This is a genomic window from Streptomyces sp. NBC_00663 (assembly GCF_036226885.1).
Lineage (GTDB): Bacteria > Actinomycetota > Actinomycetes > Streptomycetales > Streptomycetaceae > Streptomyces.
In genome coordinates, this window is sequence record NZ_CP109027.1 from 1,133,453 (window position 1) to 1,191,123 (window position 57,671).

Sequence of the window (57,671 nt, forward strand, 5' to 3'; positions counted from 1 at the left end):
CGACCTCCGTGACCAGGCCGTCCGTGATCAGGGCACCCGTTCCGTCCTCCAGAGCCCAGCCGTCGGGGAGCGCGCCGGTGGCCACGGCCCGCTGGTACGAGGGGCGCCGGCCCGGTTCGGAATCGTAGTGCGGGCAGACCGATCCGGGCAGCAGGCCCAGGCCGTCGGGCAGGAAGGTGAGGGGGCCGAAGGAGTCCGTGTGCGAGCCCTGCGCCCAGCAGTTGGCGCCCGCGCTGATACCGCACAGCACAGTGCCGCGGTCGTACGCCTCGCGCAGCACGCGGTCCACCCCGTGGGTGCGCCAGACGGCAAGGAGGTTCGCCGTGTTGCCGCCGCCCACGTAGACGACGTCCTGGGCCAGCAGGTGGCTGCGCAGCGCCTCGTCGTCGAGTTCCCTGCGGAAGAGGGACAGGACGGAGGGGGCGCAGTTCCGGCGGGGTTCGAAGGCGGCGAGGAACCGCTCCGCGTACCCCGCCGCGTCACCGCTCGCCGTCGGCAGGAAGCACACCCGGGGCCGGGACGTACGGGCGTGGCTCAGCACCCAGTCGTCGAGGAGGCCGTCGTCGTCCGTGGAGAAGCCGCCGCCCAGGAGGGCGACGCGGGACTCGCTCATTCCGCCGCCTCCTTCCCCAGCACCTCCGCGACCGTGGTCACGCGGATCAACGGCCGGTACAGGTCCAGCAGTCGCAGCGCCTTCGCGTGCGACTCGTCGTCCGCGCCCGCGCAGGCGTCGGCCACGACGACCACCTCGGTCCCGGCGTCCGCCGCGGGCAGCGCCGTGGACAGGACGCAGCAGTCGGTGCTGACGCCGGCGAGGAACAGGCGCCCCGCCGGGGCCACCCGGTCGGCGAGTTCGGGTGTCCACTTGCCGAACGTCGTGGCGTCCAGGACGTGTTGGGGAGCGGCGGCGAAGTCGTCCGTCAACTGCCAGAGCGGGGCCCCCGGCGGTCGCAGGGCGAACGGCCAGCGCTCGTAATACGCGCGCCAGGCGCCGGTCGGCCGCTCCGGCGCCACGAAGCGGGTGAACGTCACCCGGTCGCCGAAGGCCGGCAGCAGACGTCGTACGCCCTCCGCGGCCGCCGCGAAACGCGGGGTGGCCCAGGGGCTGCCGGGGTCGGCGAAGACCCGTTGCATGTCGATGACCGCGAGATGGCCGGTGGTCATACGGCCGCCCTCGCGTCCGCCGGCTGCTCCTCCTGCGCGCGGATCCGGCCGCGGCCGAGCGCCAAGGTGCCGAGGAAGCCGACCGCCAGCGCGGCGAGCACGCCGAGGTTGGCGTACGCCCACGCGCCCGACGTGCCGCCGAGGCCCAGCGGGTCGAGGAGATAGCCCTGCCACTCCAGCCAGCTCGCGGCCGCGTTGGTGACCAGACCCCAGCCGAGGGCGGTGGCGGCGAGGGTGAGGAGCAGCGGGGTCAGGGGGACGTCGCCGTAGCGGCCCTCGGAGCGGTAGAGGTCGTCCTCGGCGTAGTCGCGGCGGCGCAGGAGCAGGTCGGCGAGCATGATGCCGCACCAGGCGGCGATGGGGACGCCGAGCGTGGTGAGGAAGCCCATGAACTGGCCGAGGAAGTCGTCGGCGAAGAAGACGATGTAGACGGCGCCCGCGATCATCAGCACGCCGTCGACCAGCGCGGCCAGATAGCGGGGGATTCTGATGCCGGCCGAGAGGAGGGCCAGGCCGGAGGAGTAGATGTCCAGGACCGCGCCGCCCACCAGGCCGAGCACGGCGACCACCGCGAACGGGACCAGGAACCAGGTCGGCAGGATGGTCGTGAGGGCACCGATGGGGTCGGCGGCGACGGCCGCGTTGAGCGTGGTCGAGGAACCGGCCAGCAGCAGGCCGAAGACCAGGAGGAGGAGCGGTGCGACCGAGGCGCCGAAGGTCGTCCAGCCGATCACGCCCCGGCTGGAGGACGTGCGCGGCAGATAGCGCGAGTAGTCCGCGGCGGCGTTGACCCAGCCGAGGCCGAACCCGGTCATCATGAAGACCAGCGCGCCGATGAACTCCTGTGCGGAGCCCGCCGGGATGTCGCTGACGGTGCTCCAGTGGATGTGGTCGGCGACAAGGCCGACGTAGACGAGGGTGAGCACGCCCGTGACCACGGTGATCACGGTCTGGAGCCGCATGATCAGGTCGAAGCCCATGACACCGCCGACGACGGTGAGCCCGGCGACGACGATGAGCGCGACCACCTGGGTCCCGGTGCCGCCGCCCCAGCCGAGGCGGCCGAAGACGGTCGCGGTGGCCATGGTGGCGAGGGCGCAGAGCACGGTCTCCCAGCCGACGGTGAGCACCCAGGAGATCACCGAGGGCAGCCGGTTGCCGCGCACGCCGTACGCGGCGCGGCTGAGCACCATCGTCGGGGCCGAGCCGCGCTTGCCCGCGACGGCGACGAAGCCGCACAGCAGGAAGGAGAAGACGATGCCGACGACCCCGGCGGCCAGGGCCTGCCAGAAGGAGATGCCGAAGCCGAGGGCGAAGGCTCCGTAACTCAGGCCCAGGATCGAGACGTTGGCGCCGAACCACGGCCAGAAGAGTGTCCTCGGTGTGCCCTTGCGTTCGGCGTCGCCGATCACGTCGAGGCCGTGCGTCTCCACCTGGAGCTGTCTGGCTCTGTTGTCGAGGGATTCCCGGGCGTCCGTCATCAGCGACCTACCTGTCCACGTGAGGCTGAGTGGACCTTACCCACAGGCGTCAGTCTCCGGTGGTCGCCGCCTTCTTGATCGCCTCACGGATACGGGCGTACGTCCCGCAGCGGCAGACGTTCTCGATCCGGTCGATGTCGGCGTCCGTCGGCTCGGACGTCTTCTTCAGCAGGGCCGCGGCGGCCATGATCTGGCCCGGCTGGCAGAAGCCGCACTGCGACACGTCACAGTCGATCCAGGCCCGCTGGACCGGGTGCAGGGTGTCGCCGTCGGCCAGGCCCTCGATGGTGGTGACCTCGCGGTCCGCGCAGTCGGCGACGGGGACGACGCAGGGCTGTATCTCGGCGCCGTCGAGATGGCTCGTACAGGCGCGGCAGACGCCCACACCGCAGCCGTACTTGGGGCCGGTGACGTCCAGCAGATCGCGCAGCACCCACAGCAGCGGCATGTCGTCGGGCGCCTCGACGGTGACCGGTTTCCCGTTGAGGACGAAGGTGTGACGGGGCATCAGGAGCCTCTCGGGCACTAGAAGTTGATCGGGAAGCGGCGAGGCCTGGTGCCGGTGGCGCGGGCGTAGGCGTTGGCGACGGCACCGGCCGCCGCCGGGACGCCGAGTTCTCCGGCGCCGCCCGGCTCCCCTCCCGTGGGCAGGATGTGGGCCTCGAAGTGGAGGGGGGCGTGGCGTTGGCGGGCGTAGTGGAAGTCGGCGTAGCTGCCCTCGCGGACGGCGCCCCGGTCGATGTGCAGGCCGGCCAGGAGGATCGTGGAGATGCCGTCCATCGCCGCGCCCATGAGCTGGGCCTCCAATCCGCGCGGGTTGACGGCCGTACCGACGTCGGCCGCCATCACCACCTTGGTCACCCGCGCCTTCTCGGGGTCGGCGGCGTCGATCTCGACCAGACAGGCAACGCTGGAGCCGTACTCCTCGTGCACGGCGACTCCCTGGGCCTGCCCCGCGGGCAGCGTCCGGCCCCAGTGTCCGGCGGTGGCGACCTTGTCGAGCACGGCCCTGACGGACTTGCCACGCAGTGTCGTACGACGGAACGCCACCGGATCCCGGCCCAGCGCCCGGGCGATGTCGTCGACCACGATCTCCTCGGCCGCCCGCACGGTCCCGGAGTCCACCGACCGCCACGCGCCGAGCGGCATCGCCAGCTCGACGGAGCCCGAATCACCGGACAGCTTCCCGAAGTTGTAGAGGCCGCTGTCGCTGGGCAGCGGGGAAGCCGTGGCCGACGTGGCGATCCCGCCCTGAGCGGCGACTCCGTCCCATGCCTCGCTCACCGACGCCGTCGCGTGGGCGAAGGCGACGACCCGGCCGTCGGCGTGGCTGGCCCGTATGTGGTGCTGGAAGGCCGGGCGCATCCGGCCGTGCTTGATGTCGTCGGCGCGGCTCCACATCAGCTTCACCGGCCGGTGCGCCTTCTTCGAGATGAGCGCCGCCTCGATCGCCGCGTCGTGGTTCAGCCGGCGCCCGAACGAGCCGCCGCCGCGCACCACATGGACGCGTACGGCGGACGCGGGCAGTCCGACCGCCGAGGCGATGGCCTCCCGCGCGTCCATGGGCGACTGGGAGGAGAACCAGATCTCGGCACGGCGGGCCCGTACGTCCGCGACGGCGGTGAGCACCTCCATCGGGGCGTGGCTGACGAACGCGAACTCGAACCGGGCCTCCACCTGCGCCGATCCGCGCGGCGGTCGGCCGAGCGCCGGGACGGCGGCCCGCAGCCGCGAGCGGATGGCCGCGTCGGAGAGCTCGGCCAGCGGTCCGGGAGACCAGGTGACCTTCAGGGCGTCCCGCGCCTTGAAGGCGTGATGGAAGGACTCGGCGACGACGGCGACTCCCCCGGGAACCCTGACCACTTCGAGAACACCGGGCAGGGCGCGGGCCGCACGGTCGTCGACCGACACGACCTTGCCGCCGAGCGTGGGCGGTCGGGCCACCACGGTCGGTTTCGCGTCTGCCGCCGACAGGTCCCCGGTGTAGCGCACGCGGCCGGTGACGATGTCCCGTGCGTCGATGCGGGTCGTCGGCCGCCCGATCACCCGGTGCCGGGACGCCGGCTTGGGCTTGCTCGACACACGGGGCCTGCGGACCCGGGCGGCGCTCTCGGTGAGGGAGCCGAAGGTGGCGGTACGTCCGTCGGGGGCGACGACCATGGTGTCCCGGGTGCGCAGGAGTCGCGCGGGCAGGTGCCAGCGCTGCGCTGCCGCCGTGACCAGGCGGGCGCGGGCCGTGGCGGCGAGGTCGCGGGCGGGGCCGTACAGCGAACTGACCGAATTGGAGCCGCCGGTGAACTGGTTGCCCCTGGTCCGGGCCTCGGCCAGCGGGATGCTCACGTCGGTGAGCCGGGCGTCGAGTTCCTCGGCGATCATCATGGCGACGGCGGTGGTGACGCCCTGGCCGACCTCGACGCGCGGCAGTCGGACGACGACCTTGTTGTCCCGGGTGACCTCCAGGACCAGCATCTCGTCGTCCGTGCCGGTGACCACGACGTCGGACCGGCGGGCGGTCGCGCCCTCGGCCGCCGGGGCGTCGCAGCCGAGCGGCGCCGCCACGGTCAGTGTGGACGCCGCCAGCGTGTAGACCATGAACCGGCGGCGGGACAGCTCTGCCACGGCGCACTCCCCCTGTGAACGTCCTGTGTCTGCGGTTGGTTCAGCAGATAGGAGGGTTCTGCGGGGGCTGCGGTTGCGTCGCCGTGCGATCTCGCTCCACCGGCGCTCCGCGCCCCCTCCCCAGCCTCGGTGAAAGCGCTTACCGTTCTGCTCATGGCTCACCGGAACCAGCCGTCCGACCGGCACTTCGACCACTGTCCCTGGCTCTTCGCCCAGGAGGCGTCCGCGGAACAGCGGGCGGCGCAGCGTGAGCGGCAGGCGGAGATCGGCGGGGACAGCGAGATCGGCGAGCGGTGTTTCGTCGCCGGCTCCGCCGCGGTGTTCCCGGACCGGCTGCGGCTGGGCGACGACTCGTACATCGCCGCGCACGCCTATGTGACCGGGGAGTTGACGACCGGTGCCGACTGCACGCTGAACCCGTTCACCACCGTGCGGGGTACGGTCGCCCTCGGTTCCGGGGTACGCGTCGGCGCGCATACGTCGCTGCTCGGCTTCAACCACTCGATGGCTCCCGACCGGCCGGTCTTCCGCCAGCCGCTCACCAGCCGGGGGATCACGGTCGGGGACGACGTGTGGATCGGCTCGCACGTGGTCGTGGTGGACGGCGTCACCATCGGGGACCACTGTGTGATCGGCGCGGGGGCGGTGGTCACCCGGGATCTGCCGCCGTGGACGGTGGCTGCCGGAAATCCGGCGCGGGCCCTGCGGGATCGGCGGGACGCCGGGCGGTCGGAGACGGGGCGAGGGCACGTCGACAGGGCCCCGCTCCCTCTCGTGGGGTTCGCCGACACGGCGCGGGCCCAGGCCGCCGAGATCCTCGCCCGATGCTGGGACGGTGAACGGTATGTGGACCGGCCCGGTGCGCCGGCGACCGTGCGGGCGCACTGCGACGCCGTGGAGATCGCCGACCTGCTGCTGGGGGCCGTGCCGGGGCAGTTGACCGCGGACGCGCACATCGAGCGGCTCGCCTCGGCGCAGGACGCGGTGAGCGGTCTGGTGCCGGAGTGGGGCGATCCGGCGCCGGTGGCGGAGACGGACGGGTTCGTCGGAGAGTGCCCGGCGCTCTATCACGTCCTGTCCGTCGGCTACGCGCTCGATCTGCTGGGCTCCTCCTTCCCTCATCCGGTGCGTGGCGTACGGGACATGACGGAACGTCAACTGATGGCGAGTCTGGAGGAGTTGCCCTGGGAGTCGGGGGCGTGGGAGGCCGGTGCCTGGATCGACGCGTGGGCTACGGCCGCCCACTGGAACGACTCTCCGGAGCCGGGCTCCGTCGAGGCGCTGTTCGGCTGGTTGCTGACGCGGGCGGACCCGTGGACCGGCATGTGGGGCGAACCGTCAGCGCGGGAAGGGCGGTTGCAGGTCGTCAACGGCTACTACCGGCTGACGCGCGGCTCGTTCGCCCAGTACGGGGTGCCGGTGCCGCATCCGGAACGGGTGGTGGACGCCGTACTGGACCACGCCCGGGACGTCCGGTACTTCGGCGCCGGGCGGGAGAACGCCTGCAACGTGTTGGACGTCGCCCATCCGCTGTGGTTGTGCGGTCGCCAGTCGGGGTCGGGTCCCGGCGGTGACGGGTACCGTGCGGACGAGATCCACGCCTGGGCGGAGCGACAGCTGTCGGCCGCCCTCCCCCGCTGGCGGGACGGCGAGGGCTTCGCCTTCGGCCCCGGCACGTCCCCGGGCCTCCAGGGCACCGAGATGTGGCTGGCGATCATCTGGTACCTCGCCGACCTGACCGGCCGATCGGCGGAACTGGGCTACCACCCACGCGGAGTCCACCGACCGGAGGCGGCGCGGGCGAGGTGAGGACTGTCGGGTGGGGGTGGGGGCGCGGTGAGGACCGTCGGATGGGGGGCGGGGGCGCGGCGAGGACCGTCGGATCGGGGGCGGGGGCGCGGCGAGGACCGTCGGATCGGGGGCGAGGGCACGGCGAGGACCATCGGACCGGGGGCGAGGGCACGGCGAGGACCATCGGACCGGGGGCGAGGGCACGGCGAGGACCACCGGACCGGGGACGGGGGCGTCGGCGAGGACCACCGGACCGGGGACGAGGGCACGGCGAGGACCACCGGACCGGGGACGAGGGCACGGCGAGGACCACCGGACCGGGGACGAGGGCACGGCGAGGACCACCGGATGAGGGGGCGGGGGGTGAAGACCGCCGGACGGGGGGCGAGGGAAGGTGAAGACCGCCGGATGCAGGCGGGGCGCGGCCGGAGGCCGGGGGCAGGACAGGGGCCGCGTGAAACCGACCCAGTGGTGGCGCGAGCGGCAGAGCACCGGCCCGGCGGCGCGGGCTGGGCGGGCTCAGCCGCTCAGCCCGCGCTCACAAGGTGAGCGATGCTCGGCACTGCGGCAGTGGGCGAAGCGTGGCCCCGCGGCGGTCCGCAGTGACACGGACGCGGCCGGCACAGCCCGATGCCGGCCTGTGGTGACGTGAAGGCGGCGACCAGCCTGGGGCATGGGCAGGACCAGCCACGCCCCCCTGTGCCGGTGCGGGACGGCAGGCCCAGCCACACCACCCCACCGGCGTGAACCGCCGGGTCCAGCCGTCCTGCCCCGACGTGGACCACCACGGCCGGCCGTCCCGTCCCCGCGTGCACCACCACGACCAGCCGTCCCGTCCCCCGCGTGGACCACCACGACCACCCGCCCCGCCCCCGCGTGCACCACCACGACCAGCCGTCCCGTCCCCCGCGTTCACCACCAGGCCTCGCCGCGTGCGTCTCCCGCGTTCACCACCAGACCCCGCCACACGCGTCCCCCGCGCACACCACCAGACCCCGCCACACGCGTCCCCCGCGCACACCACCAGACCCCGCCACACGCGTCCCCCGCGCACACCACCACGCCCCGCCACGCACGTCCCCCGCGCACACCACCACGCCCCGCCACGCACGTCTCCGGCCCGGTGCGGATACGAGGCGTCGCCTCAGGATGTCGTTTCCGGGCGGCCCGGGGTGGACCAGTGGGTGTGGAATGTGCCGGGGCGGTCCACGCGGGCGTAGGTGTGGGCGCCGAAGTAGTCGCGCTGGCCCTGGAGGAGGGCGGCGGGGAGGCGTTCGGCGCGGAGGGTGTCGTAGTGGGCGAGGGCGGCGGAGATGGCGGGCACGGGGATGCCTCGGCGGGCGGCGGAGGCGACCGTCTCACGCCAGGGGACCTGCGCGTCGGTGATCTCCATGGCGAACTCCATCTCGCCGAGCAGGCTGACCAGGTCCCGGTCGGCTGCGTACGCGGCGCGGATGCGGTCGAGGAAGGCGGCCCGGATGATGCAGCCGCCGCGCCAGATCCTGGCGACGGTGCCGAGGTCGATCTTCCAGCCGTACTCGGCGGCCGCGTCCTGGATCATCGTCCAGCCCTGGTCGTAGGCGATGACCTTGGAGGCGTACAGCGCGTGTTCCACCTGGGAGGTGAAGCGCTCGGCCTCGGTGCGGCTGAGTGGCGGGGTGGTGCCGCCGGGGAGTCCGCGGTACGCGGCGCGCAGGTCGGTCTGTCCTGAGGCGGCGCGGGCGAAGGTGGCCTGGGCCACGGCGGTGACCGGGGAGGCCAGGTCGAGGGCCGTCTGTACGGTCCAGCGGCCGGTGCCCTTCTGCCCAGCGGCGTCCGCCACGACGTCGATGAAGGGCGCGCCGGTGGCCTGGTCGGTGTGGGCGAGGACGTCGGCGGTGATCTCGATCAGGTAGGAGCCGAGCCGCCCCTGGTTCCAGCGGCCGAAGACGTCCGCGATCTCGGCCGGGGTGTACCCGGCGACCTGGCGCAGCAGGTCGTAGGCCTCGGCGATGAGCTGCATGTCGGCGTACTCGATGCCGTTGTGGACCATCTTCACGAAGTGCCCGGCTCCGTCGGTCCCGATGTGGGCGGCGCAGGGCTCGCCGTCGACGTGCGCGCTGATGTTCTCGAAGAGGGGGCCGAGTACGGCGTACGACTCCGTGGACCCTCCGACCATCACGGACGGGCCGTTGAGCGCGCCCTCCTCGCCGCCGGAGATGCCGGTGCCGACGAAGTGCAGGCCACGCTCGCGCAGCGCGGCCTCGCGGCGGCGGGTGTCGGCGAAGTGGGCGTTGCCGCCGTCGACGACGATGTCGCCGGGTTCGAGGAGTGGGACGAACTCCTCGATGACCGCGTCGGTGGCCGGTCCCGCCTGCACCATGATGATCAGCTTCCGGGGGCGTTCGAGGGCGGCGACGAACTCCTCGGCCGACCCGGCCGCCACGAACGTGCCCTCGTGCCCGAACTCCTCGACCAGCGCGCGCGTCCGCCCGGCCGAACGGTTGTGGACGGCGACCGTGGCCCCGTGGCGGGCGAGGTTCCGCGCCAGGTTGCGGCCCATCACGCCCAGTCCGGTGACACCGATGGATGCGCTTGCGTTCATGAGGTCCGTCCCTTGGATCGGTGGCGTGGTCTGGCGGGGCGCGCGGCCCTGTGAGGGCAGGTACGGGCGGGAGGCCGGTTCTTCTCGATGCCGTGCCAGGAAACCGTCAGCCGCTCGCGGCCTCCTCGAACTGTTTCCGGCTGTTTCCGGAAGACCTCCTCATCCACGGCCTCGCCGCCCGTTGTCCACGGCCTCGCCGCCCGTTCCGATCACCGTGAGGGCAGCCTTCGACCACCCCGTTCGAAGGGCCAAACACACATGTGGTTAACATATGAGCGCTGCCTAGCTCGAAAGATGGATCTTGTGACTGTCAACGAGGACTCGTTCACCAACTGGAAGACCCGCGAGGAGATCGCGGAGTCGATGATCCCGATCATCGGAAAGCTGCACCGCGAGCGGGACGTCACCGTCCTGCTGCACAGCCGCTCCCTGGTGAACAAGTCGGTGGTCAGCATCCTCAAGACCCACCGCTTCGCCCGGCAGATCGCCGGCGAGGAACTGTCGGTCACCGAGACGCTGCCGTTCCTCCAGGCGCTCACCACCCTGGACCTCGGCCCGTCCCAGATCGACATCGGCATGCTCGCCGCGACCCACCGCGCCGACGACCGCGGTCTGACGGTCGAGGCCTTCACCGCCGAGGCCGTCGCCGGTGCCACCGGCGCCAACAAGATCGAGCGCGGCGAGGGCCGCGACGTCGTCCTGTACGGCTTCGGCCGCATCGGCCGGCTCGTCGCCCGGCTGCTGATCGAGAAGTCGGGCTCGGGCAACGGCCTGCGGCTGCGCGCCATCGTCGTCCGCGGCGGCGGCGACCAGGACCTCGTCAAGCGCGCCTCCCTGCTGCGCCGCGACTCGATCCACGGCCAGTTCCAGGGCACGATCACCGTCGACGAGGCGACCGACACGATCACCGCCAACGGCAACGCGATCAAGGTGATCTACGCGAACGACCCGTCCGAGGTCGACTACACGGCGTACGGCATCAAGAACGCGATCCTCATCGACAACACCGGCAAGTGGCGCGACCGCGAGGGTCTCTCGCAGCATCTGCGTCCCGGTATCGACAAGGTCGTCCTCACGGCGCCCGGCAAGGGCGACGTCCCGAACATCGTGCACGGCGTCAACCACGACACCGTCAAGCCGGACGAGCAGATCCTGTCCTGCGCGTCCTGCACCACCAACGCGATCGTGCCGCCGCTGAAGGCGATGGACGACGAGTACGGTGTGCTGCGCGGCCACGTCGAGACGGTCCACTCGTTCACCAACGACCAGAACCTGCTGGACAATTACCACAAGGCCGACCGCCGTGGCCGTTCCGCGCCGCTCAACATGGTGATCACGGAGACGGGCGCCGCCTCGGCCGTCGCCAAGGCGCTGCCCGACCTCAAGGCGCCGATCACCGGCAGCTCGATCCGGGTCCCGGTACCGGACGTGTCGATCGCCATCCTCAGCCTGCGTCTGGGCCGTGAGACCACCCGCGAGGAGGTCCTCGGCTACCTGCGCGACGTCTCGCTGAACTCGCCGCTGAAGCGCCAGATCGACTTCACCACCGCCCCCGACGCCGTCTCCATGGACTTCGTCGGCTCGCGCCATGCCTCGATCGTCGACGCCGGCGCGACGAAGGTCGACGGCGACAACGCGATCCTCTACCTCTGGTACGACAACGAGTTCGGCTACTCCTGCCAGGTGATCCGGGTCGTCCAGCACGTCTCCGGGGTGGAGTACCCGACGTTCCCGTCGACGGCGGTCTGATCCACGTTCCTCACCTTTCTTGCGAAGCGGCTCCAGGATTTCCTGGGGCCGCTTTCCTGTGCGTCAACTTCCGTACAGAGCTCATACATTGACCCGGGCGAGAGGTGACAGCAGAATGAGCGCTCATCATCTGAGAGCGCTCTCACCACGCGAGGAGACCCATGACCGGCACGCTCAGCCGTCGCGCACTCATCGGGACGGGGCTCGGTGCGGGCGCCGCGGTGCTCACGGCGGCCGCTGGGGGCACGGCCGCGGCGGCTCCGCAGCGCCCGCCCGCCGCCCGGCACCGTGCGCAGGCCTTCCTCGCCGCGGCCATGGACGCCTATCCGGACCACGGCACGATCCGGCTGGTGCAGAGCTACACCGATCAAGCCGGCCTGTTCAGCACGGCGTTCACCTATGACAACGCGCTGACGGTCCTGGCGCTCCTCGCGGGCCGGACGGGCGAGGGCACGTCGCGGGCCACCGCGCTCGGCGACGCGCTCCTGTACGCGCAGGCCAACGACCCCGACCACGACGACGGCCGGCTCCGGCAGGCGTACAACGTGGGGCCGTACACCTTCTACGACGGCACCCCGCAGCCGGACGGGTTCGTGCGGGCGGACGGCAAGGCCAACATCGGCTGGCAGTTCGGCTTCACCGGTACGGCCGTGGGCGACATGGCCTGGGCCGGGATCGCGCTGGCCGCGCTCGCCCGCCGCACCGGTGAGCGCCGGTTCCTGACGGGCGCGGTCAGGATCGGCGAGTGGATCGACCGGACCGGCCGGACCGACGAACCGCTCGGCGGCTTCAAGTTCGGGGTCGACGGGGCGAACGCGAAGCTGCCGTTCACCTCGACCGAGCACAACACCGATCTGGTCGGCCTGTTCGGGCAGCTGGCGCGGCTCACCGGGGACCGGGTGTGGCGGGAACGGCGTGCGGTGGCCCGGGAGTTCGTGGAGCGGATGTGGGAGCCGGACGGCGGCTTCTTCTACACCGGCACCAATGACGGCGTGACGGTCAACAGGTCCCCGATCCCCGAGGACACCCAGACCTGGACGCACTTGGCCCTCAACACACGGGAGTATTCGGGGTCGTTGGACTGGGCCGCGCGTGAACTCGCCGTCCTGGACTCGGCCGACCGCCCCAACAGCACGGTGCCCGCCGGTCAGTCGTATGCGGGAGTCACGTTCAGCTCCGCCAGTCTGCTGGCGAACGAGGACGCCCCGATCGCCGCGGGCCAGCCCAAGCCGGACCGCAACGGGGTGTGGTTCGAAGGCACGGCCCACCTGGCCCTCGCCCTGCGCGACCGCGGCGCCTCTGGGGACGAGAAGCGTGCCCGGAGTCTCCTCGCCGCCATCGAGCGGGCGCAGCAACTGCTGGGCGACGGGCAGACGTTGGGCTCGCGTCCCGTGGCCGCCGGGTCCGGTGTCGTCTCGGCGAGCAGTCCGCTCGACACCGGTTTCGGGTTCGGCTACTACCCCTACCGTCACACGGGTGCGACGGCCTGGTACCTGCTGGCGTCGACCGGGACGAACCCGCTGCGCGCCTGGTAGTGCTTCGTCAGGTCCGGGCGGAGACCAGCCCGGCGATATGGGCGGTGACGGTGTCGAGGATGTCGGTCCAGGCGTCCTCGTCGCCGAGGACCAGGTAGTTGAGGGTCAGCCCGTCGGTCATGGCGGCGAGATAGCGGGCCAACGCCGGGACCGGGATGCGGAGTCGGAAGCCCATGGTGGCGGACAGCTGCTCGATGATGTCGGTGTAGAGCTCGCCGTAGAGCGCGTACTGGCGTCGTGCCAGATGCTCGAACCCCGGCTGTCGTAGGGCGTACTGGGTGAGTTCGTAGGTGAGCATGTGCTCGTCGGGGTGGGCGCGCACATGGTCCCAGTACGCCTGGAAGCCGGCCCGGACCGTCTCCTCCAGGGAGGCCCTGGGTTTCAGGGCCTCCTTCACTATGCCCACGTAGTGGTCGGTGATGGTCGTGATGACCGACTCGACCAGCTCCTGCTTGGAGTCGAAGCAGTAGTGGAAGACGCTCAGGGAGACGCCCGCCTCGGCGGCGATGGACCGGGTCGTGGTCCGGGCCACGCCGTCCCGGGCCATCGCCCGGATCGCCGCCTCGGTGAGCTGCCGACGCCGTTGTGCCGACGGCAAGCGTGCCATGTGCGCGTCCCCTGTCCCCCGTGGTCGTGTCAGGCGCTGTGGACGCCGACCTCGTAGAGCGAGTATCCCCAGTCGGTGCCGCGATCGAGTCCGTGGACGCGGACGTAACGGGCCGGGGTTCCGGTGAACTTGGCCGTGTCCAGGCCGCCGTCGCCCGAGGTGGTGGACCAGACGGTCTGCCAGTTCGTGCTGTCGGTGGACAGTTCGATCCGGTACGACTTGCCGTACGCCCGCTCCCAGTCGAGGGTGACGCGGGAGACCAGGTGGGTGGCGCCCAGGTCCACCTGCCACGACTGGTCGTCGCTCCAGTCGCTGGCCCAGCGGGTGCCGTCGTCCTCGTCGACGGCCCGCCCCGGCTGGTAGCTGGTGAACGGGTTCGACTCCGAGGAACTGGCCGTGGCGGTCCGCCCCCTGGCGAGGTCGACGCCCGCCTGATGCTGCTCGGTGGCACCCCAGGTGTCGAGGTAGGACTCGGCGCCCCGGAACAGGTCGTTGACGACGTCCTGGCCGCCTACCTGCCGGATGTCCTCGATCCAGTCCGGGATCATGCCGACATGGGCGCCGCCGTCGGTGTTGTAGTCGAAGGTGCGTTGGCCGGTCGTCTGCTTGTCGATGACGGAGCCGCCGTCGACGCTCTTGAACGGGTACTTCACCGGGTTGGAGGTGTTCGCGCCGCGCGGTCCGGGGTGGTCGCCGACACCGTTGAAGTCGGTGCCGAAGCCATAGCCGACGCCGTACTTCTCGCGGAGCGCGTCGGTGCGGGCGGCCTCGGCGACGAAGCCCTCGGAGCCGTGCATGTACTGGGCGACGAACCCGCCGAGGGAGTAGACGCGCTCGGTCCAGTTGAGGTCCATCCAGCTGTGCGAGGAGAGCACGCCGGGATAGTCGGCGGCCTCGAACAGGTCGAGGGCCTGGCCCGCGGCCTTGACGCTCATATGGTCGATCTCGAGCATCATCTTGCGCTGCATCATGCCCTTCACGGCGTACTCACCGAGGTCGGTGAGGCCGCGGACGTTGCACTGCGCGTCGTCGTCGTAGGTCGGCACCTCGGTGCCCGCGGGCAGATCGGCCTCCGCGGCGGAGGCGGCGGTGCCGATGGGGTTGTCGTGCTGGGGGCCGGTGCACTTCTCGGTCTTCCAGAAGGTGCCGGTGGACAGGAACTGCCCGACGTTGATGGCGGTTCCGAGCCCGCCCTCGTCGAAGCGGACGCCGCACAGCGCGTTGTCGAACTTGTGGCACAGGAACATGCTGCGCACACCGAGGTCGTGGAGCTCGTCGAGGCCCTTGTCGATGTCCGCCTTGCTGCACTGCGCGATGTCGAGGATCTGCTTGCAGCCGAAGGGCTCGGAGGTCTCGACGCCGAGGATGACGGCGAGTTTGCCCTCCTTGATCACCTGACGGGCCTGCACGGTGTCGGTGACGATGCGGAACCAGCCCTTGCCCGCGCCACCGTACATCGCGTCGATGTAGTCCTGGAGCTGGTACGTCAGCTTCGCCTGGAGCCGGATCGAGGTCATCTCGTCACAACTGCGGTCCTTGAAGGGGTAGACCGAGCAGATCACCCCGTTGGTGACGAGGTCGTTGACGAGCACCCGCTGTCCGCCGCGCCAGGCGCGCTCGATCCAGGCGTAGTAGTTGGCCTGGTGCGTCATCGAGTCGTACGCCGGCCAGTCCTTGAACGTCGGCCAGCCGACCGGGTCGTGCTTGCCGTCCCCGCCGTGGGTGATGTAGTCGAAGATCGCGAGGGTGCCGTCGGGGTAGTGCTCGGGACAGTCCTTGAGCGCGTCGGCGACGCCCTGCGTGGAGAACACCTTGCCGCAGATGAGCCGGCCGCCGAAGGCCTCGTTGGAGAAGAGGTGGTTGTGGGCGTCGACGAACCCCCGCACCTCTCCCGCCGAGTTGGTCCCGGTGAAGGGCGCACCCGTGACGTTGATCTGGGAGTCGGGAGCGGGGCGTGCGGTCGGGTTCCACCAGTCGCTCGCCGCCGCCGAACTCGGGGTGGGGCCGAGGATGACGGCGAGCGCGAGCAGGAGGAGCGACACGACGGTGACGTGTTTGCGTCTGCCGTACGGGCGTCGAGGTTTGGTCATGACCCACGTCCCTCGGTCGGCGGCCATGCATCTTTGTCATGACCGGCGCAATCGGTGGGACGAGGATCGCTACTGGCGAGTTATGAGTCAAGGGTCCGGGACAGTTGACCTGATGTGCGGGCGTCCACATCTCGTACACATGAGGGTCCGTCAGTGACTACCCTGGTGAACGGGGCTGTTCAGGCGGGGCGTTGACTACGGGGTGGGTGCGTGACCAAGCGGCTGGTGTTTCTCAGTCACACCTCGGAGTTGCGGCGGCATCCGGGCGATCTGTCGTATGTCGAGGCGGCGGAGAAGGCCGTCATCCGCGCGAGAGACGCTCTGATCGACATGGCGTACTTCACCGCCGTGGAGGACACGCCCGCCGAACTCTGCCGCGGCAAGGTCCGCGAGTCCGAAGTCTACGTCGGCATCATCGGGTTCCGTTACGGCTCCCCGGTCCGGGGCGAGGAAGAGCTGTCCTACACCCAGCTGGAGTTCAGGGAGGCGACCCGGATCGGGCTGCCGCGCCATGTGTTCCTGCTCGCCAGGGACCAGGACGTGGGGCTGCCGCCCGCCGCGGTGATGTGCGAACACGGCGGCCGGCAGGAGGAGTTCCGGCAGGAGCTGCTCGACAGCGGCATCACTGTCCAAGAGGTCCGCAGCCCGCAGGACCTGGAGAAGCTGCTGCTGCACGCACTGCTGGCCTCCGACACTCCCGTCCCGACGGCCGCCCTGCCCCGCACACCGACATCGCTGGACGCGCCGGCCTGGCAAGGGCTCGCCGACCTGCTCCGGGGTGCGGCGCCGACGGCGTGGGTCGAGAAGGCGTACCAGTGGTCCTTCTGCGCGCAAGGCGGCGCGGGCCAGGCGGCCGCGCCGTTCCAGATGCCCACCGGGGACCTCTACGACTGGGCGCTTGACCTGGACGCGCGCGAACAGGTCGGTGCCGGGCTGCCGAAGGTCGTGGCGTTCGCGCACGCTCTCGCGGCCGGGTTCAGGACCGGTGAGGGCTTTGCCGGAACACGGCGTGCGGGCGCGCTGCGCGCGTGGGTACGTGAGGTCCGGCAGCGGTTCGGCCTCCCCGAACTGCCGCGGGTTCCCGACCTGACCTCCTTCGAGGTCGCGCTGTTCGTGCGGCTCGATCAGGATCTCCAGGACCCGGCACAGGTGTTCGTCGACATCTCGCTGTACTCACCGTCCGACCCTTCGCACTGGAAACGGGTGCAGCCCCGGGAGGACGCGAGCGACCGTCTCAGAGTCCCCCTGGACGGGGTGCGCGAAGTCATGCAGCAGTGCCTGCGCGATTTCCAAGCACACGCCCGGACGCTGCGCGGCGAGGGAGCGGGTTGCCGACGCCCCCCGAAGCTCATGGGCATCGAATTCGCCGTCAGCGAGTCGTTGTTGGAGATCGACTTCGACCAGTGGCTGTGCAAGCTCGGCGTGGACGAGCCGTGGAAGCTCGGGGCGCGGTACGAAGTGGTGGTCAGCTGCCCGAACGCCCGGAACATCGCCGACTTCGACCATCTGTGGTGGGCCCGTTGGGACTGGCTCCACGACCCTGACGCGCAGGACGACAAACCGGCCGCCTTCTGGCTCGGCGCCGAGGAGCTCGCCCGGCTGAGCACGCATCGCGACAACTGGGAGCAGTGGGAACACCATCCCGCCTGCGTCGCCATCGCGGCGGACGAGGCCGAACCGGCCTGGCGCGCCGCGCTCCACCTCGGCATGCCCGTCCTCGTATGGCGGCGGGCGGCCCGCGTCTCGGGGCCGGGGCTGTCGGAGCTGTTGACCATCGAGAGCGCCGAGGACGTCAGACAACTGCCGCAGTCCGTACGGACCTTGCGCCGAGGTGACGACGATCCCGGACTCGTCCTCCTCTGGGACGATCCGAACCACCCCCTGAAGAACATGCCCTACTCCGACGCGAGCTTCGTCTGATGGCCCGCCCCGCACGTGAAACGCCCATGACCGGAGGTGCCGTGAACGACTGGTGGATCTACAAGGGCGAGGGCCCGGCCGCGGAGCGGCTGAACCGGCTCGCCGTACACCGGCCGGAGTGGCGCGTGTTCGACGGTGAGATCGACGAGGACTACGCGGTTCCCGCGCTGACCGAGGCCGACACGGAGCGGGGCGCCGGTTACATCGCCGACGCCCCGGAGATCGACCTCGTCAACACCGCGCTCCTGCTGCGCCGGCCGCTGCTGGTCACCGGGGTGCCGGGCGTCGGCAAGTCCACGCTCGCGCACAGCATCGCCGAGAACCTGGGGCTCGGCCCGGTGTTGCGCTGGACCGTCACCAGCCGGACCACGCTGCGGGACGGGCTGTACCGGTATGACGCGCTGCGACGCCTGGAGGACGCGAACCTTCGGCGGTTGGAGGGCCCTGGACGCCGGCGGCTGGAAGGCTCACGGCTACGGCGACTGGAGGGCGCGCGCCTCCGCAGGATCGAGAGGGAGCCGGGCGAGGAGGGCGCCTCGGGCATCGGCCGGTATCTCCAACTCGGGCCGCTGGGCACCGCGTTCGTACCCACGGCACGCCCGCGTGTCCTGCTCATCGACGAGATCGACAAGGGCGACATCGATCTGCCGGGCGACCTGTTGACCGTACTGGACGAGGGAAGCTTCGACATCCCGGAACTCGTGCGCATGTCGGACGCCTCGCCGCGGGTCTCCGTCGGCACCGACGACCAGTCGGGCCTGGCCCGGATCACGAACGGCAGGGTGCGCTGCCACGCGTTCCCGATCGTGGTCCTCACCAGCAACGGCGAGCGCGAGTTCCCGCCCGCGTTCCTGCGCCGTTGCATCCGGCTCAGCCTGCCCCTGCCCGGCGAGGACAAGCTCCATCGCATCCTCGTACGCCGCATCGGTCAGGAGGCCGCCGACGCGGCCCGGGCCGAGGGCGGTGTCATCGAGACCTTCCTCAAGCGCCGCAACAGCGGCGAGCTGGCGACCGACCAGCTCCTCAACGCGGTCCAGCTCCGGCTCGCCGGGGCCTGGACGGCGCCCGAGGATCTCGGCCGGCTGGCCGAGGCGACCATGCACCGGCTGAGCGGACCCGACGCACAGTGATCTCCGACCTGTTGTCGCTGCTGGCCCAGGGCGGGGTCGACGACCCCACGCCCGAGGAGTTGGCGGACATCCTGTGGCTGGCCCAACAGGTGCTGCCGCAGGGTCGGGCGCCCGGAGACGCGGGCGACGGGGCGGACGGCGGGTCCGCGGCCGGCTCCGCACCCGAGGGATCCGCCGAGCACACCCCGGCGGATGCGGAGTCCGGGCCGGACTATGAAGTAGTGCCCGCGGACGAGGAGTTCGTGGACATCCACGTCCCCGGCGGCGAGCACGACGACGACTCCGCCGGGCCTGGCGGCACGCCCGTGCTGGTCCCGGCCACGGGGTCACTCCCCCACACCCTGGCGCTGACAAGGGCGTTGAAGCCGCTCGCGCGCAAGGTCCCGTCCCGTACGGCCTTCGAGCTCGACGAAGAGGCGACGGTGGCGCGGCTGGTGGACGAGGACATCCTCCTGCCCGTCCTGCGTCCCGAACCGGCGCGGTGGCTCAGCCTCGCCCTCGTGGTCGACTCCGGTCCCTCCATGAGCCTGTGGCAGGACGAGATCCATGAGCTCCAGCACGAGGTGGCACGCCTGGGCGCCTTCCGCAACCTGCGGCGCTGGAACCTGCTGCCCTCCGCCGACGGCGCCACCGTCGAACTGCGGCCGCATCCCGCCGCCAGCCGTCCCGCCCGGCATCCGCGCGAGGTCGTCGATCCGGCGGGCGCCCAGCTGATCGTCGTACTCAGCGACACGGCCGGGGCGATGTGGCGTACGGGCGCGGCGCATCGGTTGCTGGCCGACTGGGGCCGGCATTCCCAGGTGGCCCTCGCTCATCTGCTCCCGGCGGAGTTGTGGAGCCGCGTGGGGTTGACGCCCACGCCGGCCCGCATTCATATTCCGCAACCGGGGTTGCCCAACAGCCGCTGGCGAACCGAACGTCTGGTGCCGACCAGCCTCGGCTCGGCGGGCATCCCCGTGCCGGTGGTCGATCTCGAACCCCGGTCCTTGCGCGCCTGGGCGGAGATGACGGCGGGCAGTGGGCGGTGGACGACGTCGGCCGCGATGTTCGTGCCGGGGGCGCGCCGGGGTACGTCCCGGCGTTCCGCGGTGGCAGCGGTACCGGCCGGGGCGGAGGACACGATCCGGCGGTTCCGCGTCACTGCGTCTCCGCGCGCCTGGAAGCTGGCGGGGCTGCTGTCCGCGCACTCGCCGGTGACCGTTCCGTTGGCCCGGCTGGTGCAGCGGGCGATGCTGGGAGATGCGTCGCGTGGGGACCTGGCCGAGGTGTTCCTCGGGGGACTTCTGCGCCGTACGGCGGAGCCTTCCGTGCTCGGGGAGTTGCGGTTCGAGTTCCAGGCGGGCGTCCGTGAGGCACTGCTCGGCGCGCAGTACCGGGATGACGTCGAGGCGGTTCGGGAGCTCGTACGGACTCAGGTCACCGCTTATCTGCGGCCTCGCTTCGGGAGCCCGCGCAGCGTGCGGGGTGCGGTGGCCGGTCCGGCGGGGCCGGGCGTGACGGTGGGGGCGGAGGGGGAGGCGTATGCGCGGGCCTCTCGGGGCGACCTGTTGCGGATGGGGGCGACGGTCGCGGCCGCCGCTCAGGAACCAGAGGAAGCGTCTGTCGCAGAGGAGGCCAACCGGCAGACCGTGTTCATCAGTTATGCGGGTGCGGACCGCGCCTGGGCCGAGTGGGTGGCGTGGCATCTGAACGCGGCGGGATTCGCGGTCGAACTCGACATCTGGCACTGGCGGACCGGGGACGACTTCGTCAGTCAGCTGGACGCGGCGCTCGAGCGTGCGAGCATGGTGGTGGCGCTGTTCTCGAAGGCCTATTTCGATCCAGGGCGTTGGACCGACGTGGAGATGATGTCGGCGGCCGTCGCCAGGCACCGTCTCATCCCTCTGGCGGTAGAGCCGCTGACAGGCGACGACATCCCGGCACTGCTGGCAGCCCGCGTGCGCAAAGAACTCCACGGTCTTGAGGAGTCCGAGGCAGTCGAGGCCCTGATGGGAGCCGTGGTGGGTGCGACACGGCCGTCGGATCCTCCTCCGTTCCCCGGCGCGCCCGAGCGTAGTCCCCTGGTGACGCCCAGGTTCCCGAGCGACCAGCGGACGCCGCAGGTATGGAACGTCCGGCGCCGCAATCCTGACTTCGTCGGCCGCGAGGACGTGCTCAGGCATGTACGTGAGGCCCTGCTCACCGACAACCGGGCCGCGATTCAAGTGCTGCACGGTCTGGGCGGGGTCGGCAAGAGCCAGATCGCGGTGGAGTACGCCCATCGTTTCGCCGGTCAGTACGACATCGTCTGGTGGATCGACGCCGAACAGGGCGCTCGACTGCCAGCAGGGTACGCGGAGTTGGCCGAGCGCCTGGGCATCAATCGTCCGTACGCGGGGAGCAAGGTGAACGCCAGATACGCGCTGGAGCACCTGCGCACGAACGACCGGTGGCTCATCGTGCTGGACAACGCCGACGACCCCTCAACCTTGCCGCCATGGCTGCCCGAAGGCCCCGGCCACGTCCTCATCACGTCCCGCAACCCCTCCTGGCATCGCATCGCTCGCAGCGTCGCCCTGGACACCTTCTCCCGCGCCGACTCCCTGCGCTATCTGGAGAGCCGGCTGCCCGGCGTCAGCAGCGCGGAGGCGAACGCCCTGGCCGACGAACTCGGTGACCTGCCGCTGGCTCTCACCCAGGCTGTCGGGGTGGTGGCCAGTGGCATGACCGTCGACACTTACCGTGCCCGTCTCCTGCACAACTCGGCGGAGCTGCTACGGCTTGGCGAGGCCCCCGAGTATCCGACGTCCCTCTCGGCTTCGGTGAGTATCGCCGCCGAACGCCTCGCCCTCGACCATCCCGGCTCCATCCAACTCCTCAGCCTCGGCGCCTTCTTCGGCCCCGATCCGATTCCGCTGGCCTGGCTGGAGCACGCGCGCGGACCGTTGCTCGCCGATGCCGACGACTTCGCATGGCCGAGCAGTGCCCTGATGCCTCTCACGCGCTACGGTCTGGCCCGCGTCGACCCAGAGAGCGTCCAGATCCATCGTCTGACGCAGGCCGTCCAACGGGACCGTGTGGAACCGTCACGGGCAGCCGCACTGCGCCGGGAGGTCACCTTCGTCCTGGAGTCGGCCACGCCGGGGGACCCCGACCTGCCCGAGTTCTGGCCGCAGTGGGAAGAACTCACAGCGCACCTCTCCGGTCGGCCGCGCCCCGACAACACCGACCGGTTCACCCTGTGCCGCACGCTCCTCGGCTCGGTCCGCTATCTGATCCGCAGCGGCCGGCTCCAGGAAGCTCACCGCATGTGCGGGGAGATCCATGAACTCTGGTCCGACCACTTCGGAGCGGACTACCCCGAAACCTTGGCATGGGCTGCGTCCCGTGCCGAGGCGGAGGCGGCGCTCGGTAGGTACGCCGATGCTCACCGGCTGGCCCTGGACGTCCTCGAACGACGACGCCGCGTCCTCGGTGACGACCACCCCGACACCGTCACTTCCGTGAACGGCCTGGCCCAGGTCCTCAACGCCCTTGGCGAGTACGAGGAGGCACGCCGACTCTTCGAGGAGGCCCTCCAGCGAAGCCGACGGGTCCTCGGCGACGATCATCCTGACACCCTCGCCTCCTCGAACAGCCTGGCCATCGCTCTCATTGCACTCGGCGAGCACGAGGACGCACGCCTACTGCTCGAAGACGTCCTTGACCGTCGCCGCCGCGTCCTGGGCGAAGACCATCCTGACGCCCTCGCCTCGGCGGGCAACCTTGCCGCCGCCCACAACTCGCTCCGCGAATCCCATCAGGCCCGCATGCTGGCCCAGGACGTACTGGAACGTTGCCGTCGCGTACTGGGCGACGACCACCCCAGCACCCTCGCCGTGACGACCACTCTGGCCATCGCAGTGAGCGAACTCGGCGAGCAGGCAGAGGCACGACCGCTTGCCGAGGACAGCCTGCACAGGCTTCGCCGCGCCATGGGCGAGGACCACCCGACGACGCTTAAAGCAGCTCACATTCTGGCCGTCATCCTCAACCGCCTTGGCGGTCACCACCGCGAAGCCGCCGTCCTGCTCGAGGACACACTCGCTCGCAACCGCCGGGTACTCGGTGCCGACCACCCGAACACGGGAAGCGTCCTCCAGGCCCTTGCCGCGACGTATCAGGCCATGGGCCTGGCCCGCAAAGCACAGAAGCTTCTCTCCTCCCCCGCCAAGCCGCGCAAGCCTCGCCGTTGATCCAAGACCGGCCCGCTGTCTTGACGTGTTCACTTCCGTCGCGAAGCATGCTTGGAGACTGATCGCTTCTGGTCGATTCTGTGTATCCCCATGCCCCGCGCCCCGCGCCCCGCGCCCCGGAAGGGAGTTCCATGCCCCCGCGTCGACGCCGCACCGTCCGAGCGCTGGCCCCAGCAATCCCTCTCGCACTCGCCACAGCCCTCCTCACCACCCCCACCCCCGCCTCAGCCGAGACCGAGCCCCTCCCCTCGGTAACCGTCCACATCGACCCCTCCTACCAACAACAGAAGTTCGAAGGCTGGGGCACCAGCCTCGTCTGGTTCGCCAATGCCACCGGCGGCTACCCGGACCCCATCCGAAGACAGCTCGTCGACATGCTGTTCGGCGAGGACGGGCTGAATCTCAACATCGCGCGCTACAACATCGGCGGCGGCAACGCCCCGGACGTCCGCAAGGACTACATGAAGACCGGCGCCACGATGGAGGGCTTCTGGAAGGCGCCCGAGGGCACCACGCAGAAGGACATGGACTGGTGGAACCCTGACGACCCCGAGCACTGGAACTGGGACGCCGACGCCAACCAGCGCTGGTGGGTCGACCAGATCAAGGACAAGGTCACGACGTGGGAGGCGTTCAGCAACTCCCCGCCGTGGTTCCAGACGGTGAGCGGCTACGTCTCCGGCGGATTCAACGCCGGCACCGACCAGATCCGCACCGACACCGTCGACGACTTCGCCACCTACCTCGTACGCGTTGCCGATCGGATCGAGCAGGAGCACGGGATCTCGTTCGACACCATCGACCCGCTCAACGAGCCCAACACCTCCTACTGGGGAACCCAGTTGGGCACCGACGGTCAGCCCACCGGCGGTCGGCAGGAGGGCGCCCACGCCGGGCCGGCCCTTCAGCAGAAGGTCGTCCTCGCCCTGGACAAGGCCCTCCACGGAGCCAAGTCCACCGCCCGCGTGTCGGCCATGGACGAGACCAACCCCGGCATCTTCACCACCAACTGGAACGCCTACGACGCCGACGCCCGCGCCGCCGTCGACCAGCTCAATGTCCACACCTACGGAACCGGCCAGCGCACCAGCGCCCGTGACATCGCCAAGGGGTCGGGCAAACCGCTCTGGATGAGCGAGGTCGAGGGCACCTGGGGCACCGGCACCGACTTCACCAGCATGGAGCCGGGTCTCGGCATCGCCAGCCACATGGTGGACGACATGCGTGAACTGGAGCCCTCCGCCTGGGTGTTCTGGCAGCCGATCGAGGACGCGATCCCACAGGCCGCCGCCGGGAAGAACTGGGGCAGCATCCATGTCCCGTTCAACTGCACCGCCGACGACACCCTGGAGACCTGCCCGATCCGGGCCAACTCCAAGTTCCACACCATCCGGAACTTCACCCACTACATCCGGCCCGGCGACCACTTCATCAAGGTCGACGACACCTCCAGCGTCGCCGCCGTCGCGCAGTCCGGCCGCTCCGCGACCGTCGTCCACGTCAACAGCGGTACGACCGCCCGCTCCGTGACCCTCGATCTGTCCCGCTTCGGCAAGGTGAAGCCGGGGGCCACCGTCACGCCCGTCGTGACCAGCACCGACGGTGCCCTCGTCGAAGGGGACCCGGTCCGTGTCACCGGCCGCTCCGCGACCCTCACCGTCCCGGCCAAGTCCGTCACCTCCTTCCTGGTCGACGGCGTCAGCGGGGTCGCCAAGGACGCCGCGCTCGTCCAGCCCGACCACGTCTACCGGCTCCAGGGCACCCAGAGCGGCAAGTCGCTCACGCCGTCGGACGACGGCAGCGGTGTCGTCCTCCGTACGACCGACCCGGGCAGCGCCCAACAACTGTGGCGGGCCCAGAAGTTGACGGCCGGTGCCGGCAACCGCACCCGCTACGCCCTCACCAGCGCCACCACCGGCAAGCAGCTCGCCGTACGCGACAACCAGGCCGTTCTCGAAGACCCGGCCGATGGAGGTGACGCCGCCGCGCAGTGGGTCATGTCGACCACCGGCGACGGCACCTGGACCTTCGTCAACGTCGCCACCGGCCGACTGCTGGACGTCACCGGGCAGTCGACGGCCGACGGTGCCAAGGTGGCGACGTACACGCCTACTTCGGCGGCGAACCAACGGTGGACCGTGATCGACGAGACCGTGCTGCGCACCGAGAAGGCGAAGGTGTTCACCGTGCCCGGCCTTGCACCGGTACTCCCGGAGACGGTGACACCCGTGTATCGGAACGGCGGCCGTGGAGCGCTGCCAGTGGTGTGGGATGTGCCGTCCGAACGGGCCTGGCGCGCGCCCGGCACCGTACGGGTCACCGGTACCGCCACCGATCCGCTGGGGCGGCAGATCCCGGCCACGGCGGTCGTCACCGTCGACACCATCGCCTCCACGCTCCCCGGGCGAGCCAAGGCCTACGTGGGCGGCAGCCCGGCACTGCCGAACACCGTCGTCGGCGTCGGAGCGCACGGTGGGCGGACCGATCTCCCGGTGGACTGGGACACGGCGCCCGACGGGGCGTACGACGCGACCGGCGTCGTCACCCTCCACGGCACCGCACGCATCGTGGACGGCAGCACCACCGACGCCACCGTGCGCGTTCAAGTCACCGAGCCGACGCGGGTCAACATCGCACCGGACGCCGACATCTCGGCCACCTACACCGAGAGCGGCTACTCCCCCGAGCGCCTGCGCAACGGCGACACCACCGACAAAGCCTGGTCCAACTGGAGGTCGGGCACCAAGAACCCGTCCGACACGATCACCTTCACCCTGCCCGAGGCCCGCGATCTCGACCGGGTCGTGGCGCGCTTCTACAAGGACGGCGGCAACCTCTCCTTCCCGGCGAGCCTCAAGGCTCAGGTGCGCGGCGCGGCCGACGGCGCGTGGCGTGACGCGAGCGACGAGATCGCCGTGGGGAGTGAGGGCACTCCGGTGGTCGAGGTGCCGCTCCGGACCGACGGACCGGCCACCGGGGTGCGGCTGGTGATGACCGCTCGCTCCGGCGGTTACATCACCATGAGCGAGGTCGAGGTGTACGCCAAGACCCCGGGGGCCTCCTCGGACGCCGCCGCCTCCTCGATCGAGGTCGGCGGGGTGCCGGTCGCCTCCTTCGATCCCGGCACGGCCAACTACCGGGTGGTGACGGACGATCCGGCGCGGACCGCGGTGACCGTGACGGCACGCGATCCGTATGCGCGCGTCACGGTCGAGCGGAGGCGCGAGGACCGCCGGTACGTCGCCGTCGTCACCGTGACCGGTGAGGACGGGACGCGTACGACGACGTACCGGATCGAACTCGTCCGGCGTTAGTCGCGCGCCGGCAGCCACACCCGCATCGTGGACGGGCCTCGGTTCGCCCAGGAGTGGTACGGGACCAGCACGATGCGGGTGGGCTCCCCGTCCGGCCGGGCGCTGTCTCGCGGGCGGTACGGCCAGGGAGCGTCGGGGGGCGTGGTCAGCTCGCCCCCTACCGTCACGGACCCGTCCTCGCCTTCCTCCGGAGCGGCGGACGGGTCCACGCGGATCGCGTCAACGTCCTGGTCGCCGGGGAGGTCCACGGACTCGGCGCAGTACACCACTGGTCCGCGCTGGACGGCGGCCGTGCCGCGGATCGCGTCGATGCGCGGGTCGGGTGTCAACCAGTGGGCCTGGACAGGGAGTTCGAGGCGGATCTCGTCGCCCGGGTGGAAGACGCGGGTGACCTCCGTCGTGCCCGTTGCGACACCCCTGCGGTTCCCGTCCGGGTCGGTCAGCCAGGTCTGCGCGCCCTCCGCCCACGCGGGGACGCGCAAAGACAGGGTCCATGGGTGGTCCGGGGCACGGTCGACGCGGATCGTCACCTGTCCGTCGTACGGGTAATCGGTGCCGATCCTCAGCGCGATGCCACCCGTGGTGATCTCCGCGTCGGCGTACTGGTGCAGTTGGATGCCCGAGTCGTCCGTCGTCGCCAGATACGCGGGCAGCACCGCCAGGGTCCGCGCCACGTTGGTCGGGCAGCAGGAGACCGCGAACCAGGGGGCGCGCAGGCTCGATTCGGCGCGCGGGCTGTCCGTGTCCGCGGCGGGGGCGGTGCCGCGGCGGCGTCGGTGGAGGGTGTTGGCGTAGAAGAAGGACCGGCCGTCCTCGGCCGGGGAGGCGGCGATGACGTTGAACAGGGTGCGTTCGGCGAAGTCGGCGAAGCGGGGCTCGCCGGTGGCGAGGAGCAGGCGCCAGCTGAGCATCACGGAGGCCACGCCGGCGCAGGTCTCGGAGTAGGCGCGGTCGGGCGGCAGGACGAAGTCGTCGCCGAAGGACTCGTCGCGGTGGTGTGAGCCCATGCCGCCGGTGAGGTAGGTGCGGCGGGCGACGGTGGTCTCCCATTGGTGTACGACCGCCGCGAGCAGTTCCTCGTCGCCGGTCTCCACCGCCACGTCCACGGCTCCGGAGGCGAGGTAGAGGGCGCGTACGGCATGGCCGCGCAGGACCGTGGCGTCCCGTACGGGGACGTCGTCCTGGTAGTAGGCGCGGCCGAACTCGCTGTCGGCTAGGGTGCCTTGGCCGCGGCGGGTGATGAACAGGGCTGCTTGGTCCAGGTAGCGCTGCTCCCCCGTGAGGCGGGCGAGTTCGACCAGGGCCGTCTCGATCACCGGGTGTCCGCAGACGCTCTCGATGCCGCCCTCGCCGAACATCGCGCACACGTGGTCGGCGGCCCGGCGGGCGGTCTTCGCCAGTTCGGTCTCACCACGGGCCCGCGCCTGGGCCACCCCGGCCTGGATCAAGTGGCCGTAGCAGTACAGCTCGTGGCCCCATTCGAGGTCGCTGTAGCGGGGCTGCTGGCCGGGGCGGCCGTAGGCGGTGTTGAGGTAGCCGTCGGGTTCCTGGGCGGCGGCGATCGCGTCCTCCAGGGCCGGGTCGGCGGGGTGTGCCCGCTCCCAGGCGATGGCTTCGAGGAGCTTGTAGACGTCGGAGTCGGCGAACTCCCGTCCCCGCCGGTCATGTTGGATGCGGCCCTCGACGGCGGCCTTGAAGTTGCCGGTCCAGCCGACGCGTTCCTCCCAGTCGCGGCAGTGGTCGAGGGTGGCGGTGGCGTTCACGTGGCGGCGCCTGGCCCAGAAGCCTCCGGTGATCCTGACCTCGTCGAGGCCGAGGGGCCGCAGCCGTCCCCGGGTCGGTGCCACCGGCAGCGCGGGTGACCCGGTGGCGTTCTCCCTCGGCCCCGTGGTGTTCTCCTTCACCGCATCATCCCTTCAGCGCACCCGACATGAAGCCTCGTACGTAGTGCCGTTGCAGGAGCAGGAACACGAGGAGGCAGGGCACGGCGAGGACCACCACGCCCGCCTCGGTGGCCCCGTAGTCGACCGCGCCCATGCTCTGCTGGCGCAGGTTGGCGACGGCGAGCGGCAGGGGTGCCTTCTCGCTGTCGGAGATGAGGATCAGGGGCGCGATGAAGTCGTTCCAGGCGGCGAGGAACGCGAAGAGCCCGACGGTGATCAGCCCGGGTCGTACCGCCGGGAGCAGTACCCGGCGCAGCGCGCCCGCCGTGCCGCAGCCGTCGACGAGCGCCGACTCCTCCAGTTCGCGCGGGACCGCCTCGAAGGAGATCCTCATCATGAAGGTGGCGAAGGGGAGTTGGAACATCGCGAGGACCAGGCTCAGCCCGATCAGTGAGTTCTGGAGGTGGAGCCGGCCCAGGAGTACGTAGAGCGGGATGAGGAGGGTGGCGTAGGGGACCATGAGGATGGCCAGCGTCAGCAGGAACAGGGCGTTCTTACCCGGGAACCGGAAGCGGGCGAAGGCGTAGCCGCCGAGCAGGGAGACCCCGAGGGTCAGGGCGACGGTGAGGCCCGAGACGACGGTGCTGTTGAGGAGGTACTGCCCGAGGCCGGCGTCGTAGTCCAGCAGGGTGCGGTAGTTGCCGAGACCGTAGCCGGAGTCCTGTGCGGTGCCGGGCTGTTCGCTGACCGAGGCCCAGGTGTTCCACAGCAGGGGGAACAGGAAGATGACGGCCAGGCCCCCGGCGACGACGTAATAAGGGGTGCGGCCGAGCGTGGTGCGCAGGGTGGAGTCCTGCATGGTGGAGTCCCTCCTCATGACTCGTCGGCGCGGTGCAGACCGCGGAACTGGACGACGTTGAGCAGCAGCAGCGCGGCCAGGACGAGGATCGACAGGGCCGCCGCGGTACCGAGGTTGAGCCGCTGGAACGCCTCCCGGTAGATCAACTGCACGATGGTGACGGTGCTGTTGTCCGGTCCGCCCTTGGTGAGGACGAAGAACTGGTCGAAGGCGAGCAGCGATCCGGTCACGCACAGCAGCAACGACAGCGCGAGGGAGGGGCGGAGGAGCGGCAGGGTGATGCCGCGGAAGATCTGGCCCCGGCTCGCTCCGTCCATGCGCGCGGCCTCGTACAGCTCGTGCGGGATGCGTTGCAGGCCGACCAGCAGGATCAGCATGTAGAAGCCGGCGAACTTCCAGACGACCAGGAACACCGTGGACAGCAACGCGGAGGTCGGCGTGCCGAGGAAGGACACCGGCTCGTCGACCAGACCGAGCCTATCCAGGGTGCGGCTGAGGGGGCCGGTGGTGGGACTGTAGAGGCCCCAGAAGAGCAGGGACGCGGAGGCCAGGCCGAGAGCGCCCGGCAGGAAGTAGACGGTGCGGAAGAAGCCGGCACCGGGGCGGGACTCCTGGACCAGCAGGGCGAGCAGGAGGGCGAGTCCGAGGAGCACGACGGTGACGATCGCGGTGTAGAGGAGCGTGAAGCGGACGGCGGGCCAGAACAGCGTGCTGTCGGTGACGTCCGTGAAGTTCTCGGGGGCGTTGCCGCCCTGGTCGCCCGCTATCAACGGCCAGTCGTCGAGGGACATCTGGCCGACCAGCAGCAGCGGCAGGACGAAGAAGACGGCGACGTAGACGGCGGTCGGGGCCGCGTAGCCGATCCCCTGGAACGTGCGGGAGCGCCACAGCGGGCCGGTCGTACGAGGTGGGCGGGCCGGGCGGTGTTCGGGCCCGGCCCGGTGGTCGGCGGCCGTGCGGTCGGGCGCCTTCACCTGCATGGCTCTCCTGTCGGTCGGCAAGCCCATCAGGGGTGCTCGGTCAGTCGGCCAGGGACGCGCTGACCGCCTCGTTGTCCTTCCGCACGTTCGCCCCGTCGCCGAAGACGGCGTCGCGCATCAGCGTCAGCCAGGGTCCGTTGGGGTCGTTGAAGGTCTGGCCGAACTTCAGGGCGTACGGCGTGTGCCCGTCGGCGACGAGCTGGTTGATGGTGACCAGGCGGGGGTCGGCGTCGGAGTACTTGTTGGAGGCGAGGTCGGTGCGCGCCACCACGTCCTTGTGCGCGGCGACCACGTCGACCTGTGCCTTGTCGCCGACGGACCAGGCGAGGAAGTTCCAGGCCTGGTCGCCCTTCTTGCTGGTGGCGGCGATGCCGATGGAGTCCCCGCCGACGAAGGTGGCCCTGCCGCCGTCGGGGCCGGGGATCGGCGCCACCCCGAGGTCGAGGTCCTTGGGCATCAGGCCGAGGGTGGTGGACGGCATGGGCATCACGCCGACCTTGCCGTTGGGGAAGACGCCGGTCCAGGTCGCGCCGGTCTCGTCGCGGGCACCGGGGGCGACGATGTCGTCGTCGACCCAGCCCCGGTAGGTGTCGTAGACCTTCTGCGCGGTGGGCGAGTCGAGGGTCGCCCCGGTGCCGTCCTTGTTGAGGACGTCCTGTCCGGCGGCCCAGATGGACGGCCACCAGGTGAAGACACCGCAGCCGCCGCAGTTGCCGCCGAAGAAGGTGCCGTTGACGCCGCCGCCGAGGGCGTCAACGGCCCGTGCCTGCTGGTCCCATTCGGCGAGGGTGGTGGGCGGCTTCTCGGGGTCGAGCTTCGCCTTGCGGTAGAGATCCTTGTTGTAGAACAGCACCGACAGATCGAGAGTGTGCGGGACGACGTACTTCTTGCCCTCGTACGTCCCGGCCTTGATGTGCGACTGGGCCAGGCTGTCGGCGAAGGGCAGCTGGTCGATGCGGTCCGTGAGGTCGGCGAAGAGGCCGCTGGAGGTGTAGTTCGGCACGAACACGACGTCCGAGGCGAACAGGTCGGGCAGGTCGCGGGAGCCGGCCGCGGCACCCACCTTGGCCTGGTAGTCGTCGGTGGGGATGACGGTGAGTTCGACCTTGTTCCTGTGGCTGTCGTTGTACGCCTTGACCAGCGCCTCGCTCTGCGGGCGGGTGGCCGCGCGGGTCCACATCGTGAGGGTGGCGCCGTCGTCGACGCCGTTGACGTTCGCGGCGGATCCGCCGCCCCCGCCGCCGTCGTCCTTGCCGTCGTCCCCCGATCCGCAGGCGGTGACCAGGCCGGCCACGGTCAGCAAGGCGGCGGCCGTGGTGACGAGGCGGCGGACAGGGCCGCGCGATCCAGTCGGGCTCCCCATGACGATCTCCCTCCGTGACGCGCACCGGGAAGAAACGGGCCGAAAAGGCTTTCGTAAAGCTAGAGCCGAGGTGAATACCCGTCAATCCCCTGTGCAGGACAAGAGTTTCGGGCGTGTACCGAAAGTTCTCGCGTACGGTTTAGGCACGCCATGTGAGACAGGAGACCCTCATGACACCTGCCCCCGGCCCGGCCCGCTCGCACACCGCCACGCTCTCCGACGTAGCCCGGCTGGCAGGGGTGTCCGTCGCCACCGCGTCCAAGGCCCTCAACGGCCGCAGTCAGGTGCGCGCCGAGACCAGGCAGCGGGTGATCGAGGCGGCCGAGCGGTTGTCGTTCCGGCCCAACCAGCTGGCCCGGGGCCTGCTCGCGGGACGGACCGGCACGGTCGGGCTGCTCACCAGCGACCTGGAGGGCCGGTTCAGCATCCCGATACTGATGGGCGCCGAGGACGCCTTCGGGGCGGGCGAGGTGGCCGTGTTCCTGTGCGACGCCCGGGGAGACGCGATCCGTGAACAGCACCATGTGCGGGCCCTGTTGGGGCGCCGGGTCGACGGTCTGATCGTGGTCGGCAGCCGGACCGACCCGCGTCCGTCGCTCGGCCGCGGCCTGCCCGTGCCGGTGGTGTACGCCTACGCGCCCTCGGACGATCCGGAGGATCTGTCGATCGTGCCGGACAACGTGGACGCCGGGCGGATCGCGGTGCAGCATCTGCTGGACTGCGGCCGGACCAGGATCGCGCACATCACCGGCGATCCCGGGTACGCCGCGGCGCACGACCGGGTCGCCGGGGCGCGGGCGGCACTCGACGACGCCGGGCTCTCGCTGGTCGGTGAACCCCGGTTCGGCTCCTGGTCGGAGGGGTGGGGGCGAGCCGCGGTCGCGCTGCTTCTCGACCAGCACCCGGACGTCGACGCCGTACTGTGCGGCAACGACCAGATCGCCCGGGGCGTGGTCGACGTGCTGCGCGAACGGGGGCACCGGGTGCCGGAGGACGTGGCGGTGATGGGCTTCGACAACTGGCAGGTGATGACATCCGGTTGCCGGCCGCTGCTGACCAGCGTGGACATGAATCTGGAGCAGGTGGGGCGGGCGGCGGCGCAGGCTCTGTTCGGCGCGATCGCCGGCTCACCGCGCCCGGGGGTCGAGGCGCTGCCCTGCCGAGTGGCGATCCGCGGGTCCACGGCCCACCTGTCCTGAATCGCCCGGCGCACGAACTCCCCTCTCCCACGCCTCCCTTGACACGCTCTCAGGTCGCTCCTACGTTGCGAAAACCTTTTAGGTTCGTTTCAGCGCGGTCGTTTCAGCGCGGTGTCAGAGCGGTCGTGTCAGAGCCGTCGTGTCAGAGCCGTCGTTTCAGCAAAGGGGAGCCCGATGCGAAGACGAACAGAGTCCGGCTTACAGCGCCTGCCAGTCGTCCTGGCACTCCTGATCGGTTCCGTCCTCACCGCGACGCCCGCGGCCCAGGCCGCGCAGACCATCGGTTTCCCCACCTTCAGCGGCCCCGCGGTCCCCGCGCCGCCGGTCGCCCAGACGCCGGGCGACATGATGCGCGCCATCTACGACGCCGAGAGCTCGGGCACCGACTTCTGGATGGACCGCCTGCTCGCCCGGACCGGCAACGACCCGGCCGGGCCCTGGCTGATGAGCCGTGGGCGGGCGCTGTTCATGAAGACCCACGATCCGGCGGTCCTGGGCTTCGGCGGTCATGTCGCCTACTGGGAGAGCGTCAACGACAACAACGCCTACACGGTGGCGATCACCCCGGGCACCTTCACCGAGCAGGTCGCCCAGCGGCGGCAGACGCCCAGCCACTGGAAGAGCGTCCACACCAGCGGGAACATCTCGGTCGAGCAGACCAAGTTCATCACCGACAACAACGTCGCCGTCACCAACCTAGCGATCAAGAACAACGGCAGCAGCTCAACCACCCTGCAACTGCGGGCCACTTCGCCCTACGCCACGACCGGCAGCGGCAATGAGCTGACCGGCCAGGTCAACGCCTACAACAACCTCACCACCCTCCGCCCCCGCCTCACCGGCGACGGCTTCACGGTGTCGGGCGGTGCCCTCAACCGGTCCGTGACCATCGCGGCCGGAGCGACCGTGACCACCAAGGTCGTGATGGGCTTCGTCACCGACGAGATCCCCGAGTCGCTCACCGAGTACAACGCCTACGCCGGCTACTCCGCCGCGACCGCCTTCGCGACCCACGTCAGGGCGTACAACCTGTGGTGGGCGCAGAACGTGCCCTACATCGACGTGCCCGAGCCGGCGATCAAGAAGAACATTTATTACCGCTGGTGGCTGATGCGCTTCAACAACCTCGACGCGGACATCCCCGGGCAGACCTTCCAGTTCCCGACCTCCGTAGAGGGCGCCCTCGGCTACAACAACGCGATCGCGCTGACCCAGCCGATGCACATCGACGACCTCAAGTACCTGCGCAACCCGGCCTACGCGTACGGCGATTGGCTGAGCGTCGGCCAGACCTCCAAGGGCGCCCGGTTCCTCGACAACCCCGGCGATCCGGAGAACTGGTCCAACAGCTACACCCAGTACATCGCCGAGGCGGCCTGGAAGAGCTATCAGATCCATGGCGGCCAGCCCGGTATCGCCGCCCAGCTGGCGCACTACGCCGAGGGCGATGTGAAGGGCCAACTCGCCTACTACGACCACGACAACAACAAGCTCATCGAGTACGACTGGGGCGCCCTGACCGGCAACGACGCCGACGCGGTCTCCTTCCACTGGAAGCCCGGGAACATGGACCGCGCCGAGTCCGCCTACCAGTACAGCGGCGCGCTCGCCGCCGCGCAGGCCTACGAGGCGACCGGCAACACGGCCAAGGCCACCGAGATGCGCACGCTGGCGACGCAGATCAAGGACGCCATCGTCAACGTCCTGTGGAATCCGAACCGGCAGTTGTTCGAGCACCGGCTCAAGTCGACCAATGAATGGGTGCCTTGGAAGGAGATCAACAACTACTACCCGTTCTCGGTCGGCGCGGTCCCCAACACCGACACCTACCGGCAGGCGCTGCGGCTGTACGACGACCCGGCGCAGTACCCGGTGTTCCCGTTCTACACCGCCAACCAGGTCGACAAGCAGGCGGCGGCCGAGGCCGGGAACCCCGGCTCCAACAACTTCTCGACCATCAACTCCACGGTCCAGTTCCGGCTGTACTCCTCGGTGCTGCGCAACTACCCCAACTCCTGGATGAGCGCGACCGACTACAAGAAGCTCCTGTACTGGAACACCTGGGCGCAGTACGTCGGCGGCAACACCCAGTGGCCGGACGCCAACGAGTTCTGGGCGGACTGGAACGGCAGCTCGATCGACTATCGCTCCTGGATCCACCACAACATCCTGGGCAGCAGCAACTGGACGGTCATCGAGGACGTGGCGGGGCTCAGGCCGCGCAACGACGCCAAGGTGGAGCTCTCCCCCATCAACATCGGCTGGGACCACTTCACCGTCAACAACCTGCGCTACCGGGGCGCCGACCTGTCGATCGTGTGGGACGACCCGGCCGACGGCGTGGTGCGCTACCCCGGTATCCCGGAGGGCTACTCGATCTACGTCAACGGCAACCGCGTCGCCACCGTGAACTCGCTGGTCCCCCTCACCTGGGACCCGGCCACGGGTGACGTCACCACCAGCGGCACGGTCACCCACCACATCGCGGTGCCCGGCCTGAAGGCGCCCAACCAGGTCGTGCAGGACAGCCCCCGCATGGTCGACATGCTCGCCAAGGCCGGCGTCGACCTCACCGCGGACCTGACCAACCTGGCCGCCGGAGCGACGGTTTCGGCCTCCTACACCGGCTCCGGCAGCAGTGTGGCCGGCGCGGTCGACGGCTACCCCACCAACGAGCCCTTCTGGGGCGCGGGCGGCTCCGCCAACAGCCAGGACTGGTACGAACTGAACCTCGGCACCGCGCGCACCCTCAACGAGGTGCGCCTGTACTTCAAGGACAGCCGCCCCGCGAGCACCACCTACCGGGCCCCCTCCTCGTACTCCATCCAGTACTACAACGGCAGTTCATGGGTGAGCGTGCCCAGTCAGACCAAGAGTCCGGCCGCGCCCCGCGCCAACTACAACCTGGTGCAGTTCCCCGCGATCAGCGCCCAGCGCGTCCGGGTCCTCGCCACCAACGCCTCCGGCGCCAAGACGGGCCTGACCGAGGTCAAGATCTACAACCGCGGCGGGGTCCAGCCACCGGCCAACCAGGCGACGTCCGCGACGCCGACCGCGTCGTACACCTCACCCTGGGAGGCCGTCACCGCGATCAACGACGGCATCGATCCGCCGTCGTCCAACGACACCGTCAACCCGCGCTGGGGCACCTGGCCGGAGACGGGCCAGCAGTGGGCGGAGCTGACCTGGCCGACCGCCAGGACGCTCAACAAGGCGGACGTCTACTTCTTCGACGACGACCAGGGCATCGACATGCCGTCCGCCTGGAAACTCCAGTACTGGAACGGCAGTTCCTACGTCGACGTCCCGGGCGCGAGCGCGTACCCGCTGACCAGGAACCAGTACAGCAGCGTCACCTTCACCGCGACGAGCACCACCCGGCTACGAGTGCTGCTCACCAGCAACGGCACGAACTCCGTCGGCCTCCTGGAAGCAAAGGTGTACGGCCCGTGACCCGTTCCCGATGTCTCTCCGCGCTCATCGCCCTGTTCACGCTCGCGGTCGCCTTCCTGGTGGCGCCGCCGACCGCTGCCGCCGCCGTCGCGTTCACATCGACGGGTGTGAACCAGAACGGCGGCAACTGCCTCGATCTGCCCGGCGGTTCGACCACGGCCGGGGCGCAGCTCCGCGCCTTCACCTGTGGTTCGGGCGCCAACCAGAACCTCGGCTTCACCCCGGTCGCCGGGACGACCGACGTCTACACGATCACCACCCGGTCCGGCCAGTGCGTCGACGTGTACGGAGCCTCCACCGCCGACAACGCCGCGATCATCCAGTGGCCCTGCCACGGCGGCACCAACCAGCAGTGGCGGCTGGTCCCGGTGTCGGTGAGCGGTACTGACAGGACCTTCAATCTGGTCGCCGTCAGCTCCGGCAAGTGCGTGACGCCGAGCGGGGGTTCGTCGGCCTCGAACACCAACCTGGTGCAACTGCCGTGCGCCGCCGCGAACGGGAGAGTGTGGCGCCTTCCCGCCTTTACCGGCGACACGGCGAAGACGTACACCAACCCGCTCTCCCAGCACGGCCCCGACCCATGGCTGACGTACTACGACGGCTTCTACTACCTGGCCACGACCACCTGGAACTCGACGATCACCATGCGCAAGTCCAGCACCCTCGCCGGGCTCGCCACGGCGACGGACCAGGTGATCTTCAACCTGACCCGGCCCAACGGGGCGGGCACCATGTGGGCGCCGGAGTTCCATCTGCTGGACGGTCCGAACGGCAAACGGTGGTACTTCTACTACACGGCCGGGCGGGAGCCGTACGACCTCGGGACCCAGCGCATCCACGTGCTGGAGAGCGCGGGCCTGGACCCGATGGGCCCCTACAGCTTCAAGGCCGACCTGCTCGACCCGACGCAGGACAACACCTGGGAGCTGGACCCGAGCATCCTCCAACTCAACGGTCAGCTGTACCTGTTGGGCACCTTCTACAACGGCTCGCAGCCGATGTTCATCCGTCCGCTGTCCAACCCGTGGACCGCGAGCGGCACCCGGCGCGTCCTGTCCACGCCGACCTACAGCTGGGAGACGGTGGGCGGCGCGGTCAACGAGGGTGCGGAGGTGCTCCAGCGCAATGGCAGGACGTTCATCGTCTACTCCGCCAGCCACTGCTCCACGCCCGACTACAAGCTGGGCATGCTCACCTACAACGGCGGTGATCCGCTCAGCTCCTCTTCCTGGGTGAAGTCGCCGAACCCGGTGTTCCAGCGGTCCAACGCCAACGGCGTGTACGGGCCCGGTCACAACGGCTTCTTCAAGTCACCGGACGGGACCGAGGACTGGATGGTCTACCACGCCAACAACTCCACGAGCGGCGGCTGCGACATGAACCGGACGACCCGGGCGCAGAAGTTCACCTGGAACGCGGACGGCACGCCGAACTTCGGGACACCGGTGGCCCTGGGCGTTGCGTTGCCCGCGCCCTCCGGGGAGTAGACCCGGGGGGGCAGAGCGATGACGAGTCCGCCCGCAGCGGGCGGATGGCCGGATCCACGGCCATGACGCGGCGGAACCCTTCGACCCGTAGCCAGCGAGCGCTCGGTGATCGATGATGAGCGCTCCGTGCGACTTGAAGAAGGGTTCCGCCCGATGAACGTCAGAATTCAGCCCACCGCCCAGGTCGACGAGACGGCCGTGATCGGCGACGGGACGACGGTCTGGGACCTGGCCCAGATCCGCGAGGACGCCCGGCTGGGCGGTGGCTGCATCGTGGGCCGGGGGGCCTACGTCGGCCCCGGGGTGCGGATCGGCGACAACGTCAAGCTTCAGAACTACGCGTTGGTGTACGAACCGGCGGTGCTCGGGGACGGGGTGTTCGTCGGCCCGGCGGCCGTGTTCACCAACGACTACTTCCCCCGTTCCGTGGACACCGAGGGGAAGCTGAAGCGCGGCGGTGACTGGGAGGCCGTGGCCGTCACCGTGGCCGAGGGGGCCTCCGTCGGGGCGCGTTCGGTCTGTGTCGCCCCGGTCCACATCGGTCGTTGGGCGTTGGTCGCGGCGGGGGCCGTGGTGACCAAGGACGTCCCGGACTTCGCACTTGTGGCGGGTGTACCGGCGCGCCGGATCGGCTGGGTCGGGCGGGCCGGCGTACGCCTGGTGGAACGCGAACCGGGCACGTGGGAGTGCCCGGAGACGGGCGGGCTGTACGACGAGAAGGACGGCGAACTCGTCGAGCGCGCATGACTCCTGTTTCCAGCCGTTCCCAACTGTTTCCCTCAAAGGCCAAATCATCGAACATCTACAGGCATAACATGTGTGCGAAGTGTGCAGACCATGCACAATGACCGCACAAGCCAGTAGTGCCCAGGGGGGGGTTACGGGGTGGTGGGGACACCTGTGCCCGCGTCCAGGAGTGACAGCCGCTCCGACGCCTGACGTCTGCCTTCCGTCGTTGGCCGATTGTGGCCCGACGCTTCACCAGTCTGTTCAACACAGGGCCCACAGGGGGGTTGGTGTGTCCCAAAGATGACCATGTCACGTCTGGCCGCGCTCGGTCGTGAGGAACCATCGCTGCTCGCACTCGCCCAACGCCTCCTCACGGTGGCGGAGTTGGGCCTCCCCGCGATGCTGCTGCCCGGCAAGGAGGCCTTCGCCTTCACCATGGCCGGGCGGCGGGCGGCGGGCGGTTCCTGGACCCTGGACCGGCGCGGGACCAGCACCCGGTACGCGGCCATCACCGCGCTCGGCGTGCGCTTCCTCCCCGAGGACCGCCAGCGGGCGGCGCTCGGCGGGCGCACCGCGCAGGAGTTCACGGGCCTGCTGGTGGAGTCCCTGCCCGGGGTGACCAACCTCGGCGACGCGGCGCTCATCGCCTGGGCCGCCGCCGAGACCGACCACCCCAAACTGTCCGACGCCGTCGCGCGCATCGAGGCGCTGGACGCGTACGACAAGCCGCAGTACACCGTCGAGGCCGCCTGGGTGCTGTCCGCCTATGCGGCGGCCCGTGACACGGTCGATGTGGAGAGACGTTTCGCCTCGGCCCGCGACCGGCTGCTGCGAGCCCGTATCGGTGCCGGTCCGCTGTTCCCGCACGCGACCGCGCCCGGGCTGCTGCCCTGGTACCGGGCCCATGTGAGCTGCTTCGCCGACCAGACCTATCCGCTCCAGGCCCTGGCCCTGGCGCACGCGAGCGGCGACGGGGACGCCGAGGCGCTCGCCGCGTCCGAGGCCTGCGCCCAGCGGATCTGCGAACTGCAAGGCGACGGCGGACAGTGGTGGTGGCACTACGACGCGCGCACCGGCGGGGTCATCGAGGGCTACCCGGTCTACAGCGTCCACCAGCACGCGATGGCACCGACCGCCCTGTTCGACCTCACCGACGCCGGCGGCAGCGACTTCGGCGCGGCGATCCGCAAGGGTCTGCGCTGGATGACGGACGTACCGGAACTGGCCGAACACCCGGAGAGCCGCGAGCCGTTGATCCTGGACGGCCTCGGCGTGACCTGGCGCAAGGTCTACCGGGGCGACCCGAAGAAGGCCGTGCGCGCTGCCCGGGGACTGACCACCCGGGCCGTTCCGGGCCTGCGGCTCAAGGCCCTGGACCGGGTGTACCGCCCGCTGTCCGTGGACCGCGAATGCCGGCCGTACGAGTTCGGCTGGATGCTCCACGCCTGGCAGGGGGGCCGTATATGAATGGGCGTCAGACGCTGTTCGGCGTCGAGCTGGACCCGCTGACCATGGACCAGACCGTCGAGCGCTGCCTCGAAGCGGTGCGGGACGGCAGGCAGTTGGAGATCGGTGTCGTCAACGCCGCGAAGCTGGTGAACATGCGGCGCGACGAGCGCCTCGCCAAGGCGGTGTCCGGCTGCGATCTGGTCCTCGCCGACGGACAGGCCGTGGTCTGGGCCGGGCGGGTGCTGAAGGCCCCGCTGCCGGAGCGGGTCGCCGGGATCGACCTGTTTCTGCGGCTGCTGGCCGAGGCCGAGTCGGCGGGCATGTCGGTGTACTTCCTCGGCGCCAAGGAGGAGGTGCTGGCGGAGATGGTACGGCGGGTGGCCGTGCGTTTCCCCGGCCTGAAGGTGGCGGGTCACCGCAACGGCTACTTCGACGACTCCGCGCAGGAGGCGATCGCCGACGCGATCGCGGAGAGCGGCGCCCAGATGCTCTTCCTTGGCATGACCTCGCCGAAAAAGGAGATCTTCACCGCCGCGTACGGCGAACGCACTGGCGCCCGTGTGGTGCACGGCGTCGGCGGCTCCTTCGACATCCTGGCCGGGATCACCAAGCGGGCCCCGGCAGCCTGGCAGCGCTGGGGCCTGGAATGGCTCTACCGCGTGCTCCAGGAACCCCGCCGCCTGGGCCGGCGCTACCTCACCACCAATGCTGCCTTCCTTCTCATGACGGCGCGCGAGCGTTTCCGGCTCACCCCGTCGACCGCTCCCGCGAACAGGAGTCACTGATGCGTGTCGTCGTGGTGGGACAGGGATACGTCGGACTGCCGCTGGCCATCCGCGCCGCCGAGGTCGGGCACGAGGTGATCGGGTACGACGTCGACTCGCGCCGGATCAAGAGCCTCGCCGCCGGTGAGTCCTTCGTGGAGGACGTCTCCTCGGAGCGCATCCGCGCGGCGCTGGACAACGGCACCTACCGTGCGAGCGAGTCGGCCCGCGACTGCGGCGGTTTCGACGTCGCCGTCGTGACCGTGCCGACCCCGCTGCACGAGGGCACTCCCGATCTGCGGTACATCAAGGAGTCCGCGGTCACCCTCGGCCGCTATCTGCGCCCCGGCGCCACGGTGGTCCTGGAGTCGACCACCTACCCCGGCACCACCCAGGAGCTGTTCGCGCCGCTCCTGGAGGAGGGATCGGGGCTCACCGCGGGCGCCGACTTCCATCTCGGGTACAGCCCGGAGCGGATCGACCCCGGCAACACGGTCTGGGGCTTCAAGGAGACACCGAAGGTCGTCTCGGGAGTCAACGAGGCGTCCCTGAAGGCCGTACAGGACTTCTACGCCCAACTCGTCGACACCACCGTGCCGGTGAGCTCGCCGAAGGAGGCCGAGCTCGCCAAGCTGCTGGAGAACACCTTCCGGCATGTGAACATCGCGCTGGTCAACGAGATCGCCATGTTCGCCCACCATCTGGACATCGACGTGTGGCAGGCGATCGACGCCGCGTCCAGCAAGCCCTTCGGCTTCATGAAGTTCACGCCCGGACCGGGGGTGGGCGGCCACTGTCTGCCCATCGACCCGTCGTATCTCTCCTGGCGGGTGCAGCGCGAACTCGGGCAGAGTTTCCGGTTCGTGGAGCTGGCCAACGACATCAACAACCACATGCCCGAGTACGTGACCCGGCGCGTCACCGACCTGTTCAACGGGAGACGAAGATCCGTCAACGGCTCGCGCGTCCTGCTGCTCGGTCTGGCGTACAAGAAGAACACCGGTGACGCCCGCGAGTCGCCGGCCCTGCGCATCTCCCAACTGCTCCTTGACATGGGGGCCCAGGTCAGGGCCGCCGACCCGCATGTCGTCGAGGGTCTGCCGGTGGACGCCCGGCTGGTCCGGGTCGAGCCGGACGCGGAGGAGCTGGCCGCCGCCGATGTGGTGGTCCTGCTCACCGATCACGACAGTTTCGACTACGAACTCATCGCCGAGCAGGCCCCGTTCGTCCTCGACTGCCGCCGTCGCCTGCCCCCCGGACCCACGATCGAGGTGCTCTGAACCATGCCGCGCATCGTCTGCGTCGCCGGGGCCCGCCCCAACTACATGAAGATCAAACCGGTGATGGACGCACTGGAGCGCCGCGGCGCCGAGGTGCTCCTCGTCCACACCGGCCAGCACTACGACCCGGCGATGAACGACGTGTTCTTCGCCGACCTCGGCATCCGGCCGCCCGACCGCTTCCTCGGCGTCGGCTCCGGCAGCCACGCCGAGCAGACCGGGCGGGTGATGACCGCGTTCGAGCCTCTTCTGGAAGAGGTCGCGCCGGACATCGTGGTCGTCGTCGGCGACATCAACTCCACGCTCGCCTGCGCCCTGGTCACCGCCAAGGCGGGGCCGCTGCTCGCGCATGTCGAGTCCGGGCTGCGCAGCCGCGACTGGAGCATGCCGGAGGAGGTCAACCGGGTCGCCACCGACCGGGTCAGCGACTATCTGCTGGCCCCCTCCCCCGACGCGGTCGAGAACCTGCGCGCGGAGGGGTACCGGGAGGACCAGATCCACCTGGTCGGCAACGTCATGATCGACACGCTGCTGGCCAACCTGGACCGGGCCCGCGCCTCCGACGTCCTGGACCGATACGGCCTCACCCGGGGCGAGTTCGGCCTGGTGACCCTGCACCGGCCCGCCAACGTGGACGACCCCGAGATCCTGGCGGGGCTCCTCAAGGCCCTCGGCGAGATCGCCGGACGCTGCCCGCTCCTGCTGCCCGTGCATCCCCGCGCGGCCGGCAAGCTGGCCGAGATCGGTGTCCCCGGTGGCATCCAACTCGTGCCGCCCGCCGGGTACTTGGACTTCATCGCACTCCAGGACGCCGCCCGTGTCGTGCTCACGGACTCGGGCGGTGTGCAGGAGGAGACCACCGCGCTCGGCGTGCCGTGTGTGACGCTGCGGGACAACACCGAGCGGCCCATCACGGTCGAGCAGGGCACCAACGTACTGGCCGGACGCGATCCCGACCGGATCGTGGCCACCGTGCACCAGGTGCTGGACGCCCCGCCCGCACCGCGCCGGCCCGAACTCTGGGACGGCAGAGCCAGCGAACGCATCGCCGAGGTGCTGGTGAAGGGAGGCACTTCGAGCACCCGGCCGAGACCCACCGATCAACCGGGACCCACGGACCGAACGCTCCCCATATGATCCGCTTGCAACATATGCTCGTCGAACATCTGGTCACTAGGGGGGACCATGGATCTCGCGGAGATCTTCCGCGTCATGCGCAGGCGCTGGCATGTCCTGCTGCCAGGGCTGCTGCTGACCGCGGGCCTCGTCTTCGGTGTGACCCTCGTGGTGCACGTCACCTACCAGTCACAGAGCACGGTGGTGCTGCTCAACTCCCAGAAGGCGACGGTCGCTTACAACGGCAACCCCTTCCTGAGCACACAGACCTCGCTCACCGGCATGGCCGACAACCTGGCGCGCAACCTCAACTCCGACGACTCGCTGAGGGAGCTCAAGTCCCGTGGCGCCAAGGGCACGTTCGAGGCGAAGCTCGCCGACAACGCGCAGGGGCCGCTGCTGTGGCTGACCGTCACCGGCACCGACCAGGCCTCCGTGCTGTCCTCGGACAAGATCCTGACCGCCTACGCCAAGGAGCGGCTGGAGCAGTTCCAGCAGGACCAGTCGGTCGCCTCGAAGGCCATGATCCGCATGACGACGATCGTGGCTCCGCAGACTCCGGTGGCGCAGACCAAGACCCGGCTCGAGTACATGATCATGGCGGGGGGCGGGGGTCTGGTGCTCACCCTGGTCGCCGTCTTCTATGCCGAGGCGCGCAGGAGGCCGCGGCGGCCGGGGTCACCGGCATCGCCGGACTCGCCGGTCCTGCCGGACGAGGGGGCGTCGACCGACGTGCCGGTAGTGGAGGAGACGCTCGCCATCCGGCGCCCGCCGAGCTGGTCGCAGGCCGCCGAGCAGGAGCGGGCCGCCGAGGACGGGCCGGCCGCCGCCCAGCCCAGAGAACCACGGCCCGTCATGGCCGGAGCATCCGCCGCAGAGCCGCGCGACGAGGAGTCGACCCATGGACATCGCCCGCGCACCGGACAGCGAGACCGGTGAGACGAGCGACGCGGCTGGTGAGAAGAGCGACGCGCCTGGTGGGACGGGTGACGGGTCCGGTGGGACGAGCGACACGCCCGCTCCACCCCCTGGCTCAGAACCCTCAGCTCCCTCCCTCGGCCGGAAGGTCCGCTCCGCGGCCCGCTGGAGCCTGATCAACACCGTCGTCCTGCGCCTGGGCAACTTCGCCACCGGCATCGTGCTGGCCCGCTTCGCCCTGGGCCCCGCGGAGTGGGGCGTGTACGGCATCGCCCAGACCGTGCTGCTGGTCCTGCTGTCCGCGAACGAACTGGGCGTGGGCCTGGCCATCGTGCGCTGGGAGGGGGACGCGCGCCGGTTCGCGCCGACCGTGCTGACCCTGAGCACCCTCTCCAGCGGTCTGCTGTACGTGGCCTTGTTCGCGTCGGCACCGACGGTGGCCGGGCTGCTCGACTCGCCGGACGCCGCGGGCGTGCTGCGGGTGATGTGCCTGTGTGTGCTGATCGACGGGGTGGCCCAGGTCCCCGGCGGCTTCCTCACCCGCGAGTTCGCGCAGGGCAAGCGGATGGCCGTCGACGGTCTCAACTTCGTCGTCGGCACCGGCGTGACCCTGGTGCTGGCCTTCGCGGGCTGGGGCGCGATGAGCTTCGCCGTGGGGGCCGTCGCCGGGAACGTGGTGACGCTGATCGGCTGTGCGCTGGCCGCGCCGGGCACCCTGAAGTACGGCTGGAACCCCGAACAGGCCCGGGCGCTGCTGCGGTTCGGGCTGCCGCTCGCCGGGGCGAGCATGCTGGCCCTCGCGGTGGTCAACGTGGACACCATGGTGGTCGGCGCGACGCTGGGCAACATCTCCCTCGGTTTCTACGTCCTCGCCTTCAACATCTCCGGCTGGCCCGTGCGGATCATCTCCGAGGCCGCCCGCCGGGTCTCCTTCGCCGGCTTCTCCCGCCTGGCCGACTCACCGCAGGCCCTCGCCCAGGGCTTCAGCCGCGCCCTGGGCGTCCTGATGACCGGCACCGTCCCGCTGTGCGTCCTGCTGGCCGGCCTCGCGGAACCCGTCGTCCGGCTGATCTACGGCGACCAGTGGGCACCCGCCGCCGCCGCGCTGCCGTGGCTGATGGCCCTCGGCCTGATCCGCATCGGCAGTGAACTCGCCTACGACTGTCTCGTCGCGGTCGGCCAACGCCGCTCGCTGTTCCTGGTGCAGGGCCTGTGGCTGGTCGCCCTGATCCCCGTACTGCTCGTCGCCGCCCGTACGAACGGGACCGCAGGAGTCGCCCAGGGCCATGTCCTGGTCGCCGGCGGCCTGGTGGTGCCGGTGTTCCTGATCGCCCTCGGCCGGGGCGGCGTCGGCGTCGGCCTGATCGCCCGGGCCTGCGCCTGGCCCTTCCTCGGCGGGGCCGTGATGACCGCGGTCGTCCTCGGCCTGGAGCCCCGGTTCGGAGACAGCCGGCTCGCCCTGCTCGCCATCGGCACGATCGCCCTGGCCGGCTACACGGTGTGCGTCCTGCCCAGCCGCGACTTCCTGCGCGGCGTCGGCCCCGGCGACCGGGCCCACCGCGGCCGGCACCGGGCGACCGCACCGGTCCGGTCTCCCCAACAGGACTTGAGGTGACCCGGATGTCACGGCCCACCAGCCGACGCTCACTCCAAGGGCTGCTGCTCGCGGCCTTACTGACGGTCGCGACCGCGGCCTGCTCGGGACCGGAGAACTCCGCCTCGGCGGACTGCCCGAAAGACACATCCTCCTCCTGCCGTACGAGCGCGTCCTCGACGGCGTCGAGCGCCACGCCGTCGGCCGAGATCGGCGACCCGACCGGCACCCCCGCCGCCTCGTCGCCCCCGCCGTCCGCCACGTCCGCCTCCGCGACGCCCTCGGCGAAGGAGTCGAGGACGGGCACGCCCGCGGCCCGGACCGGCTGCGCCTCCCCGGGAGCCTGCGGCTTCCCCGACGCCCGCACCACCGGACCCCGCACCCGCCTCACCCCCAAGAACACCGGGTACAAGACCATCCGAACCGACGGGACGGTCATCCGCGGCCAGGACATCACCGGCGCGCTCGACATCTACGCCAACGACGTCACCATCATCGACACCAAGATCACCTCCAACAGCTGGTGGGGCGTCAACCTGCGCCCCGGTTTCAGCGGTCTGAAGGTCCTGCACTCCACCATCACCGCCGTACCCGGCACCGGCCCTGACAACGGGGGCGTGGACTACGCGGTGTCGAACATGGGCGGCAGCTCCATCGAGGTCGGCTGGTGCGACATCTCGGTGTTCGGGGACGCCCTGTCCATGGGGCAGGGCAACATCCACGACAACTACGTCCACGACATCGAGCCGTTCGTGAACCTCGGCGGCGAGTGGCAGCACACCAACGCGGTGATCAGCGGCGGCGGCAACACCGGCCACCTGCTCATCCGCCACAACACCCTGCTCAACGCGACCAGCCTCAAGCAGGGCGCCTCGGGCAGCATCGGCCTGTTCGCGGACGTCGGAGTGGTCCGCAACGTCACCGTCGACGACAACTGGATCGCCGGCGGCGCCTACGCCCTCTACGGCGGATCCACGGGCGCCACCGGGATCAAGGTCACCGACAACATCTTCTCGACCGAGTTCCATCCCGCGTCGGGCGGGTACGGCGTGGTCGCGCACTGGAACGAGAAGGGCGCCGGAAACGTGTGGCGCAACAACCGGCTCTCCGGCGGCCGCCTCGTCACCCCGGAGCCGTCGTCGTGAGCGGCCACACGGTGCGCCGCGTCGCGCGGGCTCCCTGGACGCTGCTGAAGGCCGTCTTCGGATGGCTGGTGCTCTTCGAGGCCCGCAACAAGGTCCTGCTGGCACCCTCAGCGTTCCGGCTGCGCCGGGTCGAGGACGCCGAGGTCCGCCGGCTGGCCGCCACCCTGCCGGCCCCGCCCTCGGCGCTGGTCGCCACGGTCATCGCCACGCACCGCCGTCCCGAGGCACTGCTCGCCGCGGTGCGCTCGGCCCTGGGGCAGACCGTGCGCGACCACGTCGTGATCGTGGTCGACGACGGCGCCGGACTGCCCGAACTCCCGGACGACCCACGCCTGTTCGCCGTCTCCCTGTCCCGCAACACGGGCGTGGCGGGCGTCGTGCGCAACGTCGGCATCCGCCTCACGCGTTCGCGGTACGTCGCGTTCCTGGACGACGACAACCTGTGGGAACCCGACCATCTGGAACGGGCGTTGACGGTCCTGGACGCCCCCGACGGGCCGGACGCCGTCTACACGGCACTGCGCCGCCTGCTGCCGGACGGCAGCGAGAAGGACATCCTGTCGGTGCCCTACGACCGGCGCCGCTCCGCCCGTGAGTCCTTCCTGGACACCAACGCCTTCGTCGCCCGCCGCACCCGCTCCCTGCACTTCAGCCGGCTGCGCCGGACACCGGAGGTGCTGCCCCGGGAGGACTGGGAGCTCATCCACCGCTACGGGCGCGGGCACCGGGTGCGCCATGTGCCGCATCCGACCGTCCGCTACCTGGTGAACCCGGCCAGCTTTTACACGGACTGGTGACAGCCCGTGCCCACCCTCCCCTTCTCTCCCGCTCCGACGTCAGGTGGTTGATCCGATGGCCCCGTCCCGCGCCCTCAGAAACAAGTTCGTCGACGCCCCCGGCTCGCTGGGCGAGCGGATGCGTGTCGCCCGCTGGGAGCGGTTCCGGCGCTGCTTCCCCGGCATCGAGGGCATGCGGGTCGTCGACCTCGGCGGCACGGCCGACATGTGGCTGCGGGCGCCGGTGCGCGCCAAGCACGTCCACCTGATCAACCTGGAGGCGCATCCCGCCGACCTGCCCGACTGGATCACCGCGGAGAACGCCGACGTCACCGACCCGGAGATCGCCGCCGAACTCAGCGCCCAGGGCGGCTACGACCTGGTGTTCTCCAACTCGACCATCGAGCACGTCGGCGGCCACAGCCAGCGGCAGAAGTTCGTCGCCGCGGTCGAGCAACTGGCGCCGCTGCACTGGATCCAGACGCCGTACCGCTACTTCCCCGTCGAACCGCACTTCGTGGCGCCCGGCTTCCAGTTCCTGCCGCTGGCCGCCCGGGCCCGGCTGGTCCGGCGCTGGCCGCTCGTCCACAGCCGCCCCGACAGTCCGGAGTCGGCCATGAACGCCGTGATCAACATCGAGCTGCTGACCCGTACCGAGATGCGGTACCTCTTTCCGCGGTCGGTGCTCCTCAGCGAGCGGGTGCTCGGTGCCCCCAAGTCGCTCATAGCCGTGAGAACGGAGACCACATGCTGAACAACCTGGTCAACAGACATGACGCGGACCGGCTCCTGCGCAAGGCGCGCAAACTGGAACTCGACTCCGTGCTGGCCAAGTTGCGGGTGCGGGGCGGCGCCCGGGTGGTGCAGCACTGGTCGCAGGTCGACCCGTCGCTGACCGAGTGGTGGGCGATCCCTTCGGTGATCAAGCGGTGGAACCTGCTGATGACCGGCGACGCGGAGGTGTCCTTCCCCGAGTACGTGGCGGCCAAGCACTTCGCGCCGCGTACCGATCTGCGGGGCCTGTCGCTGGGGTGCGGGACCGGCGGCAACGAGCTGCTGTGGGCGAAGACCGGCGCGTTCTCCCTGCTGGAGGGCGTGGACGTGGCGCCGGAACGCATCGACTTCGCCACCCGCGCCGCCGTCGAGGAGGGCCTGGCCGACACCCTGCGTTTCCGGGTCACCGACGTCAACCGGATGACCGCCGACGGGGAACGCTTCGACGTACTGCTGGGCTTGCAGTCACTCCACCACTTCGACCACCTCGACGAGACGCTGCCGCGACTGGCCGAACTCATCGAGCCGGACGGACTGTTCGTGATCGACGAGTTCGTGGGCCCCACGCGGTTCCAGTGGACGGACGGGCAACTCGACGCGGCCAATGCCCTGCTGGCACAACTCCCCGCGGAGCGGCGGCGGTTGGCAGACGGGCGGATCAAGCGGCGGGTCGTACGGCCCAGTCGGATGTCGATGGTGCTGGACGATCCCTCGGAGGCGGTGGACGCGGCGGCCTTGCTGCCGGGGTTGCGGAGGGAGTTCGAGGTCGTGGAGGAACGGCCGTACGGAGGCACGGTGTTGCACATCGCGTTCTCCGGGATCGCCCACAACTTCCGGGATCAGTCGCCGGAGACGCTGGAGTTGCTGGAGCGGTGTTTTGCCGCGGAGGATGCGGCTCTGGCGGATGTGGGGCATGACTTCGTCGCGATGGTGTGCCGGCGTCGGGCCTAGGTTGAGAGACGCCTCAGGGACCCGGCCTCTTGCGCAAGGCGCCCGGTCGCGCCAAGGCCGCCGCCGCCGCTCGGCTCGCCTCGCGGCCCAGTGCCGCTCGTGAGGTCTCCCGGAGGAGGACCGCCGCACGGAACGCCGCCGTGGACAGACGGCCATGCCTACGGCCGTACAGGCGGACCCGGTTGAGGGTGAGCAGCGTCCACAGCCTTGGTGACACCTGGGAGTCGCCTCCCAGGTGCACCGCCTCGGCGCTCGGTTCCAGCTGGGTCGCATACCCCAGGTCCCCTGCCCTCAGGCAGAATTCCGTCTCCTCCGAGTAGAGGAAGAAGGACTCGTCCCACGGTCCGCAAGCGGCCGCGCACTCCCCCGAGATGGCCATCAGCGCGCCCGTCGCCCAGTCGGCGCGCGTGGGCCGCTCGTACGCGGCCGGGTCCGTGACCAGCTCGCTCAGGGCCGGAAAGCGCCCGGCCCGGGTGTTGCCTATGACCGCCTCGCCCAGCGCCCGCAGCACGGTCGACTCACGGCGCAGCGAGCGATGCGGCACGTCGTGACCCTCCTCGTACAGCAGGGGTACGGCGATCCCGACGCCGCCTCCGAGACTGTCCACCAGGCGTTTGGCGCAGCCCTGCCGCATCCTGACGTCGGGGTTGCAGATCAGCGCCACCCCGTGGTCGCCCGCCGCGCCCAGCGCCGCGTTGATCCCCGCCGCATACCCGGCGTTGCGGCCGGTCTGGACGATGGTGGTGTCCGGGGCCAGTGTGCGCAGGACGTCCACCGTGTCGTCGGCCGAGTCGTTGTCGGCGACGACGAGCCGCCAGTCGAGGCCGGCCATGCCGTCGGGCAGCGCGGCGAGGAATCCGGGAAGCACCGCGGCGCTGTTCCAGGTGACGACGATGACGGCGACGGTGCTCATCGGGACTCCACTAGGTGGGGGAGCTTGGTTTCGGTCGGCGTACGGGGTGCGGGCACTTCGGGGGCCGCCTGCGCCTCGCGGCGGACGAAGCCGAGGTAGCTGCCGCCCGCGCCCAGGACCAGGAAGAACATCCCCGCGTACATGGGGAAGCTGAGCGCGTCGAAGGTGGCGCTGATGACCAGGGCGACCAGGGCCGAGGCGAGGAAGGCCTGGCCGAGTTCGCGGTCCGAGTCGGTGCGGGCGAGGCGTCGGATGGCGCCGCCGGTGTGCATGCCGGTGATGAAGAGGGCGAAGAGGGCGATCAGGCCCAGGATGCCCATCTCGGCGAGGGTGAGCATGTACTGGTTGTCCGTGAAGAAGTAGAGGTCCGGGGTGAAGGTGCCGAAGCCCCGGCCGAACCAGGGGTGTTCGTCGAAGTACGGGACGATCGCGCTGTACTTGACCGTGCGGGCCTGGGTGCTGCTGTCGGAGTTGGACAGGAAGCTGGCGAACAGGTTGGTGATCGTGCCGATCAGGCCGGGGATGATCACCTTGAACACGGCCACCGAACCGAAGACGAGGCCGATCGCGGCCCAGCGGCGCTGCGGCTTCCAGCGGGGAATCATCACCAGGATCACGATGAAGGCGCCGATGATGGACGTCCTGGACACGGTCAGCGGCAGGGCGCCCGCCATGATCGCCACCGGGGCCCAGCGGCGGAGCGCGCCGGCGTGTCGCCGTACCGGGTCGAAGGCCTGGTGGACGGCGAAGGGGACCAGGATGGCCAGCATGCCCCCGAACTCCAGCGGGTGGGCGGTGGTGGAGCGGGGCCGGGTGAAGGAGCCGCGGTCCATGGCGCTGATCCCGGCGGTGCTGGACTGGAGGCCGGGGATGTGGATGGAGTCGGCGATGTTGGTGGCGGCGAAGAAGTCGTAGTAGCCGATCAGGGCGACCACGGTGCCCATGACGACGAGCCGCCGCATCAGGGTCTCCAGCCGGCTGCGCTCCTGGATGCCGGCCGAGGCCAGCACCACCAGCGCCACCCACACACCGAGCCCGATCAGGCCCCGGTCGGCGCCGAGGACCTCCTCGTGCGAGCTCTCCCGGCTCGCGTCCGCCAGGTAGGACAGGAGTACGGCCGCGGCGAGCAGGCACATCACCACGCGGACGAGCCGGGTGCCGCGGGCGGGCAGGATGCGGCCGCCGAGCCAGGTCGCGAGGTACCAGAGGAGGCCGAGGAGGGCGAAGACGTTGGCCGGGGTGCCGACCCCGCCCAGTGCGGGCAGGGTGAGGTTCGACGGGACGAAGAAGGCCAGCGCCAGATAGCCGGTGAGGATCGTGGTCGCGTCCAGGCGCCGTGCCAGCAGCCCCTTGGGCCGCTCGGGGGGACTGGCCCGGTGGCGCCGGGGGACGTATCCGGGCTGGGCGCGCCCTCGGCGCCGTACCACCGCGACGCCCTCGGCCAGGATGGACAGCAGGAACGCGCCGACCATTCCGACGATGACGACCGCCGCGATGTTCTGGTAGCGGCTCTTGGGCTGCGAGACCGGTGTCTGCGGCAGGACGACCGGCGCCGTCTGCACCGCGTAGACCGCGGGCACCTTGGAGGCGGCCTGGAGTGCCTTCAGCTGCTCGCCGGTGAACTTGGTGAGGGTGGTGGTCTCCCGGAGCACCTTCGCCCGGTCGGTGCCGGTGACGCTCAGGGTGAGCAGCGGGCTGTCGGCGTCCGGCGCGAAGCCGACCGTGTACCGGTCCGTGACGCCCCGGGAGTGCAACTCCTTGGCCGAGTCGCTCGACTGGAGCGTCCTGATCAGCACGTCCGCGGTGACGACCAGCGAACCGCCCGCGTTCGACAGCGGGTTGCCGAAGGTCGGCGCCAGGTCGGCGATCGCCGAGGAGTCGAGGAGCGTGACGGAACTCTGGGACTCGTAGGAGACCGGGACGGTCCGGAACAGATACCCGCCGACGAGGACGCTGAGCAGCATGAGCGGCACCATGCAGTACCAGCGCCTGCGCATGATCGCCAGGATGTCACCGAGGCTCATCGGCCCTCCCTTCGGTGCAACCCATGTGATCCGGTGGCGACTTGCCCCGGTTGATGCGAGTATCGGGGCCGACGGAAGGAATCCCCGCTGTGTCGCCTCGTGAGGTCGCCGAAGCGCTGTTGCGCCGCTGGTACGTGCTGGTGTTCGCGCTCGTGCTGACGGCCGCCGGAGCGTACCAAGTGCTGCATCCCGCCCCGCAGTTCCTGAGTTCGGCGGTGGTCGTCCTCAAACCCCCGGTCACGGGGAACCAGCCGAACCAGCTGACGAACCTCCAACCGCCGCTCGCCACCCTCTCGTACGGCGTCGTCCAGCAACTGGAATCGCCCGCCGGGCGCAAGGAGCTGTTGGCCACCGGTGTCCATGGGGCCTACCAGCTGATCCCGCGCAACAGCGGCACCAGCGCGACGCCCCGCTACCTCATCCCCTCGCTCCAGGTGCAGGTGAAGGGCGCCAGTGCCACGGAGGCGGACACGGCGGTCAGCCGGGTCATCGACGTCTACACCAGGCATGTGACCGCCCTCCAGGAGGCCGAGGGGATCCCGGCCGAGGCGCGGATCAGCGCTTCCGTCCTGGTGGCGCCGAGCGCCGCCCCGGTGCAGGGCACCCGGACCCGCGCCCTGGCGGGTACGGCCCTGCTCGGCGGCCTCGGCGGCATCCTGGGCACGCTGTGGTTCGACCGGTTCGCGTCGCGCCGCAGGAGTCGGGAGCCACGTCGTCCTGTGGAGGAGCTCGCCGTGGCGGGCTGAGTGGTTGTTCGCGGGCATCAGATACCGCGGCGCTTCCAGGACTCCCACCACAGCCACTCCCGGCCGCGTTCGGCCACGGCCGACCACACCAGGGGCTGGAGGTACGGCATCACCTTCGGCCCGATCCGTCTGCGCAGCCGAAGCGCCCGGTACTCGGGCAGGGCCCGGTATCCCGGCAGGCACTCCTCGGCGAACGCCACACACTCCTCGACCGGTACGACGCCGGTGCGGCCCCGGTCGTAGGCGCGGTAGGCGCGGCGCAGCGCGTAGCGGGCGAGGCGGGTGTGGACCTGGTCGGCCAGGCGGTCGGCGTCCGGGAGCCGGTCACCGCACTTGGCGAGCACCGAGTCGTAGGCGATCAGCCGCTGGCGCAGGTCGTCGAGCTGTCCGCCGAAGTCGGTGGTGGACATGTTGTTGCCGTGGACGCGGTAGAAGGCCTGGTCGGCGCCGCGGATGTGGCCGACGTCGGCGTGGGCGGCGAGCCGCATCCACATCTCGATGTCGCCGGCGTGCGGAAGAGTCGGGTCGTAGCCGCCGACCTTGCGCTGGAGATCGGTGCGGACGACGACCTCCGGCGAGGTGATGCAGCCGGTGCCCTCCCGGAACCGCCGTTCCAGCCACCACTGTCCGGGGTAGACCGCCGAACCGGTGCTCCGGGTACGGGCCTTGGGCAGCGGGCCCCCGTGCTGGAAGCGCAGCGGACGTCCGTAGGCGAAGCCCGCCTCGGGGTGGGCGTCCAGGAGTGCCGCGGCGCGGGCGAGTGCGCCCGGGACCAGCCGGTCGTCGGCGGAGAGCAGGGCCACGTAGTCCCCGTCGGCCCACTCCAACAGGCCCTCGTTGTAGGTGGCGATGTGGCCCTTGTTGGTCTCGTGGACGTGGACCTCGATCCGCGGATCGGAGGCGGCGAGCTTGCGTGCCGTCTCCGCCGAGTCGTCGGGCGAGGCGTCGTCGATGATGAGCACCCGGAGGTCGACCCCGGGGTTCTCGTCCAGAACGCTGCTCACACAGTCGGCGAGGAAGTGGCCGTACTTGTAGCACGGGATGACAACACTGACGCTGCTCATCGCTGGGGGTAGCCAATCCCCGGTGGTGGCCTCCCGGTCGGGATCGGAGGCCACCACCGGTGGGTTCCGGTCGGTCAGTTCTTCTTCTTGCGGACGGTCTTGCTGGTCAGGGTCCAGGTCTGGGACTTCACCTGCTCGTGGTGCTTGTCCTGGGCCGTGACCCTGACCTTGAACCTCGTGCCGTCCGGCAGCGGACCGGACAGGTGGACGGACACCTTGTGGGTGGCCCGGTTGTAGGAGACGACCGCCGTGACGTGCAGCTTCTTGGCGGCCTTGGCACCCGTGAGGATGGTCAGGTCCGCGTCGACGGACGTCACCTTGGCCTTGGCCGGTACGGCCATGACGAGGGCCTTCTTCGCGTCGGCGGTGTAGGTCACCGTGGACGCGGTCTCCTCCGAGGCCGCCGTCTCCGCCGCCAGGGAGGCGCTGGGGTTGTCGGCGGTGAAGACCGGGCCGACCCAGTAGTTCGCCGAACCGTAGGAGCCGGTCGGGAAGGCCGAGTCGGAGCCGTACTTGTAGAGGCCGTTGTGGTGGGCCGTGGTGTCGGCGGTGGCCGTCAGCGGATAGGACTGGTGGGCCGACGCGAAGTAGCCGCCGTCGACCGCGTAGTGGCCGTTGGGCGCGTGGTAAGAGACGACGTACGCCGTGTCGGCGGTGACCGTCACCGGGGTGGCGAAGGTCAGCGTCTGCCAGCCGGTCGCCGTCTCGTTGGTGAAGGTGCCGCTGGCCAGCAACGTCCCGCTGTCGGTCCACAGGCTTCCGGTGTGGGTGCCCGTGTTGCCGGCGCCCTTGTAGAAGGTGACACCGGTGATCCAGCCGGCCGCCGAGGACGTGAACCGGGTGCCCAGCTCAAGGGAGTTGGGGTCGGCGGTCATGTCCGTGGTGGACGGCACCACCGAGGAACTCCACAGCCCGCAGGGGCAGGTGACCGCGGGCGGGGTGGCGCTGGTGGTGAAGGACCAGGTCACCGGGTCCGCCATCGCGTTGCCCCACACGTCGGATCCCTGCACCGACGCCGTGTACTTGGTGTGCAGCGACAGCTCGGTCGACGGGGTGAACGTCGCCTTGTTGGCCGCGGGCACGGTCACCGAACCCGGCACGGTGTTGCCGTCCGGGTCCTTCAGCGTGAACGTCAGGTTGTCGGAGTCGACGGACGCGCTGAACACGGCCGAGACCGACGCGGTGATCGCGGTGTCGGTCGCCCCGGAGGTCGGGGAGGTGGACGTGACGGTGGGCGGGGTGGTGCTGGCCGTCGAGGTGTCCAGGACCACGTCGACCCAGTAGTTGCTGCCGGAGGCCGCCGAGGTCGGGAAGGCGCTCGTCGAGGTGTAGCGGTAGAGGCCGTTGCCGCCGTCGGTGCCGGACTTCAGTGCCGTCAGCGGCGCGAGACCGGCGTCACTGGCCGCGAAGGTGGTGTCGTAGGAGTAGCCGCCGTTGGGCGCGAAGTACGAGGCGACATAGGTGGTGTTGGCCTTCACGGTGACCGGGGTGGCGAAGTTGAGCTGCTGCCAGCCGGAGGCCGACTCACCGGTGAAGGTGCCCGTCGCGAGCAGCTTGCCGTCCTTGGTCCACAGGTTCCCCTTGTGGGTGCCGGTGTTATAGGGCGACTTGTAGAAGCGGACGGCGGTGATCGAACCGGCCACCGTGGTACGGAACTTGACGCCGAGCTCCACCGAGCCGCCGTCACCGGCGTTGACGGTGCCGGGCACGGCCGTGGCCGGCCAGACGGTGCACGGGCAGGCCTGGGGGCCGACCGTGATCGGGATCGTGGTGACGGCGCCGATGTTGACGCTGTCGTCGACGGCACGGACCTTGATGGAGGCCGAGCCCGGGGTCGTCGGGGTCCAGCTGTAGGTCCAGGAGGTGAGCCCGGTCGCGGCCTGCCAGGTCGTACCGCCGTCCGTGGACACCTCCACGCGGGCGACGACGCCGCCGGAGTCGGTGGCGGTGCCCTTGACGGTGACCGGCTTCAGTGCGGGCACGGTGACCCCGGAGGCGGGGCTCGTGACGGTGATGGCCGGGCCGGTGGTGTCGGTGGACTTGGTGGCGGCGACGAGACCGCTTTGCAGCGTCAGCGGCTGGACGCCCATGTCGGCGAGGATGTTCACCGTCGCCTGCTGCATCCGGGCGTCCTCGGTGACGACCTGGTCCTCCGGGTTGTACGTCGGGAGGTTCGTCAGGCCCCACGACCACTGCACGGTCCCCGCCCCGAACACCAGGGCCTTGGAGTCCTGGTCGCGGAAGGCCACGAGGTTGTGCTTCGCGGTGCCGTTGCCGTAGGTGTTGCCCCAGTCCATGCGCAGCTTGCCGTCGTTGATGTCCACGGTCGTGGACGACAGATCGATGGCCCCGGCGGGTCTGGTGGCGTTGTCGATGTCGCTGTCCCACTCGTAGCCGAGGGTGCCCTCCGGGAAGGTGGCCGTCTGGCTGGAGGTGAGGTTGGCGATGGAGGTGTTGCGCCACAGCCGGTTCTTGCCGTACGAGCCGGGGACCGTGATGGCGTCGGCGCGGTAGCCGTTCACCGTGAACATGGAGCCGGTGAGGATGTTCGGCGGCTGGTAGGACTGCCCGTACTGGGTGCTGGTCGGGTCCATCCAGGTGCCGGTCCACTCGCCGCTCGGGTCGGCGATGCCGTTGTTCTGGGCCATCTTGGTCATCTTGTAGCAGACCAGGGTGCGGTTGCTGGTGCTGGTGCCGTCGATGCTCGGGGTGAGCCGGGTCTTCCAGAACACCTCGTTGCCGCTGAAGAAGGCCTCCTGCACACCGGCCTTCCGGGCGGCGAGGACCTTGGAGTACTGGTCCTGCGTCCAGTACTCGTCATGCCCGGAGGACAGGTACACCTTGTGGTTCTTCAGCAGCGTCTCACCGCGCGTGGAGACGTCCACGCCGGACAGATAGCTGACGTCGTAGCCGTTGCGCTCCAGCCACGCCAGCATCATGTACTCGGAGCCGTAGATGCCGTTGTCGCCGCCGATGTCCAGCGGCCGGTTGTAACTGACCTCGTAGGCACGGCCGTCGGGCGCGGGTCCGGCACCGCCGTAGAGGTCCTGGCCGCCGTAGTCGTTGTAGGCCTGCCAGGTCTGGTCGCTGGTCTGCACGACGACGGCGGAGGTGCTGGAGTCCTTGCGGACCACGAACGGGTAGGGCATCAGACCGTCGCCGTCGGTCTGTGTCAGGTTCGCGATGTAGAGGCCGGACACGGCGTCGCTGGGCACGGTCCAGGTCTGGGTCACCGGCCAGTTGCCGCAGTCGACCAGACCGGTGGCGGCCTTCTTGGTGCAACTGGCCGGGTTGGAGGTGTAGTTGGCGGGATAGACCGTCGCCGCCTGCGCCGCCGTCGACATCAGACGCGCGCCGTCACCGCCGTACCAGCCCAGCCGGTAGATCTCGATGCGGTACGAGGTCTTCGACTGGACCTTGAACTGGAGGCTGTCCCCGGCCTGGACGCTCTCCTTGGTGGTGAACCCCTGGATGTCGCCATAGGAGTTGGGCGAGTACCAGTCGGTCGACGGGCTGCCGGCCTTGGAGTTCTCGCAGACGATCGGATTCGAGCCGGATCCGCACGGATCGGCTGCCGCCTGGGCGGATCCGGCCTGTGGGAGCACCGCCCATATCAATGCTGCTGCAACGGCGAGGCGCACGCCCCAGAACCGTCTGCTCCATCTGTTCATGTGTACCTCTCAGCGGTGCTGTGCAGGACCGACCCGTGCGGGTGGGGTGAAGCGGGGACCAGTCAGCCGGCGAGCGCGTCGGTGAGCGTCTCCACGACGCGCTGCTGCTGGTCGGGGGTGATCTGCGGGAACAGCGGCAGCGACAGGATCCGGTCCGCCGCCTGCTCCGCGCTCGGGAAGTCGCCGCGCTCATGGCCGAGTTGGGCGTACGCCGGGGTGAGATGGACCGGTGCCGGATAGTGCACCCCGGCGCCGATGCCCTCGGCGTTGAGCTTGCCGACGATGTCGTCCCGGTCGGCGTCGGCGACCTGGACGACGTACAGGTGCCAGACATG

39 protein-coding genes (2 of these 39 running past the window's edge) are annotated in these 57,671 nt (G+C 70.2%); 22 read left to right on the forward strand and 17 right to left on the reverse strand.

Annotated elements, in window-relative coordinates; translation table 11 throughout:
• The 5 genes in view from OG866_RS05290 to OG866_RS05310 are tightly spaced (at most 49 nt apart) and all read right to left on the reverse strand, a layout consistent with a single transcriptional unit that may run on beyond the window.
• Nucleotides 1-613, reverse strand: the 5' portion of a protein-coding gene (locus OG866_RS05290; RefSeq protein WP_329332248.1) for a peptidase E. The gene continues 92 nt to the left of window position 1, outside the view; 613 of the gene's 705 nt are visible here — the first part of the coding sequence; the start codon lies at nucleotides 611-613; the stop codon falls past the left edge of the window.
• Nucleotides 610-1,164, reverse strand: coding sequence for a cysteine hydrolase family protein (locus tag OG866_RS05295; protein ID WP_329332249.1), 555 nt, complete (start codon nucleotides 1,162-1,164; stop codon nucleotides 610-612). The genes OG866_RS05290 and OG866_RS05295 overlap by 4 nt, the downstream gene beginning before the upstream one ends.
• Entirely contained in the window at nucleotides 1,161-2,645 is a 1,485-nt protein-coding gene (locus OG866_RS05300) for a purine-cytosine permease family protein (protein WP_329332250.1), read from the reverse strand. Before OG866_RS05300 ends, OG866_RS05295 begins: the two co-directional genes overlap by 4 nt.
• A 49-nt stretch (nucleotides 2,646-2,694) precedes the next feature.
• Entirely contained in the window at nucleotides 2,695-3,153 is a 459-nt protein-coding gene (locus OG866_RS05305) for a (2Fe-2S)-binding protein (RefSeq protein WP_329332251.1), read from the reverse strand.
• A 17-nt stretch (nucleotides 3,154-3,170) separates the two neighbouring features.
• A complete protein-coding gene (locus OG866_RS05310; RefSeq protein WP_329343926.1) occupies nucleotides 3,171-5,237 on the reverse strand; it encodes a xanthine dehydrogenase family protein molybdopterin-binding subunit in 2,067 nt (688 codons plus the stop codon).
• A 180-nt stretch (nucleotides 5,238-5,417) separates the two neighbouring features.
• On the opposite strand from OG866_RS05310, the gene OG866_RS05315 reads away from it, so the two are divergent.
• A complete protein-coding gene (locus OG866_RS05315; RefSeq protein ID WP_329332252.1) occupies nucleotides 5,418-7,073 on the forward strand; it encodes an acyltransferase in 1,656 nt (551 codons plus the stop codon).
• Between the two features lie 1,126 nt (nucleotides 7,074-8,199).
• On the opposite strand, the gene gndA is transcribed toward OG866_RS05315, so the two are convergent.
• Nucleotides 8,200-9,639, reverse strand: a complete 1,440-nt coding sequence (gene gndA / locus OG866_RS05320; protein ID WP_329332253.1) for an NADP-dependent phosphogluconate dehydrogenase — start codon at nucleotides 9,637-9,639, stop codon at nucleotides 8,200-8,202.
• A gap of 303 nt (nucleotides 9,640-9,942) precedes the next feature.
• Between gndA and OG866_RS05325 the strand changes: the two genes are divergently transcribed.
• The gene (locus OG866_RS05325) at nucleotides 9,943-11,388 is read left to right on the forward strand and encodes a glyceraldehyde-3-phosphate dehydrogenase (RefSeq protein ID WP_329343927.1); all 1,446 of its coding nucleotides are present in this window, start codon (nucleotides 9,943-9,945) and stop codon (nucleotides 11,386-11,388) included.
• 161 nt (nucleotides 11,389-11,549) lie between these two features.
• Entirely contained in the window at nucleotides 11,550-12,923 is a 1,374-nt protein-coding gene (locus tag OG866_RS05330; RefSeq protein WP_329332254.1) for a Tat pathway signal sequence domain protein, read from the forward strand.
• A gap of 7 nt (nucleotides 12,924-12,930) precedes the next feature.
• Here the strand turns inward: OG866_RS05330 and OG866_RS05335 are convergent, their stop codons facing one another.
• Nucleotides 12,931-13,530, reverse strand: coding sequence for a TetR/AcrR family transcriptional regulator (locus OG866_RS05335; protein ID WP_329332255.1), 600 nt, complete (start codon nucleotides 13,528-13,530; stop codon nucleotides 12,931-12,933).
• Between the two features lie 29 nt (nucleotides 13,531-13,559).
• Nucleotides 13,560-15,620, reverse strand: a complete 2,061-nt coding sequence (locus OG866_RS05340; protein ID WP_329332256.1) for a galactose-binding domain-containing protein — start codon at nucleotides 15,618-15,620, stop codon at nucleotides 13,560-13,562.
• Nucleotides 15,621-15,830: 210 nt separating this feature from the next.
• Between OG866_RS05340 and OG866_RS05345 the strand changes: the two genes are divergently transcribed.
• The 4 genes from OG866_RS05345 to OG866_RS05360 all read left to right on the forward strand — a co-directional run bounded on the left by OG866_RS05345 (nucleotide 15,831) and on the right by OG866_RS05360 (nucleotide 26,198).
• Nucleotides 15,831-17,540, forward strand: a complete 1,710-nt coding sequence (locus OG866_RS05345) for a VMAP-C domain-containing protein (RefSeq protein WP_329332257.1) — start codon at nucleotides 15,831-15,833, stop codon at nucleotides 17,538-17,540.
• A gap of 26 nt (nucleotides 17,541-17,566) precedes the next feature.
• A complete protein-coding gene (locus OG866_RS05350; protein WP_329332258.1) occupies nucleotides 17,567-18,670 on the forward strand; it encodes an AAA family ATPase in 1,104 nt (367 codons plus the stop codon).
• A complete protein-coding gene (gene fxsT, locus OG866_RS05355; RefSeq protein WP_329332259.1) occupies nucleotides 18,667-22,884 on the forward strand; it encodes an FxSxx-COOH system tetratricopeptide repeat protein in 4,218 nt (1,405 codons plus the stop codon). Before OG866_RS05350 ends, fxsT begins: the two co-directional genes overlap by 4 nt.
• 131 nt (nucleotides 22,885-23,015) lie before the next feature.
• On the forward strand, nucleotides 23,016-26,198 hold the full coding sequence (locus OG866_RS05360) for an RICIN domain-containing protein (RefSeq protein ID WP_329332260.1): 3,183 nt from the start codon (nucleotides 23,016-23,018) through the stop codon (nucleotides 26,196-26,198).
• Here OG866_RS05360 and OG866_RS05365 read toward each other — a convergent pair.
• The 4 genes from OG866_RS05365 to OG866_RS05380 are packed head-to-tail and all read right to left on the reverse strand — an operon-like array spanning nucleotide 26,195 to nucleotide 31,283.
• The gene (locus OG866_RS05365) at nucleotides 26,195-28,102 is read right to left on the reverse strand and encodes a glycoside hydrolase family 127 protein (RefSeq protein WP_329332261.1); all 1,908 of its coding nucleotides are present in this window, start codon (nucleotides 28,100-28,102) and stop codon (nucleotides 26,195-26,197) included. The two genes, OG866_RS05360 and OG866_RS05365, sit on opposite strands and share 4 nt — an antisense overlap.
• Nucleotides 28,103-28,106: 4 nt before the next feature.
• Nucleotides 28,107-28,940: a carbohydrate ABC transporter permease gene (locus tag OG866_RS05370; protein WP_329332262.1), complete on the reverse strand. Its 834-nt coding sequence runs from the start codon at nucleotides 28,938-28,940 to the stop codon at nucleotides 28,107-28,109.
• A gap of 14 nt (nucleotides 28,941-28,954) precedes the next feature.
• A complete protein-coding gene (locus tag OG866_RS05375) occupies nucleotides 28,955-29,920 on the reverse strand; it encodes a carbohydrate ABC transporter permease (RefSeq protein WP_329332263.1) in 966 nt (321 codons plus the stop codon).
• Between the two features lie 40 nt (nucleotides 29,921-29,960).
• Nucleotides 29,961-31,283 (reverse strand): ABC transporter substrate-binding protein, encoded by a 1,323-nt coding sequence (locus OG866_RS05380; RefSeq protein WP_329332264.1) that lies wholly within the window; start codon nucleotides 31,281-31,283, stop codon nucleotides 29,961-29,963.
• A 170-nt stretch (nucleotides 31,284-31,453) separates the two neighbouring features.
• Here OG866_RS05380 and OG866_RS05385 point away from each other — a divergent pair, with 170 nt between their 5' ends.
• From OG866_RS05385 to OG866_RS05450, 14 genes are all read left to right on the forward strand, one after another.
• Nucleotides 31,454-32,482: a LacI family DNA-binding transcriptional regulator gene (locus OG866_RS05385; protein ID WP_329332265.1), complete on the forward strand. Its 1,029-nt coding sequence runs from the start codon at nucleotides 31,454-31,456 to the stop codon at nucleotides 32,480-32,482.
• Nucleotides 32,483-32,656: 174 nt separating this feature from the next.
• Nucleotides 32,657-35,935: a discoidin domain-containing protein gene (locus OG866_RS05390; protein WP_329332266.1), complete on the forward strand. Its 3,279-nt coding sequence runs from the start codon at nucleotides 32,657-32,659 to the stop codon at nucleotides 35,933-35,935.
• A complete protein-coding gene (locus OG866_RS05395; RefSeq protein ID WP_329332267.1) occupies nucleotides 35,932-37,422 on the forward strand; it encodes a family 43 glycosylhydrolase in 1,491 nt (496 codons plus the stop codon). The genes OG866_RS05390 and OG866_RS05395 overlap by 4 nt, the downstream gene beginning before the upstream one ends.
• Nucleotides 37,423-37,575: 153 nt before the next feature.
• Complete coding sequence (locus tag OG866_RS05400; protein WP_329332268.1) at nucleotides 37,576-38,169, forward strand: acyltransferase; 594 nt, start codon at nucleotides 37,576-37,578, stop codon at nucleotides 38,167-38,169.
• A 282-nt stretch (nucleotides 38,170-38,451) separates the two neighbouring features.
• Nucleotides 38,452-39,618: a hypothetical protein gene (locus OG866_RS05405; RefSeq protein WP_329332269.1), complete on the forward strand. Its 1,167-nt coding sequence runs from the start codon at nucleotides 38,452-38,454 to the stop codon at nucleotides 39,616-39,618.
• Nucleotides 39,615-40,385: a WecB/TagA/CpsF family glycosyltransferase gene (locus tag OG866_RS05410; RefSeq protein ID WP_329332270.1), complete on the forward strand. Its 771-nt coding sequence runs from the start codon at nucleotides 39,615-39,617 to the stop codon at nucleotides 40,383-40,385. Before OG866_RS05405 ends, OG866_RS05410 begins: the two co-directional genes overlap by 4 nt.
• A complete protein-coding gene (locus tag OG866_RS05415; RefSeq protein WP_329332271.1) occupies nucleotides 40,385-41,644 on the forward strand; it encodes a nucleotide sugar dehydrogenase in 1,260 nt (419 codons plus the stop codon). The genes OG866_RS05410 and OG866_RS05415 overlap by 1 nt, the downstream gene beginning before the upstream one ends.
• 3 nt (nucleotides 41,645-41,647) lie before the next feature.
• A complete protein-coding gene (gene wecB, locus OG866_RS05420; protein WP_329332272.1) occupies nucleotides 41,648-42,781 on the forward strand; it encodes a non-hydrolyzing UDP-N-acetylglucosamine 2-epimerase in 1,134 nt (377 codons plus the stop codon).
• 48 nt (nucleotides 42,782-42,829) lie between these two features.
• Nucleotides 42,830-43,699, forward strand: coding sequence for a chain length determinant protein (locus OG866_RS05425; protein ID WP_329332273.1), 870 nt, complete (start codon nucleotides 42,830-42,832; stop codon nucleotides 43,697-43,699).
• A complete protein-coding gene (locus OG866_RS05430; protein ID WP_329332274.1) occupies nucleotides 43,662-45,293 on the forward strand; it encodes an oligosaccharide flippase family protein in 1,632 nt (543 codons plus the stop codon). Before OG866_RS05425 ends, OG866_RS05430 begins: the two co-directional genes overlap by 38 nt.
• Before the next feature lie 5 nt (nucleotides 45,294-45,298).
• Nucleotides 45,299-46,417, forward strand: a complete 1,119-nt coding sequence (locus OG866_RS05435; protein ID WP_329332275.1) for a hypothetical protein — start codon at nucleotides 45,299-45,301, stop codon at nucleotides 46,415-46,417.
• A complete protein-coding gene (locus OG866_RS05440; protein ID WP_329332276.1) occupies nucleotides 46,414-47,214 on the forward strand; it encodes a glycosyltransferase family 2 protein in 801 nt (266 codons plus the stop codon). Before OG866_RS05435 ends, OG866_RS05440 begins: the two co-directional genes overlap by 4 nt.
• A gap of 55 nt (nucleotides 47,215-47,269) precedes the next feature.
• The gene (locus OG866_RS05445; RefSeq protein ID WP_329332277.1) at nucleotides 47,270-47,947 is read left to right on the forward strand and encodes a class I SAM-dependent methyltransferase; all 678 of its coding nucleotides are present in this window, start codon (nucleotides 47,270-47,272) and stop codon (nucleotides 47,945-47,947) included.
• A complete protein-coding gene (locus tag OG866_RS05450; RefSeq protein WP_329332278.1) occupies nucleotides 47,941-48,918 on the forward strand; it encodes an SAM-dependent methyltransferase in 978 nt (325 codons plus the stop codon). The genes OG866_RS05445 and OG866_RS05450 overlap by 7 nt, the downstream gene beginning before the upstream one ends.
• Before the next feature lie 13 nt (nucleotides 48,919-48,931).
• Here OG866_RS05450 and OG866_RS05455 read toward each other — a convergent pair whose 3' ends face one another.
• Together OG866_RS05455 and OG866_RS05460 are read right to left on the reverse strand one after the other, a co-directional pair.
• Nucleotides 48,932-49,831, reverse strand: a complete 900-nt coding sequence (locus tag OG866_RS05455) for a glycosyltransferase family 2 protein (RefSeq protein ID WP_329332279.1) — start codon at nucleotides 49,829-49,831, stop codon at nucleotides 48,932-48,934.
• Nucleotides 49,828-51,855: an O-antigen ligase family protein gene (locus OG866_RS05460; protein WP_329332280.1), complete on the reverse strand. Its 2,028-nt coding sequence runs from the start codon at nucleotides 51,853-51,855 to the stop codon at nucleotides 49,828-49,830. The genes OG866_RS05455 and OG866_RS05460 overlap by 4 nt, the downstream gene beginning before the upstream one ends.
• 89 nt (nucleotides 51,856-51,944) lie before the next feature.
• Between OG866_RS05460 and OG866_RS05465 the strand changes: the two genes are divergently transcribed.
• Complete coding sequence (locus OG866_RS05465) at nucleotides 51,945-52,601, forward strand: hypothetical protein (protein ID WP_329332281.1); 657 nt, start codon at nucleotides 51,945-51,947, stop codon at nucleotides 52,599-52,601.
• Between the two features lie 17 nt (nucleotides 52,602-52,618).
• Here OG866_RS05465 and OG866_RS05470 read toward each other — a convergent pair whose 3' ends face one another.
• The 3 genes from OG866_RS05470 to OG866_RS05480 form a co-directional block, all read right to left on the reverse strand.
• On the reverse strand, nucleotides 52,619-53,665 hold the full coding sequence (locus OG866_RS05470; protein WP_329332282.1) for a glycosyltransferase family 2 protein: 1,047 nt from the start codon (nucleotides 53,663-53,665) through the stop codon (nucleotides 52,619-52,621).
• 74 nt (nucleotides 53,666-53,739) lie between these two features.
• Entirely contained in the window at nucleotides 53,740-57,306 is a 3,567-nt protein-coding gene (locus OG866_RS05475) for a DUF4082 domain-containing protein (RefSeq protein WP_329332283.1), read from the reverse strand.
• A 92-nt stretch (nucleotides 57,307-57,398) separates the two neighbouring features.
• Nucleotides 57,399-57,671: the 3' end of a DegT/DnrJ/EryC1/StrS family aminotransferase gene (locus OG866_RS05480; RefSeq protein ID WP_329332284.1), read on the reverse strand. It continues 849 nt past the right edge of the window; the window shows 273 of its 1,122 coding nt (coding positions 850-1,122); its start codon lies beyond the right edge, outside the window; the stop codon is at nucleotides 57,399-57,401.

Bases quoted from the DNA above. Each gene is read 5' to 3' on its own strand.
- OG866_RS05335 (WP_329332255.1), bottom strand. From the start codon at position 13,530: ATGGCACGCTTGCCGTCGGCACAACGGCGTCGGCAGCTCACCGAGGCG.
- OG866_RS05435 (WP_329332275.1), top strand. From the start codon at position 45,299: ATGTCACGGCCCACCAGCCGACGCTCACTCCAAGGGCTGCTGCTCGCG.
- OG866_RS05385 (WP_329332265.1), top strand. From the start codon at position 31,454: ATGACACCTGCCCCCGGCCCGGCCCGCTCGCACACCGCCACGCTCTCC.
- OG866_RS05450 (WP_329332278.1), top strand. From the start codon at position 47,941: ATGCTGAACAACCTGGTCAACAGACATGACGCGGACCGGCTCCTGCGC.
- OG866_RS05295 (WP_329332249.1), bottom strand. From the start codon at position 1,164: ATGACCACCGGCCATCTCGCGGTCATCGACATGCAACGGGTCTTCGCC.
- OG866_RS05445 (WP_329332277.1), top strand. From the start codon at position 47,270: ATGGCCCCGTCCCGCGCCCTCAGAAACAAGTTCGTCGACGCCCCCGGC.
- OG866_RS05340 (WP_329332256.1), bottom strand. From the start codon at position 15,620: ATGACCAAACCTCGACGCCCGTACGGCAGACGCAAACACGTCACCGTC.
- OG866_RS05300 (WP_329332250.1), bottom strand. From the start codon at position 2,645: ATGACGGACGCCCGGGAATCCCTCGACAACAGAGCCAGACAGCTCCAG.
- OG866_RS05330 (WP_329332254.1), top strand. From the start codon at position 11,550: ATGACCGGCACGCTCAGCCGTCGCGCACTCATCGGGACGGGGCTCGGT.
- OG866_RS05390 (WP_329332266.1), top strand. From the start codon at position 32,657: ATGCGAAGACGAACAGAGTCCGGCTTACAGCGCCTGCCAGTCGTCCTG.
- OG866_RS05455 (WP_329332279.1), bottom strand. From the start codon at position 49,831: ATGAGCACCGTCGCCGTCATCGTCGTCACCTGGAACAGCGCCGCGGTG.
- wecB (WP_329332272.1), top strand. From the start codon at position 41,648: ATGCCGCGCATCGTCTGCGTCGCCGGGGCCCGCCCCAACTACATGAAG.
- OG866_RS05405 (WP_329332269.1), top strand. From the start codon at position 38,452: ATGACCATGTCACGTCTGGCCGCGCTCGGTCGTGAGGAACCATCGCTG.
- OG866_RS05305 (WP_329332251.1), bottom strand. From the start codon at position 3,153: ATGCCCCGTCACACCTTCGTCCTCAACGGGAAACCGGTCACCGTCGAG.
- OG866_RS05425 (WP_329332273.1), top strand. From the start codon at position 42,830: ATGGATCTCGCGGAGATCTTCCGCGTCATGCGCAGGCGCTGGCATGTC.
- OG866_RS05460 (WP_329332280.1), bottom strand. From the start codon at position 51,855: ATGAGCCTCGGTGACATCCTGGCGATCATGCGCAGGCGCTGGTACTGC.
- OG866_RS05310 (WP_329343926.1), bottom strand. From the start codon at position 5,237: ATGGTCTACACGCTGGCGGCGTCCACACTGACCGTGGCGGCGCCGCTC.
- OG866_RS05380 (WP_329332264.1), bottom strand. From the start codon at position 31,283: ATGGGGAGCCCGACTGGATCGCGCGGCCCTGTCCGCCGCCTCGTCACC.
- OG866_RS05350 (WP_329332258.1), top strand. From the start codon at position 17,567: ATGACCGGAGGTGCCGTGAACGACTGGTGGATCTACAAGGGCGAGGGC.
- OG866_RS05430 (WP_329332274.1), top strand. From the start codon at position 43,662: ATGGACATCGCCCGCGCACCGGACAGCGAGACCGGTGAGACGAGCGAC.
- OG866_RS05360 (WP_329332260.1), top strand. From the start codon at position 23,016: ATGCCCCCGCGTCGACGCCGCACCGTCCGAGCGCTGGCCCCAGCAATC.
- gndA (WP_329332253.1), bottom strand. From the start codon at position 9,639: ATGAACGCAAGCGCATCCATCGGTGTCACCGGACTGGGCGTGATGGGC.
- OG866_RS05470 (WP_329332282.1), bottom strand. From the start codon at position 53,665: ATGAGCAGCGTCAGTGTTGTCATCCCGTGCTACAAGTACGGCCACTTC.
- OG866_RS05410 (WP_329332270.1), top strand. From the start codon at position 39,615: ATGAATGGGCGTCAGACGCTGTTCGGCGTCGAGCTGGACCCGCTGACC.
- OG866_RS05400 (WP_329332268.1), top strand. From the start codon at position 37,576: ATGAACGTCAGAATTCAGCCCACCGCCCAGGTCGACGAGACGGCCGTG.
- OG866_RS05370 (WP_329332262.1), bottom strand. From the start codon at position 28,940: ATGCAGGACTCCACCCTGCGCACCACGCTCGGCCGCACCCCTTATTAC.
- OG866_RS05315 (WP_329332252.1), top strand. From the start codon at position 5,418: ATGGCTCACCGGAACCAGCCGTCCGACCGGCACTTCGACCACTGTCCC.
- OG866_RS05375 (WP_329332263.1), bottom strand. From the start codon at position 29,920: ATGCAGGTGAAGGCGCCCGACCGCACGGCCGCCGACCACCGGGCCGGG.
- OG866_RS05415 (WP_329332271.1), top strand. From the start codon at position 40,385: ATGCGTGTCGTCGTGGTGGGACAGGGATACGTCGGACTGCCGCTGGCC.